Here is a 57,310-nt window from a genome sequence, read left to right as displayed (position 1 = left end):
GATGGTCGGTACGGCCCGGTAATCGAGATCAGAAATCAGGCAGAGGAAATAGACTTCCCAGCGCTGCAGAACCTTTTTCGGATGCTGAAATTCGTACCAGAGTACCGCCTGACTGGCCGCTTCGAAGAGGCGCCGCTTGCGTTCCCCCAAGGTTAACGCGGAATGGATGCAGGGGAGCAATCCCAATTCCGCCAGACGGAAGACCGCCGGCAGGGGGTTGGCTTCCTTGAAGATGATGGTGAGTTCATTGAAGAGCCGGGCGCCGCTGACCCGGGACATGAAGCCCATCTGGATGGCGCTTTTGAGCAGGCTCTCGGTGTGGGCGCCGAGATGGAAGCCGAGGCGCTGTTCGAAGCGGATAGCGCGAAAGACGCGGGTCGGATCCTCGACGAAGCTGAGGTTGTGCAGAACGCGCAGGACCTTCTCCCGTAGATCCCGCTGACCGCCGAAAAAATCGAGCAGTTCTCCGTGCCGCTTGCCGTTCAAGGCGATGGCCAGGGTATTGATGGTGAAGTCCCGGCGATAGAGATCGAGCTTGATCGAGGAATGTTCCACCGTCGGCAGGGCGCCCGGTTCGAGATAATATTCCATGCGCGCCGAAGCGATATCGATCTTGCCGCCGTCGGGAAAAATCAGGATGGCGGTGCCGAACTTGTGATGGCTGCGCACCCGGCAGGGGTGACGGCGGGCAAACTCTTCGGCGAAAGCGATGCCATTCCCTTCTACCACCAGATCGACATCGAGGTTTTCCTGCCGCAGCAGCAGATCACGGACAAAACCACCGACGGCATAGACCGGCATATCGAGGGCTTCGCCGACCGCGCCGCAATCCTTGAGAATTTGTTGCAGTTCGGGTGAAAGCAGCTCGCGAAACAGGCGCTCGACCTGACGCGCCTTGAGCCCGCCACGGTGGGTCGCCGGCTCGGCCTCCTGCTGCACCAGCGGCGCCGAACGGACGCCGGAGACAAGATGGCGCAAGAGATCGGTGCGAGTGATGGCGCCGATCATGCGTCCCTCCTCCAGCACCGGGACGAAGCGCTGGTTCTCGCCGACGATCAGCTCCTTGAGATGCTCCACCGGGGTGTCGGGGGTGACAGTACGGAACTCGCCGGTCATGTATTCCCGTACCGAAACCTCGGCCAGATGGTGATGGGCGGCCTTTTCCGCGACCTGGCGGGTGATGATGCCGACCACCGCGCCGTCGTCGGCGACCACCGGCAGGGCGCTGAAGCCGTAACGGGTGAGAATGCGTCGCACCTCGCCGATGTCGGCACTGGAGGGAATCGACTTGACCGGGGCGGACATGAGATGGCGGGCCTGCCAGCGGGGATTGACGTGGCGCTTGAGCACCGTCGGCAGCCGCTCCAGCAGCTGGATCAGGGTCAGGTCGCGCACCGTCGCTGAGGCAGCGAAGGCATGGCCACCGCCGCCGAACTCGGCGAGAACCGCCCCCATGGGGACTTCCGGCAGACGCGAACGGCCGACGACGAAAATCCGCTCCTCCATGCGCACGGCGACGATCAGGGCGGCGAGATTCTCCATATCCCTGAGTTTGTGGGCGAGAACGGCCAGATCACCCACATAACGGTCGACGGAGGCATGGGCCAGGGTCACGTCGATGCCGCTGATATTGAGCACGGTGCTGGTGTTGATCAGTTCGTTGAGCAGGGAAACTTGTTCGGTGGTGAGATCCTGCTGGAGAAAGTCGGCGACCAGGTTGAGATTGGCGCCGTGTTCCCGCAGATAGGCGGCGGCCTGAAAATCGCGCACGGTCGTGGAGGCGAAGAGGAGGCTGCCGGTGTCCTCGTAGAGGCCGAGCATCATCAGCGTCGCCTCTTCCGGCGTCGGCACGATGCCCCGTTCCATGAAAAGATGGGTCAGCACCGTGACCGTGGCGCCGACCGGCTCCACATGCTCCAGGGCGCCGCGCAGATCCCCCTCCCCGAGAGGATGATGATCATAGATGTGCAGCTCGACCCCGGGCCGTCGGGCGACGGTGGCGAAGGGTCCGATGCGCTCGGCCTGGCGCACGTCGACCAGGATCAGGCGAGTGACAGCGTCGAGATCGATATCGCGGATACGTTTGAAACTGTGGGCGTAAAAGGCGCTTTTCAGGAAGAAATCCCGCAGACTGCGTTCCTGGGCGCCGGCAAAGACCATCTCCGCCTCGGGATAGAGGCGCTTGGCCGCGACCATGGCGCCCAGGCAGTCGAAATCGGAATTGATGTGGGTGGTGATAACGTCCATAAGACCTGTGGGGGGGGAAATGAAAGGGGCGGGGATTTTCCCCGCCCCTTTCACCTACAGTTGCAGGGAGCCGATCAGTTCGCCGATGTCGCCGATCCCCTCCTCGATGCAGAACTGCTCGATCCCTTCGATGATACTGAGCATGGCCGCGGGATCGACGAAGTTGGCGGTGCCGACCTGCACGGCGCTCGCGCCAACGATGAGAAATTCCAGGGCATCGGCGGGACGGACGATACCACCGACGCCGATGACGGGAATTTTCACCGCCTGCACCACCTGATGAACCATGCGCACGGCGATGGGGCGGATGGCCGGGCCGGAAAGGCCGCCGGTCTTGTTGGCCAGACGCGCCTTGCGGGTCTTGATGTCGACGGCCATGCCGGTGATGGTGTTGATACAGCAGAGAGCGTCGGCCCCCGCCTCTTCCACCGCCCGGGCGATGACCGTGATGTCGGTGACGTTCGGCGTGAGTTTGACGATCAGCGGCTTTTTCGACCGGGAGCGCACCAGGCTCACCACTTCGGCGGCGGCCTTCGGGTCGGTGCCGAAGACGATCCCCCCCTGCTTGACGTTGGGGCAGGAGATGTTCAGTTCCAGCCCCGCCACTTCCGGCAGATCGGCGAGCCGGGCCGCGACCTCGCCGTACTCATCGAGGGTATTGCCGAAGAAGTTGACGATGACCGGGGTATTGACCTCGCGCAGAAAGGGCAGCTTGAACTTGATGAAGTCGTCGATCCCGACATTCTGCAGGCCGATGGCATTGAGCATGCCGCTGATCGTCTCGGCGATGCGCGGCGTGGGATTGCCGGCCTTGGGACGCAAGGACAGGCCCTTGGTGACGATCGCCCCGATCCGCTCCAGATCGAGATAGGGGGCGTACTCCTCGCCGTAGCCGAAGGTGCCGGAAGCCGGCATGACCGGGTTTTTCAGGTGGATGCCGGCAATGTTCACGGCCAGGCTCGGCCGCTTCACGGTGGTTTTATCGCTCATGGCAAGATCCGTCATGATTTGCACCCCTCGCAAGTCCCCTCTTCATCAGTCAATTTGCTCCAGTCCAGACGCTCGGCGCGAAAGACCGGCCCCTCCTTGCAGGTGCAGAGATATTGGGGGTTTTGTTCGCTGTGCCCCGCCCCCTTGACCACGCAGCCAAGACAGGCGCCAACGCCGCAGGCCATGAGGGCCTCCAGGGAGACCTGCAGGGGAACGTTCTCGGCGGCGCAAAGGCGCTGTACCGCTTCGAGCATCGGCATGGGGCCGCAGGCAAAGACCTCGGCTTGGGGATATTTTTGTAGCTTGCGCTCGAGCACCCTGGTCACGAAGCCCTCCTCCCCGAGACTGCCGTCCTCGGTGGCGATGTGGGTATTGACGCCGAGGCGCTCGAATTCGGTCACCATGATGATATCGTCGCGACGCTTGCCGCCGATGAGCAACCGCACCCGGCTGCTCTTGACCAGTTCCTGGGCGAGCATGTACAGCGGCACCAGGCCGATGCCGCCGCCGACCAGGATCTTGTCGTTACCGGCGGCGCCGAGGTCGAAGCCCCGGCCGAGGGGACCGAGCACCTCGACCCGATCGCCTTCGTGCAGGCCACTCATGATGGTGGTGCCGCGACCGACGACTTTATAGAGGATTTCCAGATATTCCTTGGGCGGCTGCCCTTCGCAATCGGCGGGGAGAAAGCCGGTACGGAAGATGCCGAAGGGGCGCCGCAGCAAGGGAGGAAGGGACGTCTGCACCCGGAACATGATGAACTGCCCCGGCTTGCCGACCTTGCCGAAGCCCGGGGCGAGAATCCGCATCCGGTAGTAGCCGGAGGAAATCTCCTGATTGGACAGGACGATGGTTTTGAAATTTTTCATGCGCTAATGCATCTCTCCTTGAAAAAAACTCCGAACGATCCGGGGCATGGGCAAAGGCTTCAACCCTCCCCGTCCTTGATCTCCAATTCCATCAACACCGCATCTTCACCGTCGGGATAATAGCCTTGGCGCCGCCCCATTTCACTGAAACCAAAGGTGCGATAAAGGGCGATCGCCGCGACATTGCCCGCGCGAACCTCGAGAAAAACCCGTTCCAGACCGCTTTGCCGACATTCGTCGATCATGCTTTTCAGCAGTTCAAGGGCCAGTCCCCGGCGACGAAAGGCCGGGCGGGTAGCGATATTGTGAATGTGCAGTTCGCCGACAAGATACCAGGCACAGAGATAGGCGGCCAACTCTCCGTCACAGATCAGCAAGCGCAGGCGGGCAACGGTATTGGCCAATTCCCGGCGGAAGATCTCCATCGACCAGGGGTGGCTGTGACATTCCGCCTCGGCCTGCAGGACCGCGTCGAGATCCTTTTCTTCCATGGGGCGGATGCTATACTTCATCGACTTCCCTCCCCTTCCCCGGCTCTGTTCTGTCCACGCAAACAGCTTTATATCATAAGCCGACGAGCTTTTGACTGTAAACAATTATTCTTCCCGCCAAGCCCTGCCTTCGGGACTTTGCGATTGACAAAGTTACGCGGAATGTTTTAAAAAATAGCCACTTTTTACCGATGAGGAGCACACGCATTGAGCACGCAGAAGAGTTCGACCTACAAGGACGCCGGGGTAGATATCGATGCCGGCAACCGTTTTGTACAGATGATCAAACCCCTGGTCAAGGCAACCACCCGGCCGGAGGTTCTGACCGACATCGGCGGCTTTGGCGGACTTTTTTCGCTGAACGCCGACAAATATAAAAAGCCGACCCTGGTCGCCTCCACCGACGGTGTCGGCACCAAGCTCAAACTCGCCTTCATGACCGACAAGCACGACACGGTCGGGATCGACCTGGTCGCCATGTGCGTCAACGACATCATCGTTCAGGGGGCCGAACCCCTCTTCTTTCTCGACTATCTGGCCACGGGAAAACTCTCGCCGGAAAAAGCGACGGAGATCGTCAAGGGCATTTCCGAAGGCTGTGTCCAGGCGGGCTGCGCTCTGATCGGCGGGGAGACTGCCGAAATGCCCGGCATGTACGGCGCCGGCGAATATGATCTGGCCGGGTTCACCGTCGGCGTAGTCGACAATGACCGCATTATCGACGGTTCGACCATCACCGTCGGCGACAAGGTCATCGGCATCGCCTCCACCGGACTCCATTCCAACGGCTTCTCCCTGGCGCGTAAGGTCTTCTTCGAGCGCATGGGCCTGACCGTCGACAGCCTGCTCCCCGAACTGAAGCAGCCCCTGGGGTTGGAACTGCTCACCCCGACCCGCATCTACGTCAAAACCATCCTCAACCTGCTGCGCGATTTCCAGATCAAGGGAATGGCCCACATCACCGGCGGTGGTCTCACCGAAAACCTCCCCCGGGTCCTGCCCCGCCAGTGCCAGGCGGTCATCGAAAAAGCGAGCTGGCCGAAACCGGTGATCTTCGAACTGTTGCGCCAAGGGGGCGAGATCGAGGAAGGGGAAATGTACCGTACCTTCAACTACGGCATCGGCATGGCCCTGGTCGTTCCCGCCAAGGAGGCCGATGACGTCATGGTGCGTCTCTCCGGCCTCAAGGAGCAGGCTTTCCTCATCGGCGAAATCGCTAAGTGCGGCGCCGAGGACGAAGGCGTAGCCCTGATCTGACCTTTTCCCAAGGATTTTCCGTGAGCAAAAAACTGCGTATCGGCGCTCTCGCCTCCGGTGGGGGAACCAATCTCCAGGCAATTATCGACCACTGCCGGGACGGCAAACTCGACGCCGAAATCGTCCTGGTCATCAGCAACAACCCTGACGCCGGTGCCCTGGAACGAGCCAGCCGGGCCGGTATCGCCGTTCGCTGCATCGATCATCGCCAGTTCGCCGGCCGCGAGGCCTTCGATGCCGCGCTGGTTCAGGCCCTGCGGGAAGCCGAAGTCGATCTCGTGATCCTGGCGGGCTTCATGCGCATCATTACCCCGGTCTTCGTCGATGCTTTCCCCCACCGCATCATGAATATCCATCCCGCCCTGCTCCCGGCTTTCCCCGGCCTGCATGTCCAACGCAAGGCCCTGGAATACGGTGTCCGTTTCGCCGGTTGCACGGTTCATTTCGTCGATACCGGCACCGACACCGGCCCGATCATCATCCAGGCGGTGGTGCCGGTGCATGACGACGACAGCGAAGAGACCCTTTCGGCGCGTATTCTCGAACAGGAACACCAGATCTACCCCCGCGCCATCCAGCTCTTCGCCGAAGGGCGTCTGCGCGTGGAAGGCCGCCGCGTTCTGGTCGATCGCTCGGCGCCCCCCACCGGTAGCCTGATCAATCCGTGAGCGGCCCGACAGGCCTTCCCCAACCGTCCCAGGAAGAACCCCTCATTTCGCCGGATAAGCAACCCCCGCTGCGTCCGGTTCTGGTCAGCGCCTGTCTGCTCGGCCTCGCCACCCGCTATGACGGCCACAGCAAGACCAACGCCCAGGTGCTTGATTATCTCCACAGCCGCAACCTGCTGCCGATTCCGGTCTGTCCCGAGCAGTTGGGCGGACTTGCCACCCCCCGTCCCCCGGCCCGATTTCATGCGGGGGACGGCGAAGGACTGTGGCTGGAACAAGGGGAACTGGTCAATCAGGAGGGGGAATCGATGAACGCGGCTTTCATGCGCGGCGCCGAGGAGACCCTGCGCATCGCCCGACTGACTGGCTGTCGCACGGCGATCCTCAAAGAACGCAGCCCTTCCTGCAGCGTCCATCGGATTCATCGCCGAGAGGGCCTGACCGCCGGCTCCGGCGTCGCTGCCGCCTTGCTGCGCCAGGCCGGGCTGACCCTGATCAGCGACGAAGACTTGTAACGCCCGGCCCGTTTAAAAACCTCAGGAATCCTCGTGCCTCAGCATCATTACGACATTATCCTGCTCGGCGAAAGCCTTGCTTCCCGTATCGTCGGGGTGCTGCTGGCCAAGGCCGGACAACGGGTGCTCACCTTCCAGAGCAAACATCCCGCCGATTCCGGCTGGCTCTTCGCCAGCTGCCATCTCGACCGCCTCCTCGATCAGCTCGGACACCGTCAGCCCCTGGGAAAAGCGCCGCGCCTGCAGATCCTCGGCGACCGAGCGCGGGTGGAACTGCATGGCCGTTACAGTCTGGAGGAGGAACTCCGCCGCGAAATCCCCGAGGACGCGGATCTTTTACTTCAGCTCTTCCAACGACTTAAGGCACTGGGCGAACGGCTCGATGCCCAACTGCTGGAGCAAGTCGGCGCGCCCCTCGGTAGCCTGACGGACCGACTCTGGTACCGGGCGGGGCACTGGCTTCTGGGATCGACCCAGCGCAGCCTGGGCACACCCCTCTCCAATTTTTTCGAGCCCTTCGCCGAGGCATCCCGCGCCTGGCTGAATATTCTTTTTTCCGGATTGGCCCTGGCTCCCGTCGAGGAGTTGACCCTGGCCGAAGGCGCCCTGCTCTGGCATGGTCTCTCCCAGCCCCAGGCCCCCGAAGAGGGTCTGCTCGACGACCTTCTCTCTCGGCGATATCTCCAATTTCACGGTCTTTACGAACCCTTAACGAAGATCGCGGCCCTGGGCGACGGGCATCGTCTGCAACTCCACGACGGCCGCGAGTGCTCCGCGGACACCCTGATCATCGGCCAAAGCGAGGCGCTCCTCATGGAAATCACCGCTGCCCTTCCCCCGTTCCAGCATCCGCGCCCCCGGGGTCGCTGGGACAGCGGTGCGTTGCGCCCCGCCCCTTCCAGGGTTTTGGCGCCACGCATCATTCATGGCGAAAATCCCTGTTTGCGTAGTAGCCTTCATGCCCACGATGGAGGAATGCATTGCTACAGCGAATCACCGGCAGAGACCGCCCAGGAGGCCGTCATGGGTCATCTGCAAGACCTCTTCCCCTTTTCATCCCTCGCTCCCAAACGCCTAAACACAGTTGATGATAGCGGGGGAAACAGTCTGCGCCGAAGCTTCGCCGCGTTTCCCGGTACGCTGCAGAACCCCTGGTTGAGTCGGAGCCTTGCTCTTTGTCAGGGGGCCTGCATTCTTCCACGAATGGGGAGTATCGGCGAAATCCTGACCGGATTTGCCGTCGCCGGACGACTCTCCCGGCGCAAAAGAAAAAAATAATCCGCAGGCACTTAGGGAAAAAATGTTTGCAATACCTTGGTTTCCGTGGTAATTACTCACGTTCCAAAATTCCAGGAGGATAATGAAGATGGCGAGAATCTGTGAAATCTGTGGGAAGAAACCGTCGACTGGCAACAATGTCAGCCATGCTCATAACAAAACCCGTAAGGTCTGGTACCCCAACCTGCAGAAGGTTAAGGCCTTGCATCAGGGGACGGTCCGCTCCATCAAGGTCTGCACCCGCTGTATTCGCTCGGGCGCGGTGGTCAAAGCTCTCTAAAAAAAAGGGAACCCCGGCGGGTTCCCTTTTTAGTTTCTTCGTGCCGGACGGGCCTTGATTGAGGCTTGTCCGGTATTTTTTCAGTTATTCTCCGCTATAAGCCACCCACTCTATTTCGATCGCCGCCCCTTTCGGCAAGGCCGCGACCTGGACCGTGGAGCGCGCCGGATAGATGCCGGAAAACCGCGCCCCATAGATTTCATTGACCAAGGCGAAATCCTTGAGGTCGGTGAGAAAGATGGTGGTCTTCAACACCTGGGCGAAATTCAGCCCCGCTGCCGCCAAAGCCCCTTCCATATTGGTCAGTACCTGCTGGGCCTGGGCTTCAATCCCCCCGGCAACCATCTCGCCGGTCGCCGGGTCGAGAGGAATCTGCCCGGAAAAAAAGACGTACTCCCCCGCCCGCACTCCCTGTGAATAGGGACCGATGGCCGCCGGAGCCGCCGTAGTCGATATCTTTTCGATGCTCATGTTCGCTGCCTCCCCTGTTGACGGAAAAGTTGCTGCGCCTGTCAGTGACGCATCCGCTCCACTTTAAAGACCCCCTTGATCCTGAGAATCGCCTGCGTCACCCGATTGAGGTGATCGAGATCCTGCACGTCGATCTCGAAGATATTGACCCCTTGGCCATCGGGGGTGGAGTGAACATTGGCGCTGGTGATGTTGGCCTCACTGTTGGTGATCGCCCCGGTGATGCCGGTGAGCATCCCCTTCTGGTTGACGCAGTGAACCCGAATGCGTACCGGGCGGGTCGCTTTTTTCTTGAGATCCCACTCGATCTCAACCCGCCGCTCGGGATCGAGCTCCTGAACGTGGGGACAATCGAGGGCATGGACGGTGACGCCGCGCCCGCGCGTGATGAAACCGATCACCGGATCCCCCGGCAGCGGGCTGCAGCATTTGGCGAAACGCACCAGAATATCCTCGACGCCGTCGATGCGAATGGCGCTGGAGGCCTTTTTCGGGGAGCGGTCGCCGCTCTTTTCCGGCTTGGGACGTTCAGCCCGCAGTTTTTCCTGGGGGACGACACGACTGATGACCTGCCCGATGGGAACCTTGCCATAACCGACGGAAGCGATGAGATCGTCCACCTGCCGAAAACCGAGCTCCTCGGCGGCATGGAGCAGATCGTCGGAGGCCAGCATGCGTTTGAAACTGGTGTCGTACTTGCGCAGCTCTTTTTCCAGCAAGCTGCGGCCCATCTCGACGCTCTTTTCGCGCAATTCCTGCTGAACCCAGCTGCGGATCTTGTTGCGCGCCTTGGAGGTGCGCACAAAAGCGAGCCAGTCCTTGCTCGGCGTCTGCGTCGGCGAGGTCATGACCTCGACCCTGTCGCCGTTTTTTAGAGTCGTCTTCAGGGGAACGAGCTTGCCGTTGACCTTGGCCCCGACACAGCGGCTGCCGACATCGGTATGGATGCTGTAGGCGAAATCGATGGGGGTCGAGCCCTTGGGTAATTCTTTGACGTCGCCGTTGGGGGTGAAGACGTAGACCTCCTCGGGGAAGAGATCGATCTTGACCGAATCCATGAACTCCCGGGAATCTTTGACTTCCTGCTGCCATTCGAGCAGCTGGCGCAGCCAGCGGAAGCGGTTGTCGTCGCGGTTGGCCAGAGCCCCGGCGCGACCCTCCTTATATTTCCAGTGGGCGGCGATCCCCTCCTCGGCGATCTGGTGCATCTCCTCGGTACGAATTTGCACTTCCATGCGGTCGCCATGGGGGCCAATCACGGTGGTATGCAAGGACTGGTACATATTCGCCTTGGGCATGGCGATGTAGTCCTTGAAACGTCCGGGAATCGGCTTCCATACCGAATGGATGATGCCGAGCACGGCGTAGCACTCGCGGATATTGTCGACGATCACCCGAAAGGCGATGAGATCGTAGATCTGATCGAGATCCCCCCCCTGCCGCACCAGCTTCTTGTGGATGGAATAGAGGTGTTTGGCCCGGCCCGAGACACTCCCTTGAATCCCTTGTTCGACAAGTTTTTCCCGGATCAGCCCCTGTACTTCCTCGATATAGCCCTCCCGCGCCTTCTCCTTTTCACTCACCTGACCGCGCAGATTGGCGTAGGCCTCGGGCTCAAGGAAGGAGAAAGAGAGATCTTCCAGTTCCCCTTTGAGCCAGCTGATACCGAGACGATTGGCGAGGGGGGCGTAGATGTCGAGGGTTTCCTGAGCGATTTTCTGCCGGCGTTCCTCGGGCTGAAAGCCGAGGGTGCGCATATTGTGCAGGCGGTCGGCAAGCTTGATGAGGATGACGCGGATATCCCGGGCCATGGCCAGCAGCATCTTGCGAAAGCTCTCGGCCTGACGCTCTTCCCGGGTGCGGAAGGTCATCTTGCTGAGCTTGGTGACACCGTCGGCGAGGTCAGCCACTTCGTCGCCGAAAATGCCCCGCAGCTCGTCATTGGTGGTGAGGGTGTCCTCAAGGGTGTCGTGCAACAGGCCGGTGACGATGGTCGGCACATCCATCTTGAGTTGGGCGAGGATGTAGGCCACCTCCATCGGGTGGGTCAGGTAGGGCTCTCCGGAAAGGCGGGTCTGTCCCTGATGCACCTTGGCGCTGTAGACGTAAGCCTTGCGCACCGCGTCGAGGTCGGCACCGGGGTTGTAGGCTTGAATTTTATCGAGGATATCGTCCAGTCGAATCATAACAAGGGAATCGGCATGTGGCCCGGGCGGGACGGAGGCCGGTGGAAAGGGGATCGAGCTGGATCGGGAACGCGAGAGGCGAAAGCGGCCTCCCGCGTCGAAAAGGAGAAATTACGGTTTCTTGCGGGATGGAATTTCAAATTCGACCTTGCCGGCGGCGACTTCCCGCAGCGCCAGAACGATCTTTTTGTTGTTCGCTTTGTTCTCGATCAGGGGTTGCCCACCCTTGTACAGCTGTTTAGCGCGCTTGGCGGCGACCATTGCCAGCAGAAAGCGATTGGGAATCTGGCGCAGGCAATCTTCTACGGTAATACGGGCCATTATCGATACTCCTTAAGGAATTGGTTTAGGTCTCACAGCGATTCCGCCAAGCCGAATTCGACCGGCAGGGTGGGAAGAACCCGCGCCGAACGACAGTTCTCGGCGAGGATGATCGCCCTGAATTCATCCCGGGCGCGGGAAAAGTCATCGTTGACAACCAGAAAATCGTACCAGGCCGCTTGCAGGATCTCCCCGCGGGCGTTCTCGATGCGCCGGGCGATGATTTCGGCGCTGTCGGTCCCGCGGCCTTCGAGGCGGCGACGCAACTCGTCGATGCTGGGCGGAAGGATAAAGATGAAGACCCCGTGGCGATAGTTCTGCTTGATCTGCGCTGCCCCCTGGCAATCGATTTCGAGAAGCAGATCATAACCGCCGGATCGGGCTTCTTCAAGGGTGGCGATAGCCGTGCCGTAGCCGTTGCCGTGGACTTCAGCCCATTCGGCAAAGCGCCCGGCGGCCGCCATGCGATCAAAGGCGTCCCGGGCGACAAAATGATAATCCCGACCCTCGACTTCACCTGCCCGTGGCGGGCGCGTCGTGTAGGAAACAGAATGCCGCAAGCGCGGGAAGAAGTCAACGATCTCCTTGCATAACGAGGTCTTGCCCGCCCCCGAAGGGGCCGATACGACAAAAAGATTGCCCACTGACCCCGACGCGTTCCCCCTGGCTTTTTCCGCCACCCTTGCCCCCCTCTATTCGATGTTCTGAACCTGCTCGCGAATTTTCTCCAGTTCGGCCTTCATCGCCACGACCTTCCGAGTCAACTCGGCATCGTTCGATTTAGAGCCCATGGTGTTGACTTCGCGGTTCAGTTCCTGCACCAGAAAATCCATCTGTCGCCCTACCGCCTCATCCTGACTGAAGAGGGCGCGAAACTGCACCAGGTGACTCTTGAACCGGGTCAGTTCTTCGCTGATATCGCAGCGGTCGGCGTAAATCGCCAATTCCTGGCCGAGACGTTGCGGATCGAGGTCGAGATCGTTTTTGAGTTTGGCCAGGCGCGCTTCCAGTTTGGTCAGCCATTCCCCGGGAACCTGGGGGGCACGGGCCTCGACCTCGGCCAGCATCTCTTCCAGCAGACGCAAGCGCTCGGCCATATCCACCAGGGTCGCTTCCCCCTCGGCGCGACGCATTTTCACCACCGCGTCAAGCGCCGTACCGAGAGCTCGCTCCAGACACTGGCGCAAGGCGGTTTCATCCAGATCCCCCTCACGCAGAGTGACGACATCCTTCTGGGAGGCGAGTAAGGCCAGGGAGAGTTCGCCGCCGAGCCCGAAAGTCTCGCGCATTTCCTCGAAAACCTTGACGTAGGCCGCCGCCAGCGGGCGATTCAGAGCCGGCGCGAGGCCCCGTTCGGAAACCGCTTCCTGGCTGATGAAGAGATCGATCTTGCCGCGCTTGAGAACTTCGCCGACGCGCTTTTTGATATCGTTTTCGAAAGCAAAGAGAAAACGCGGACTCTTGACCGTCACATCGCCGTAGCGATGATTCACCGTCTTGATTTCCACGGTCAGACAGAGGCCGTCCACCTCCGCCTGTCCCTTGCCGTAACCGGTCATACTTGCAATCATAAGACTCCGCTTTCTGGTAAGATTCGGCCGCTACCTGAGGATGGACAAAAGACTTTTCATCCCTGCCTTCCGTCGCGGCGTGCCATAGTACACATCCACCACCGGAAATTCAACGACCTTGCATGCGATATCTACCCCCGGTTGCCGAAAAGACTTGCCCACAAAGGCCAGGTTGGCGACAATGAAAAACATTGACCCCAACCAAAACCATATTATCCCGCAAGGAGTCCCTATGCTCGACCGCAACATCCCTTATGAAAGCAGTCCGGCGATCGTCGCCGTCAACGGGTTCTTCCCCCGCGTCTACGGCTGGATGACCGCCGGCCTGGTTCTGACCGCCCTCGCCTCGGCCCTGACCCTGTCGTCGCCGACCCTCCTCCAGGCGATCTTCGGCAACAAAATGCTCTTTTTCGGGCTGATGATCGCTGAACTGGCCCTGGTCATCGCCCTGTCGGCGGCCATCAACCGCATCGGCGCCTCGACCGCAACCTTGATGTTCCTGCTCTATTCGGCGCTGAACGGCGTCACCTTCGCCGCGATTTTCGTCGTTTATACGCAAAGCTCCATCGCCAGCACCTTTCTCATCACCGCCGGCACCTTCGCCGCCATGAGCCTCTACGGGGTGGCCACCAAGCGCGATCTCACCGGACTTGGCAGCTTCATGTTCATGGGTCTGGTCGGCATCATCATCGCCTCGCTGGTCAACATCTTCATGCAGAGCGCGATGATCACCTGGGTGGTGAGCTATGTTGGCGTGCTCGTCTTCGTCGGCCTCACCGCTTACGACACCCAAAAACTGAAGAGGATTGGCCAGCAGGGCTTCGCCGATGGCACCTCGATGCAAAAAGCCGTCATCCTCGGCGCGTTGACCCTGTATCTCGACTTTATCAACCTGTTCCTCATGCTGTTGCGCGTATTGGGAGACCGGCGTTAGCAAATCAGCGCTTTTCTTTCCATCGCTGGTTCCCCTCAGCTCGAACCCTAACCGCCTTTTCCGCTACGGACGAGGCGGTTTTGCTTTTCCCCCATAGGGTTTTATGTTACAAAACGGAGCCGGCGCCCGGCCCGCGCCCACTTCCGATGGCGGAGTCGAGGGTCCGAACCATTTATTCTGGATATTTATTGATGAGATATTCCCGCGTTTATATCGAATCGGTCGGCTACGAACTGGCGCCGATCGTCGTCACCTCAACGGAGCTGGAAACCCGGCTCAAGCCCATGTACGCCGCTCTGCATATCGCGCCGGGACAACTGGAAGCGCTGACCGGCATCCGCGAGCGCCGCTGGTGGAAACCAGGGGCTCGCATCTCCCAGGGGGCCATCGCCGCCGCGAAAAAAGCCCTGCAGGGGCGGGATATTTCGCCGCAGGATATCGGTGCCCTGGTCTACGCCGGTGTTTGCCGTGAGCATTTCGAGCCGGCCACCGCCTGTCAGGTCGCCGCCGCCCTCGGCATCCAGGGAAACACCGCCGTCTACGACCTCTCCAACGCCTGTCTCGGGGTGCTCAACGGGGTGCTCGACATCGCCAACCGCATCGAGCTCGGGCAGATTCGCGCCGGGTTGGTGGTCGCTTGCGAAAGCTCCCGGGAAATCAATGAAATCATGATCAAGCGGATGCTGGACAAGCCCTCCATGCAGCTCTTTACCACCTCGCTGGCGACCCTCACCGGCGGCTCCGGGGCGGTGGCGGTGCTCTTGACCGACGGTTCCTTCACGTCCTCGCGGCGGCCGCGCCTGCTTGGCGGCGTGAATATCGCCGAACCCCAGCATCATGAATTGTGCCGCTGGGGGCTCTCCACTGAATCACCGGAAAATCACGTCCCCTATATGAATACCGACGCCGTGGCGGTCATGAAGTACGGCGTAGAGTTGGGGAAAAAAACCTGGGCGGCCTTCATGGCCGAACTGGAACTGAGCACCGAGCGCATCGACAAGGTCATCTGCCATCAGGTCGGCGAAGCCCATCAGAAACTGATCCTGCAAACCCTGGGGGTCTCCCCCGAGAAGGATTTCACCACCTTCGAGTTTCTCGGCAACATGGGCACCGTCTCCCTGCCAGTCACGGCGGCCATCGCCAAGGAGCGTGATTTCCTCATCCCCGGCGACATCGTCGGCTTTTTAGGTATCGGCAGCGGTCTCAACTGTCTGATGCTGGGGATTCAATGGTGATGCAGGCCTACTATCCCTTTAAAAGTCACTTCTTCGATCTCGACGGTCTCAAATACCACTACCTCGACGAGGGCAAGGGCGACCCGGTCGTCATGCTGCACGGCAACCCGAGCTGGTCCTTCTACTATCGGGAGTTGGTGCGGGAACTGCGCGACGGCTACCGCACCATCGTCCCCGACCACATCGGCTGCGGCCTGTCGGACAAGCCGGCCGATTCCTACTATTCCTTCACCCTCAAGCAGCGGGTGGACGATCTCGAACGGCTCCTCGACCACCTCGGCATTCACGAGCGCATCACCTTGGTGCTGCACGACTGGGGGGGGATGATCGGCATGGCCTACGCCTCCCGCCATCCCGAACGCATCGCCCGGCTGGTGATTCTCAATACCGCCGCCTTTCACCTGCCGAAAGGGAAGAAATTCCCCTTGGCGCTAAAAATCTGCCGGGATACCCAGTTCGGCGCCTTTCTCGTGCAGACCTTCAACGCCTTCGCCCGGGCCGCCGCCCGGGTCGGCTGCAAGCGCAAACCGATGAACGCCGAGCTGCGTCGCGCCTATTGCAGCCCCTACGACAACTGGCACAACCGCCTGGCAACCCTGCGCTTCGTCCAGGATATCCCCCTTACGCCCGGCGACCCCAGCTACGCTCTGGTCAGCGAAGTCGATGCCGGCCTGCACCGCTTCGCCGATTTACCGACGGCGATCTTCTGGGGGGAGAAGGATTTCGTCTTCGATCGGGTCTTCCGCGACGAATGGACGCGGCGCTTCCCCAAGGCCGAGCTCCATTCCTACCCCGACGTCGGCCATTATGTACTGGAAGATGCCGGCGAGGAGATCATCCCACTGATTCGCCGGTTTCTTACGAATCACCCCTTACCGACCGTTCCCAAATGGAAACAAAAACAACGCTGACCAACATTGCCGCCTATCTGCCGGAGATGGCCCGTCGCCACCCCTTGGCTCCGGCGGTTTACTTTCCCCAAGGCAAGGACCGGCGCGCCCGGGTCGCCTATACCCACTACACCTTCGCTCAACTCGACCGCGAGAGCAACCGTATCGCCTGCGGTCTGGAAGCCGTCGGTATCCGTCGGGGGACGCGAACGGTGCTGATGGTGCCGCCGAGCCTCGACTTCTTCGCCCTGACCTTCGCCCTCTTCAAGGTCGGCGCGGTGCCGGTGCTGGTCGATCCCGGCATGGGGGTAAAAAATCTCAAAGCCTGTCTCGCCGAGGCCGAACCGGAAGCCTTCATCGGCATCGCCAAAGCCCACGTCGCCCGACAACTTTTCGGCTGGAGCAAGGAGAGCTTACGGATTCTGCTCACCGTCGGCCGCCGCCTCGGCTGGGGAGGAAAATCCCTGGCCGATTTTGACGCCTATCCGACCGATTACGCCATGGCTGCCACCGCCCCCGAGGAAACGGCCGCCATCCTCTTCACCAGCGGCAGCACCGGCGTTCCCAAGGGAGCGATTTACAGCCACGGCAATTTTCTCGCCCAGGTCGAGATGCTGCGCAGCCTTTACGGTATCGAACCGGGTGAAATCGACCTGCCCACCTTCCCCCTTTTCGCCCTTTTTGCTCCCGCCCTGGGGATGACTTCGGTGATCCCCGACATGGATTTTACCCGCCCCGGCTCCGTCGATCCCCGCAAGATCGTCGCCGCCATCGAGAGTTTCGGCGTCACCGGCATGTTCGGCTCGCCCGCGCTCATCAACCGCGTCGGCCGTTACGGCCAGGCCCAGGGTACCCGCCTGCCGAGCCTGCGCCGGGTGATTTCTGCCGGTGCCCCGGTGCCGGCGCAGGTGCTGGAACGCTTCGCGGGCATGCTCGACGATACCGCCCGCATTCATACCCCCTACGGCGCCACCGAAGCCCTGCCGGTCTGTTCCATCGACCACCGGGAAATTCTCGACCGGACCCGGGCGCTCACCGACCAGGGGCGCGGCGTCTGCGTCGGCCGACCGGTTCCGGGGATCGCGGTGGAAGTCATCGCCATCGACGACGGCCCCATCGCCGGCTGGGACGAGTCCCTCAAAGTCGCAGACGGCGTCATTGGCGAAATCGTCGTCAAGGGGCCACAGGTCACCACCGCTTACGTCAACCGCCCCGAATCGACGGATCTGGCCAAGATCGCCGATCCGGAGGGCGGTTTCTATCACCGCATGGGCGATCTCGGCTATCGCGATGCAGAGGGACGCCTCTGGTTCTGCGGCCGCAAAGCGCACCGGGTGGTCACCCAGGATGCGACCCTCTTTACCATCCCCTGCGAGGCGATCTTCAACACCCATCCCCAGGTCTTCCGCTCGGCGCTGGTCGGCATCGGCGAACAGGGGCAGCAACGGCCGGTGATCTGTATCGAGTTGGAAAAGGGCGTGACGAAGAGCGAACACCCGCGCCTGCGCCGGGAGCTGCTGGAACTTGGCGCCCGTCACGAGCTCACCGCCGGCATTCGCGATTTGCTCTTTCATCCCGCTTTCCCGGTCGACATTCGCCATAACGCCAAGATTTTCCGGGAAAAACTAGCGGTCTGGGCGCAGGAGCAACGAAAATGAAAGCGCTCGTCACCGGTGGCGGTGGTTTTCTCGGCCTGGCCATCGTTCGCCTGCTCCGGCAACGGGGGGACGAGGTGCGCTCCCTGGCCCGTAACCTCTACCCTGAACTGGATGCCCTCGGCGTCGAACAGCTGCGAGGGGATCTGGCCGATGCCAGGACGGTAGCGGAGGCGGCGGCGGGCTGCGATCTGGTCTTTCATGTCGCCGCCAAAGCCGGGGTCTGGGGGGATTATCAGGATTATCATCAGGCCAACGTCGTCGGCACCGTCAACGTCATCGCCGCCTGCCGTGCTCACGGCATCGACCGGCTGGTTTACACCAGCTCGCCGAGCGTCGTCTTCGACGGCAAGGACATGGAGGGGGTCGACGAGTCCGTCCCCTATCCCGCCCACTTCGAAGCCCACTATCCCCGGACCAAGGCCGAAGCCGAGAAGCTGGTGCTCGCCGCCAACGGCCCGAATCTGGCGACGACGGCGCTGCGCCCCCATCTCATCTGGGGCCCCGGCGACAACCATCTGGTGCCGCGCATCCTCGATCGGGGACGGCGGGGACGGCTGCGGCGCATCGGCAAGCGCCCCTGCCTGGTCGATACCCTCTACATCGACAACGCTGCAACGGCCCACCTTCAGGCCGCCGATGCCCTGGCCGTCGGCTCAATCGTGGCGGGCAAGGCCTATTTTCTCGCCCAGGGGGAGCCGAAGCCGGTCTGGGAGGTGGTCGACCGCATCCTCGCCGCCGGCGGCCTCCCCCCGGTGACCCGCGTCATATCTCCGCAACTCGCCTATGCCGCCGGCTGGCTGCTGGAAAAGACCTACACCCTGCTGCGCCTCTCCGGCGAGCCGCCCATGACCCGCTTCGTCGCCCGGGAACTTTCCACCGCCCACTGGTTCGACCTGTGCACCGCCCACCGCGATTTCGGCTATCAACCCCGGATCAACTTCGACGAAGGGATGGAACGTCTGGCGGCCTGGCTCAAGGAGAAACCCCGCTGATCCCCCCGGTGAATTGGCGGACCCCTCCCGCCAGACCGCGCCTGGACGATGGCGAACTGCACCTCTGGCGCTTCCGCCTCGACCTGCCCCTGGAGGCGATCAGCGACCTGCGCCCCCTCCTTTCTCCCGATGAATCGGCCCGCGCCGAACGCTTGCGCATCCCCTCGAAAAAACTCGACTTCATCGCCGCTCGCGGACGCCTGCGGCAAATTCTCGCCCGTTATCTCGACACATCCCCCGCCGCCCTGCGCTTCGCATACGGTCCCGCCGGAAAACCGGCCATCGCTTTTCCCGAGTCCCCCCTTGCCTTCAACCTCGCCCATGCCGGTTGCTGGGGCCTGTTGGGGATCTGCGCCCGAGGCGGGATCGGTGTCGACGTGGAATGGCTGAAACGCCCCGTCGATATCGGTCAAATCGCCGGATGGGCGTTCGGGGAAGATATCAGGGCGGAACTCGACGCCTTGCCCGCGGAAATAAAAACGCGCCGGTTTTTTCATCTCTGGACGACGAGGGAAGCACGTCTGAAAGCTTTGGGAACGGGTTTCACTGAACCCGAAAATGCGGAAAACTTCGAACTGGCGACGGGGAACTTTCTCCTTGAAGACGATTATCCCGGAGCCTGGGCGACTCCCTCCCCCCCCTCGCAGATTTCATACTGGCACAATCCCTCGACGGATTCGGAATAGATCCTGCATTAATTACCGATATGGTCATTTATTGAAAGGGGCGGATTCTCGCCCCTTCCGTTCACACTAACCATCCATCGGTAATGAAAGGAGAATTTCGAGATGGCTTTTTTCAAGTGGGAGGACCGCTTCAGCGTCGGCATCCGTGAAATTGACACCCAGCACCAGAAGCTGGTGGCGATGCTCAACGAGCTTTATGACGCCATGCAGGCCGGCAAGGGCAACGACGCTCTTGGCAAGATCCTGGACGAGATGATCAAATATACCGCCGGCCATTTCGCCACCGAGGAGCGGTACATGAAAACCTACAACTATCCCGAGTTGGCGGCACACAAACAGGAGCACGACAGTCTCACCAAGCAGGTGCTCGATCTACAGCGGCAGTTCAAGAGCGGTCAAGCCTCCATGTCGGTCAAGGTCGGCAACTTCCTGAAGAGCTGGTTGATCAACCATATTTCCGGCACGGATATGAAATACTCCCCCTTCCTGCGCGCCCAGGGGATGAAATAAAGAGGGATATCGTTCATCATCGACCCAGCCCGAAAGCGGGGGGATCGTCAGCTGACGGTCCCTCCGCTTTTTTCATTCTCCATAAAAATTATTTGACAGATTCTTTCTTCGGGACTATTTTGACTGAGTAGTCAGTCAGGAGAATCCCATGCCCTCATGCAAATCCGAAGACAAACGCTGCGCTCTGCTCCAAGCCGCCCTCCGGCTCTTCGCCGCCCAGGGCTTCGACGGCACCGCCACGGCCCAGATCGCCAAGCAGGCCGGTGTCGCCAGTGGCACCCTCTTTTTTCACTTCAAAAGCAAGGAGGAGTTGATTCATGAACTTTTCCGGGAAGTGCGCGGCAAAATCGAAGAGGAACTGCGGGAAGCCGACGGCGCCTCCGTTTCCCTACGCGAGCGCCTGCTGCGCTCCCTGGAAAAACTTCTCCTTTTCCTGCTGAACAATCCCCATGAATTCAAATTCATCGAGCAATACTATTTCTCCCCCTTCAGCGAGCGGGAAGTGTTACGCATCGAAGAACACAATATCATTCATCACCTGCTCATCCAGGCCCGTGACCAGCAAATTGTCAAGGATGCCCCCTTGTTGGTCCTGGAAACCCTCGTTTTCGGACCCATCACCGCCCTCGCCAAGGAGCACGCCAACCGGGGCGTGGATATCGACGAAGAAATTTGCCGGTTGACCATCCAAGCCTGTTGGGACGGGATCAAACGTTGAGTTGATTATCCGCACCTGCTTAACCAAGAGAAAAGGCCACCACATATGAAAGCAACAAACAAACGGGAAACTATTCTTCATGTCGCCAAGGAACTCATCGCCGTCAACGGCTTCCACGGCACGACCATGGCCATGATCGCCGACAAGGCCGGTATCGCCACGGGAACGATCTACCGCTACTTCACCGGCAAGGACGAGCTGATCAACGAACTGCACCGGGAACTGAATGACCGGTTGTTGCGCTCCCTGATGCAGGATTATCCCCTGGGGGAGCCGATGCATGAGCGCTTTCTCTATATCGGCCGCTACTTTGTCCATTACTGCCTGGCCGCCCCCTTCGATTTCAGTTTTTTGGAACAGTTTCACAATTCCCCCTACGGGGTCGCCTATCGCCGGGAACTGGTCTCGAACGAAAAGACGCGGGGTCCAATCGACGAACTGCTCGACGAGGCCGCCCGGGAGGGGATCATCAAAACACTCCCCCGCACAGTCCTGACCGCACTGATCTTCGGTCCGCTGATTGGTGTTATTCGCGACCATATCCTTGGCTTCAACCGCCTAGACGAAGAGACCATCTCGCGTACCGCCGAAGCCTGCTGGGACGCTATTCGCATTTGAACAGTGTCGGAAAAGAGAGTAGTCTTTTTCGGCTCTGATTTTGAACCCACATCATTTCCACCTTACCGGACCGTCACCGGCAAGCAGCCTTCTACAAGGACCACACCATGAAAATCCATGACAAATCCCGATTGTTGATCGCCGGGCTCTGTGCCCTGTTGTTACTTCTGAGTGGTTGTAAGAAAGAGACGGCTGCGCCGGCCGCACCGCTCCAGGCACCTCCGCCGGAAGTGGGAATCATGGTGGTGCAGCCCCAGGCCGTGCGCCTGACCAGCGAGCTGCCGGGGCGCACCTCGCCCCGCCTGATCGCCGAGGTGCGGCCGCAGGTCGGTGGCATCATCCAGAAGCGGCTCTTCACCGAAGGAACCGACGTCAAGGCCGGGCAAGTTCTCTATCAAATCGATCCTGCGCTTTATCGTGCCGAGGTCGCCCGCGCCGAAGCCGCCCTGACCCGCGACATGGCCAACGTCACCTCCATCCGCCAGCGCTTCGAGCGCTATCGCGAACTGGTCAAGATCAACGCCGTCAGCCAACAGGATTACGACGACACCAGCGCCGCCCTGCGCCAGGCCGAGGCCGAGATCGAAGTGGCCAAGGCGGCGTTGCAGACGGCGCGTATCAATCTTGACTACACCACGGTCAAAGCGCCAATTTCCGGGCGTATCGGCCGTTCCTCCGTGACCGACGGCGCCCTCGTCACGGCCGAACAACCCCAGCCCCTGGCCGTCATCCAGCAGCTCGACACCATCTACGTCGATGTCGTCCAGACCACCTCCGAACTGCTCAGTCTTAAGCGCAACATCGACAGCGGCCTGCTGCGCGGGGGGGACCGGGCCAAGGTCGACCTGCTGCTCGAAGACGGCACCGCCTACCCCTCGGCCGGGGAACTGAAATTCTCGGAAGTCACCGTCGACCAGAGCACCGGCTCGGTCACCTTGCGGGCGATCTTCCCCAATCCCGACCATATGCTCCTTCCCGGCATGTTTGTGCGCGCCATCGTCACCGAGGGGGTCAACGACCAAGCGATCCTGGTGCCGCAACGGGGGGTGAACCGCAACCCCGCCGGGGACGCCACGGTTATGACCGTCAATGGCGAAGAAAAGGTCGAGCCGCGCGTCATCCAGGTCGTCCGCACGGTGGACGAACAATGGCTGGTATCCGGCGGCCTGCAGGAGGGTGACCGCGTCATCCTTGAAGGCCTCCAGAAAGCCCGGCCGGGGACGCCGGTAAAAACCTATATTTTCGGGAAACCCGCCGAGGAAACGCCGCCAGCACCCACCGCCGAGGCAAAGGAATAATCCCCCCCTGCCCTATTTTTAGCAAAGATGGAGCGCGGCGGCCTTAGCTTTTAGTTTCAATATTTTCAAGGAGTTTTCCCCATGTCCCGGTTTTTCATAAACAGACCGATCTTCGCCTGGGTTCTCGCCATCATGGTCATGCTGGCGGGCCTGCTGGCGCTCAAAACCCTGCCGGTCTCCCAGTATCCCCCCATCGCGCCGCCGCAGATCAGCATCAACGCCATGTATCCCGGAGCATCCGCCCAGACCGTACAGGATACGGTCACCCAGGTGATCGAGCAGAAACTCAACGGCATCGACAACCTGATCTACATGTCCTCGACTAGCGACTCAGCCGGCGCCGTTGCGATCAACCTGACCTTCAAGGCCGGCACCGACCCGAACATCGCCCAGGTGCAGGTGCAGAACAAACTCCAGCTTGCAACTCCCCTTTTGCCCCAGGTCGTGCAGAAACAGGGGATTCAGGTGGTCAAGTCGACCAAGAACTTCCTGGTCATCGTCGGCCTGATCTCCGAAGACGGTTCCATGAACCGTTACCAGCTGACCGACTACATGGTGGCCAACGTCCAGGATCTCATCAGCCGGACGGAAGGGGTCGGCGAGGTCATGGTCTTCGGCTCCCAGAACGCCATGCGCATCTGGATCGATCCGACCAAGCTGAACAACTACCGCATGACCACGAACGATGTGATCGCCGCCCTGGAATCCCAGAACGCCCAGGTTTCCGCCGGACAGTTCGGCGGCATGCCGGCGCTCCCCGGCCAGCAGCTCAACGCCACCATCACCGCCCGCACCCTGCTGCAAACCCCCGATGATTTCAACAACATCATCCTGCGCACCAACCCCGACGGCTCGGCCGTGCGGCTCAAGGATGTGGGCGAAGCCCGGATCGGAACCGAGAATTACGACATCGCCGCCCGCTACAAAGGATTGCCCATGGGCGGCATGGCCATTCGCCTGGCCGCCGGCGCCAACGCCCTCGATACCGTCGAGGGGGTTAAAAGCAAGATGGAAGAGCTTTCCCGCTACTTCCCGGCGGGGATGGAGGTCGTTTATCCCTACGACACCACCCCTTATGTCGAAGTCTCCATCAAGGAAGTGGTGCGGACCCTGATCGAGGCGGTCTTTCTCGTCTTTGTCATCATGTTCCTCTTTTTGCAGAACATCCGCGCGACCCTGATTCCCACCATCGCCGTCCCCGTCGTTCTGCTCGGGACCATGGGCGTCCTTTCGGCCGCCGGCTTTTCCATCAACACCCTGACCATGTTCGCCCTGGTCATCGTCATCGGCCTGCTGGTCGACGACGCCATCGTCGTCGTCGAAAACGTCGAACGGATCATGTCCGATGAGGGGCTTTCCCCCCATGACGCCACCGTCAAATCGATGGGGCAGATCACCGGCGCCCTGGTCGGCATCGCCACGGTCCTTTCCGCTGTCTTTTTGCCCATGGCCTTTTTCGGCGGCTCGACCGGGGTCATCTACCGACAGTTCTCCATCACCATCATCTCGGCGATGATCCTCTCGGTCATGGTCGCGTTGATCCTGACCCCGGCCCTCTGCTCCACATTGCTCAAACCGGTACCGAAAGGACACGAAGCCCATGAAAGCGGCTGGTTCAGCGGCTTCTTCCGCTTCTTCAATAAGGCCTTCAACTTCGGCCGGGGGAAATATGAAAGAATCGTCGGCCGCTCCTTCGGCAAGCCGCTCCGCTACCTGGTCGTCTACGGCGCCATCGTCGCGGTCATGGCCTACTTTTTTGTCCGTCTGCCCACCGCCTTCCTCCCCGACGAGGACCAGGGCTTCATCATCTGCCAGATCCAGCTCCCCGCTGGTGCGGCGCAGAGCCGCACCATCGACGTTATCGAGCAGATCGAAAAACATTTTCTCGAAAATGAGACCGAGACGGTCGAGGCGCTGGTGACCGTAGCCGGCTTCAGCTTCGCCGGGGGCGGGCAAAACATGGGTCTGGCTTTCATCAAGCTCAAGGACTGGGATCTGCGTCAAACCCCCGAGCTGCGGGCTCCAGCTATCGCCGGCCGGGCGATGCAGGCCTTTTCCCAAATCCGCGACGGTCTCGCCTTCGCCTTCTCGCCACCGGCGGTGGTAGAGCTGGGGCAGGCCAACGGCTTCGACTTCATGCTCCAGGACCGCGGCGGCCTCGGCCATGCCCAGCTGATGGAAGCCCGCAACCAGTTGCTCGGCATGGCCATGCAGAACCCCAAGCTGACCGCCGTGCGTCCCAACGGCCAGGACGATTCCCCCCAGTTCAAACTCGATATCGACGATGTCCGCGCCGGCTCCCTCGGTGTTTCCTTCGCGGACATCAACAGCGTGCTGGGGACCGCCTGGGGGAGTGCCTACATTAACGACTTCATCGAAAACGGTCGGGTCAAGAAGGTCTACGTGCAGGCCGCCCCCGAATTCCGCATGCTGCCGGAAGACATCAACCGTTGGTATATCATGAACAACAAACGGGAGATGGTCCCTTTCTCGGCCTTCTCCACCGCCCACTGGGAATACGGTTCCCCGCGGCTGGAACGCTACAACGGCATTCCCGCCATGGAGATCATGGGCCAGGCGGCGCCTGGGGTGAGTACCGGCGAAGCGATGGACGAAATGGAGAAGATGGCCGCGCAGCTTCCGCCCGGCATCGGTTTTGAATGGACCGGCCTTTCCTACGAAGAAAAACTGGCCGGAGCCCAGGCCCCGGCTCTCTACGCCATCTCCCTGTTGGTCGTTTTTCTCGCTGTGGCGGCCCTCTACGAGAGCTGGACCATTCCTTTCGTCAACCTGCTCATGCTCCCCCTGGGCCTGGTCGGCGCGGTCACAGCGGTCACCCTGCGCGGTCTGCCCAACGACGTCTATCTGCAGATCGGCCTTTTGACCACCATCGGCCTTTCCACCAAGAACGCCATTCTGATCATCCAGTTCATCAAGGAACTGATGCATCAGGGGCACGATCTGGTGGAGGCCACTCTGATGGCGGTGAAGATCCGGCTGCGGCCGGTCATCATGACCTCGCTCGCCTTCTTCTTCGGCACGCTTCCCCTGGCCCTGACCAAAGGGGCCGGTTCGGCGGCGCAGAACGCCATCGGCACCGCCGTCACCGGCGGGCTCCTGTCGGCGACCTTTATCGACCTGCTCTTTATCCCCTTCTTCTTCGTCCTGATTTCACGGATCTTCGGACGCCAAAAGAAGACGGCGGTCGCCACCCAACCTCTGGAGGTGCATTGATATGACGCGCGCTACCACCAACCTTATCCTGATTATGGGAGTCTTCATCCTGACGGCGGGCTGCGCCAGCATGGCCCCCGACTATAAACAACCGGAACTCCCCGTGGCTGAAGCCTGGCCGCAAGGGGAAGCCTATAGCGAGGCCACGGACGGCCCAACGGCGGCGGAACTGCCCTGGCGGGAATTTTTCCGCGACGAGCGCCTGCAACAACTCATCGAACTGGCGCTGGAAAACAACCGCGACCTGCGCGTCGCCGCCCTCAATATCGAGCGGGCCCGCGCCCAGTATCGCATCCAGCGGAGCGATCTCTTCCCCGACATCGGCGCCGGCGGTAGCTTCAACCGCCAGCGGCAGCCGGATATCACCGGCTTCGGACGGGTCATGCATTTCGAGCAGTACGGGGTCAACCTGGGGCTGGCTTCCTGGGAGCTCGACTTCTTCGGCCGCATCCGTTCCCTCAAGGAACAGGCGCTGGAGTCCTACTTCGCCACCGAGGAAGCCCGCCGCGCCGCCCGCATCGCCCTGGTCGGCGACGTCGCCAACGCTTATCTGAATCTGGCCGCCGATCGCGAACGCCAGGCCCTGGCCCGGGAAACCCTGGCCAGCCACCAATCGACCTATGATCTGACTCAACGCCGCTTCGAACTGGGCGTCGCCAGCGCCCTGGAAGTGCGCCAGGCGCAGACCAGCGTAGAAGGGACAAAGGTCGATATTTCACGTTTCACCTCGCTGATCGCCGAGGATGAAAACGCCCTGCGCCTGCTCATCGGCGGCGAGCTTCCGGAGACGCTGCTGCCGGCGGCCCCGCTCAAGACGGCCACAGCCTTAAGCCCCCTTTCCGCCGGTATGCCTTCGGAGGTAATGTTGCAGCGCCCGGACATTCTTGCCGTCGAACATCGCCTGAAAGGGGCCAACGCCAATATCGGCGCCGCCCGCGCCGCCTTCTATCCGCGCATCTCGTTGACCACCAACGGCGGCTTCGCCAGCACCGAACTGTCCGATCTCTTTACCAGCGATGCCCGCGCCTGGGCTTTCAGCCCGCGCATCGACATCCCGATTTTCACCGCCGGTCGCCTCCAGGCCCAGCTGGAAACGGCCGAGATCGACCGGGACATCCTCATCAACCAATACGAAGGCGCCATCCAGACGGCCTTCCGCGAAGTCGCCGACACCCTCGCCCGCCGGGGAACGATCGACGAACAGCTCCAGGCCCAGAGGGCGCTGGTCGAAGCGACCAGCGAAACCTATCGCCTTTCGGAAACCCGCTTCGATAAGGGGATCGACAGCTTCCTCCAGGTTCTCGACGCCCAACGGGCCCTCTACGGCGCCCAGCAGAACCTGATCAACATTGAACTGGCCGACCTCGCCAGCCAGGTCAACCTCTACAAGGTGCTCGGCGGCGGATCGAAGTAGGCCCCTTAGGCAAAAGGTCTTTCCCATGATTCCTGCAAAAAAATGGCTGCTCGGCAACGGCTTTCTGCTGATTCTGGTCGCAGTCGCGGCGGGCGCGGTATGGAAATACAATCAAAAGGATGAACCGGTCGGCCTTGTCAGCGGCAACGGCCGCATCGAGGCGGTGGAGATCGATATCGCCACCAAACTTCCCGGACGGATCGGGGATGTGCTGGTGCGCGAAGGGGATTTCGTCACCGCCGGCCAGGTGCTGGCGGTGATGGACACCGAGGCGCTTTCCGCGCAATTGCGCCAGGCCGAGGCCCAGTTGCGGCAAACCCACAGTTCCGTGGCCACGGCCCAAAGCCAACTGGCCCAGCGTCACAGTGAAAAAGCGGCGGCCCTCGCCTATGTCAAGCAACGTCAGGCCGATCTCGACAACGCCCGCAACCACGCCCGGCGCTCGGCGGCACTGGTCGCCGAAGGCGCCATCTCCCGGCAAACGGCTCAGGACGACGCGAGCCGGGTGCTCAGCGCCGAAGCCGCCCTCGCTTCGGCCCGCGCCCAGGTTTCCGCCGCCGAAGCCGCCATCGCCACGGCCGAAGCCCAGGTCATCGGCGCCCAATCGACCATCGAAGCGGCCCAGGCGACGATCGAACGCATTCAGGCGGATCTCGACGACAGCACCCTCAAGTCTCCCCGTGACGGGCGCGTTCAGTACCGTATCGCCCACCCCGGCGAGGTCCTCGGTGCCGGCGGTCGGGTTCTCAGCCTGGTCGATCTGAGCGATGTCTACATGACCTTCTTTCTCCCCACCGCCGCCGCCGGACGCATTGCCCTGGGGAGCGAGGTCCGGCTGGTTCTCGACGCCGCCCCCCAGCATGTGATTCCCGCCCAGATCTCCTTTATTTCCGATGTCGCCCAGTTCACCCCGAAAACAGTGGAAACGGCCAGCGAGCGGGAGAAACTCATGTTCCGGGTGCGCGCCCAGCTTCCCGTCGAACTGTTGAAAAAATACATCACCCAGGTCAAGACCGGCCTGCCGGGGATGGCTTATGTGCTCATTGACCCGCAAGCGCAGTGGCCGGAAAATCTGCGGGTGACCGTGTCGCCATGACCTCCCCGGCGCCCTCCGGCGAGATCAGCAAGACGCCTCCGGTCGCACAACTGCGCGATGTTTCCCTGCGCTACAAAAAGACCCAGGCCTTGGATTCCATTTCCCTCGACCTGCCGAGCGGCGGCATGGTCGGCTTTATCGGCCCGGACGGCGTCGGCAAATCGAGTCTTTTCTCCCTGATCGCCGGGGCCCGCGCCATCCAGACCGGCAGCATCGATGTACTCGGCGGCGACATGGCCGACCGCCACCACCGCCGTCAGGTCTGTCCCCGAGTCGCCTACATGCCCCAGGGCCTCGGCAAGAATCTCTATCCCACCCTCTCAGTCTACGAAAATGCCGAGTTTTTCGGTCGGCTCTTCGGCCAGGACCGCCAGGAGCGGCAGGATCGCATTGACGATCTGCTCGCCGCCACCGGCCTCTCCCCTTTCGCCGGGCGCCCCGCCGGCAAACTCTCCGGCGGCATGAAACAGAAACTCGGTCTCTGCTGCGCCCTGATCCACGATCCCGATCTGCTCATTCTCGACGAGCCGACCACCGGCGTCGACCCCCTCTCCCGTCGTCAATTCTGGGAACTGATCGAACGCATCCGCCACAATCGCCCGGGAATGAGCGTCCTGGTCGCCACCGCCTACATGGAGGAAGCGGCCCGCTTCGACTGGCTGGTCGCCATGAACGGCGGGCGTGTCCTCGCTACCGGCACCCCGGCCGAACTCCTCGAGCGTACCGGCGGCGAGAGCCTCGAAGAAGCCTTTATCGCCCTTCTTCCCGAGGCCCAGCGGGAGAGCTACGAGCCGATCGTCATCCCCCCCCGAAATACCGACGAGGACGGCCAGACAGCGATCGAGGCGCAGGGATTGACCATGCGGTTCGGCGACTTTACCGCCGTCGATCATGTCGATTTTCGCATTTTGCGCGGGGAAATCTTCGGTTTTCTCGGTTCGAACGGTTGCGGCAAGACGACCACCATGAAGATCCTCACCGGACTTCTCCCCGCCACCGAAGGAGAAGCCCGGCTCTTCGGCCACAAGGTGAACGCTCACGATATCGAAACCCGGCGCCGGGTCGGTTACATGACCCAGGGATTTTCTCTTTACAGCGAGCTGACGGTACGCCAGAACCTGGTGCTGCACGCCCGGCTCTTTCGCATGCCCGAAGAAAAAATCCCGGAGCGGGTGGAGGAGATGGCAGAACGTTTCGGCCTGATCGGGATCATGGAGAGTCTCCCCGATGCGCTCCCCTTGGGCCAGCGGCAACGCCTTTCCCTGGCGGTGGCGATGATTCACGCCCCGGAAATGCTCATTCTCGATGAACCGACCTCGGGGGTCGACCCGGTGGCGCGGGACGGCTTCTGGCGAATCATGATCGATCTGGCGCGGCGGGAGAAGGTCACCATTTTCATCTCCACCCACTTCATGAATGAAGCGCTGCGCTGCGATCGGATCTCCCTGATGCATGCCGGCAAGGTGCTGGTCAGCGACGCGCCGCGAGCGTTGATGGAAAAACGTGGCGCGGCGACCTTGGAGGAAGCCTTCATCAGCTATCTGGAAGAGGCCTCCGCCGGCCCGGAAAGCGCCGCCTCACCACCGCCCGAAAAGGCTCTACCGACGCCGCCCGCGCCGTCACGAGAGAGACAGCATCATCCCGCCGGCTTCTTCAGCCTCCGCCGTCTGCTCAGTTACACCCGCCGCGAATCCCTGGAGCTGCGCCGCGACCCGATCCGCCTCACCCTGGCCCTGCTCGGCACCCTGATCCTCATGTTCGTCATCGGCTACGGCGTCAACATGGATGTGGAGGATCTGACCTTTGCCGTCCTCGATCGCGATCAATCCGCCCTGAGCCGTGATTATGCCTTGAATCTTTCCGGTTCCCGCTATTTCATCGAACATGCGCCGATCCGTGATTATGCCGACATGGACCGACGGATGCGGGCCGGCGAAATCAGTCTGGCCATCGAAATCCCCCCGGGCTTCGGCCGCGATCTGCGGCGGGGGAGCGCGGTCGCCATCGGCGCCTGGATCGACGGAGCGATGCCGCAAAGGGCCGAAACGGTGCGCGGATACGCGCAGGGCATGCACGCCCATTGGCTGGCGTCTGTCAGCCGTCAGGCCCGAGGCGAAGCCTCTACGTCCGGTACGGTCAACATTGAGACCCGCTTTCGCTACAACCCGGACGTCAAGAGCTTGCCCTCCATGGTCCCGGCGGTGATTCCCCTTTTGCTGATGATGATTCCGGCCATGCTTACCGCCCTTTCCGTGGTGCGGGAAAAAGAGCTCGGTTCCATCGTCAACCTCTACGTCACTCCCGTTACCCGTCTGGAGTTTCTGCTCGGCAAGCAGATCCCCTATCTGGCCCTGGCGATGCTCAACTTCCTGCTGCTGACGGCTTTGGCCGTCTTCGTCTTCAAGGTACCGATCACCGGCAGTTTCACCGCTTTGAGTACCGGTGCTCTGTTGTATGTCTGCGCCGCCACCACCCTGGGGATGGTGATTTCGACCTTCATGCGCAGCCAGATTGCCGCCATATTCGGCACGGCGATTCTCACCATTTTGCCGGCGGTGCAGTTTTCCGGCATGCTCGATCCGGTTTCCTCCCTGGAGGGGGCCGGGGCTGTGATCGGAAAGATCTATCCGACCACCCATTTTCTCACCATCGCCCGAGGAACCTTCTCGAAAGCCCTCGGTTTCGCCGATCTGCAGGCGTCCTTCATCCCCCTGCTCTTGGCCGTCCCTATCCTCATCGGACTGGGTGCCGTCCTGCTCAAGAAACAGGAGCGTTGATCATGGGCCTCGCCAACATCCGCCATCTCGGCGTCAAGGAACTGCGCGGGCTGCTGCGTGACCCGATGATGCTCTTTCTCATCGTCTACGCCTTCACCTTTGCCGTCTACTCCGGCGCCACGGCCATGCCCGAAACCCTGCACAAGGCGCCGATCGCCATCGTCGACGAAGACCATTCACCCCTTTCCCGGCGCATCGCCGATGCCTTTTATCCCCCGCGCTTCCTTCCGCCGATTCTTATCGACCAAACGCGGATGGATGCGCGGATGGATGCCGGCCTCGACACCTTCGCCCTCAACATTCCTCCCAATTTCCAGCGTGATCTCCTTTCCGGGCGCGCCGCCACGGTGCAACTCAACGTCGACGCCACACGCATGAGCCAGGCCTTTACCGGCAATGGCTACATCCAGTTCATCATCAACGATGAAGTGAACGCTTTTCTGCGCGGCTACCAGGCCTCGACCCTTCCCCCCGTCGAACTGGCCCTGCGCGCCCGCTTCAACCCCGAGCTGAACAAAACCTGGTTCGGCGCGGTGATGAAGGTCATCGACAACGTCACCATGCTCTCCATCATCCTCACCGGCGCCGCGCTGCTGCGGGAGCGGGAACACGGTACCGTCGAACATCTGCTGGTGATGCCGGTCACCCCTTTTGAAATCATGGCCGCCAAGATCTGGTCCATGGCCCTGGTCGTTCTGCTCGCCACCGCCGCCTCGTTGATTCTGGTCGTGGAAGGACTGTTGCAGGTTCCCATCGAGGGTTCGATTCTGCTTTTTCTCCTCGGCACCGGGCTGCATCTTTTCGCCACCACCTCCCTCGGCATTTTTCTCGGCACCCTCGCCCGCTCTATGCCCCAGTTCGGGCTGCTGATGATGCTCTTTCTGCTCCCCTTGCAGATTCTCTCCGGCGGCACCACCCCCCGCGAGAGCATGCCCGACTTCATCCAGTACCTGATGATGAGCGCACCCAACACCCATTTCGTCATGCTCGCCCAGGCGATCCTCTACCGGGGCGCCGGTCTGTCCGTCGTCTGGCCGCAATTCGTGGCCCTGGCGCTGATCGGCACCGTCCTGTTTTTCCTCTCTTTGGCCCGCTTCCGCAAAACTCTCGGGACAATGGCTTGAAAACGGTGAGTGTTGGGCTTTACTTGTTAATGAACTGAGCGGCTATCGACCGCATTAAAAGGAGAAAACGGATGAAGGTTATCGGCATCAACGGCAGTCCGCGGAAGCAATGGAACACCGCCAGCCTCGTGGCGAAGGCCCTGGAAGGAGCGGCAGCGCAAGGGGCGAGCACGGAACTCTTTCATCTTTACGATCTCAACTTCAAGGGGTGTATAAGCTGCTTCGCCTGTAAAACGCGGGGCGGCAAGAGCTACGGCAAATGCGTCCTCAATGACGACCTGGCGCCCATACTGGAAAAAATCGCTTCCGCCGACGCCCTCGTCATCGGTTCGCCGATCTACTTCGGCACGGTCACCGGCGAGACGCGCAGTTTTATCGAACGCCTGCTCTTTCCCTATCTCACCTATACGGTCCCCTACGGCACCCTCTTCCCGAAAAAAATCAAGACTGGTCTCATCTACACCATGAATGTCCCGGAAAAAGTGAGCAAGGAATACGGCTACGAACAGATCTTCAATACCAGTGAGCGCTATATGCAGATGCTCCTTGGCTCCGCCGAGACGCTGTGCGCTTTCGACACCTGCCAGGTGGACGATTATTCGAAATATGTGATCGAAAGCTTCGATCCCGACCACAAAGCCCGGCGCCGGGCAGAGGTCTTGCCGCTGGAGTGCGACCGGGCCTTCGCGCTGGGACAGCGCCTGGTTGCGGGCGACGGGGCATGATCTTCATGACGGACAAAATTCCACGACGAACAGGGGTTTTGTCCGTTGTCGCATCTGATAGACTAATCAGGCCTCCACGCGGATTTGATACAGAAGGAAACCCGTGACGATCTCCGAGACCATCGATAATCCTCCAGACCTTATCCGTCTCACGGACGACACTCTCCATCTGCGCCTGGCCGGCGACTGGCTGGCGGGGAGTCTTCCCCTCACCCTTCGCGAAGTGGAGGACGCGTTGTCCGGAAAGACTCCGGGTAGCATCCGCTTCGAAACGAAGGATCTGCAAACCTGGGACAGCGGCCTGCTCACCTTTCTCATCGCCCTGAAAAAGCTCTGCGATGCCCGGGAGATCGCCTTCGACGACGGGAATCTTCCCGACGGCGCCCGGCGCCTGCTGGCGTTGGCTTCAGCCGTTCCTGAGCAGCAGGCCGGTAAAGGCTCGTCGCGAGCGCCCTTGCTTGAACGGGTGGCCGACCGGGCGCTTGCCGCCTGGAAGTCCGTCGTCGACATGCTCGATTTTCTCGGCGAAGTCACTCTCGCCTGCGGTCGCCTGCTCACTGGGCGGGCGCGCTTCCGCCGTTCCGATCTCTGGGCGATCATGCGCGAATGCGGCGCCGACGCCCTGCCCATCGTCTCCCTCATCAGCGCTCTGGTGGGGCTGATCTTCGCCTTCGTCGGGGCGGTGCAGCTCTCCATGTTCGGCGCCGAAATCTATGTCGCCAGTCTGGTCGCCATCGCCGTTGTCCGGGTCATGGGAGCGATCATGACCGGCATCATCATGGCCGGCCGAACCGGCGCCGCCTTTGCCGCCCGCATCGGCACCATGCAGGTCAACGAAGAGATCGACGCCCTCGCCACCCTCGGCATCTCACCTATCGATTTCCTCGTTCTGCCCCGCATTATCGCCCTGGTGGTGATGATGCCGCTGCTCTGCCTCTATGCCGACCTGATGGGGATTCTCGGGGGGCTGGCCGTCGGCGTCTTCATGCTCGATCTGAATTTGGGGGAATATCTGGAAATGACCAAGCTGGCGGTGGGGCTCAAGGATTTCTGGATCGGCCTCTTTCACAGTGCCGTCTTCGGCGTGCTGGTCGCCCTCTCCGGCTGCCTGCGCGGCCTGCAATGCGGACGCAGCGCCTCGGCCGTGGGGGATGCGGCGACCTCGGCGGTCGTCACCGGTATCGTCAACATCATCGTGGCGACGGCGGTCATTACCGTCATCTGCAATATTTTGGGGATCTGAGCCATGGCGACGACGGAAGCGGCCATCGAAGTGCGGGATCTGACCATGGCCTACGGCAGCCGGGTCATTCAGCGGGAACTCACCTTCAACATCAACCGGGGGGATATCTTCATCATCATGGGCGGCAGCGGTTGCGGCAAGAGTACCCTGCTGCGCCACCTCATCGGCCTGCAACCCCCGGCGAAAGGGAGTATTCATTTCGGCGAAACGGACTTCTGGAATCTGCCTCCCGACGATCGCCAGCGCTTCATGCGCCGTTTCGGGGTGCTCTACCAGAGCGGCGCCCTCTGGAGTTCTATGACCCTGGCAGAAAATATCGCCCTGCCGCTGGAGGAATATACGGACTTATCGAAGGCTGAGATCGCCGACCTGGTCGACCTCAAGCTCGCCCTGGTCGGCCTCGCCGGCTTTCGCGATTACTATCCGAGTGAAATCAGCGGCGGCATGAAAAAACGCGCCGGACTCGCCCGCGCCATGGCCCTCGACCCCGACATCCTCTTCTTCGACGAACCCTCGGCCGGTCTCGACCCGATCAGTTCACAACTGCTCGATGATCTCATTCTCGAACTGCGGGACAGCCTCGGCGCCACGGTGGTGGTCGTCACCCACGAACTGGCGAGCATCTTCGCTATCGGCAACAACTGCGTCTTTCTCGACGCCGGAACCAAAACCATGATCGCCAGCGGCGACCCGAAAAAGCTGCGGGACGAATCGGAAGACCCTCTGGTGCGACGTTTTCTCACCCGGGGCAAAGAAGAGGTAAAGTGATGCGGTTCCATTCGTCACCGCATCCTACGCAAATGGATAAATCCGGTAGGATGTCGGTGAGCGCAGCGAACCGCATCACCCTCCCCGGGCATCCGCTTTAGTTTTGATGAAAGGAGTTTTGTCCCCATGAGCGCAAAAGCCGGCAAAGCCGTCATCGGGGCCTTTGTTCTCGGCGCCCTCGCCCTGGCGGTGGCCGGGGTGGTCCTCTTCGGATCGGGGAAGTTCTTCACCCCGCAGAAAAAATACGTCATGTATTTCGACGGCTCGGTCAAAGGACTGTCGGTCGGCGCACCGGTCGTCTTTCGCGGAGTCAAAGTCGGTTCCGTTGTCGATATCGTCCTGCAGGGGGATATGGATGCGATGACCTTCCGCGTGCCGGTCATTGTCGAAGTCGACCTGAGTCGCTTTCAGATCACCAATGGCGAACCGGATTCGGCCGATTACCATCAGGCCTTGATCAACCGAGGGCTGCGCGCCCAGTTGCAGACCCAGAGCCTGGTCACCGGACAGCTCATGGTCTATTTCGACTTTTACCCCGAGCGACCGGTGCGGTTGCTGCCTGATGATACGGGCTACGCCCAGGTCCCGACCATTCCTTCCACCACCGACGAACTCGCCCAGAAGCTTGAAGAATTGCCCCTCAAGCAGCTCGTGGAACGGGCCAACGATATGGTCGGCGGTCTGGAACGGCTGGTGAATTCCGCCGATATCCAGGACGCCCCACGCCAACTCAATCTGACCATCGCCGAGGCGCGAAATCTGCTGCGGAACATCAGCCGCGAAGTGGAACTCGTTTCCGCCGATGCCCGGGGGACCATCGCGGCGGCGACCGCCACCATCCGCCACGCCGACCGGGTGCTGGAATTTAAGGAGGGGGCGCCGGCGGAATTGGTGGAAAGCCTCAACCTGACCCTGGAGGAGGTACGCGGTTCGCTGGACAAGTTCGACGAAACCCTCGATGCCGTGGCAAATACCGCTTCGGACGAGCGTTCCATCTATCAGCTGCGCACCGCGCTCAAGGATCTGGGGGAAGCCTCCCGGGCATTCGGCTCTCTGGCCGAGTATCTCGACCGGCACCCCGAAGCCCTGCTGCGTGGGAAACCCCATCTGGAGGAAAAATGACCTCGAAACGCTCGCTGCTTGCGCCCCTTATCATCCTGCTGCTCGCCCTGCAACTGAGTGCTTGCGGCAAGACCCCCTCGGCGCGCATCTACGCCCTGGCCGCCCTCGCCGAAACCGGCCTGCAAACGTCCGAACGCTCGCCCCAGGAACCGCGCCGGATCGTCGCCGTCGGCCCCATCGCCCTGCCCAAATATCTCGACCATTCCGCCATCACCACCCGTGAAGGCTCGACCCTTCTCAAGCGTTCGGAACTCGACCGCTGGGGGGGCTCCCTGGAGGATGAAACAAGCCGGGTGCTGGTTGAGAATCTGGAGCGACTCCTCCCCGACGACCGTTTCCTGGTGCTGCCCTGGCTGGAATCGGGGAAAAGCGATTACCGGGCTCAGCTGAACATCACTCGCTTCGATGGCCCAACGGCCGGCCCGGTCGAACTCAAAGCCGCCTGGCTGCTCTTCGGAGAGAGCGACAAAGTTTCCATCGCCAGCGGCACGGAAACGATCGCCGAACCCCTTCAGGGCGATGGATACGGGGCAACGACCGAAGCCATGAGTCGGGCTCTTGCCGATCTGAGTCGGCGGATCGCTCGGGAAATCCAGGCCGTGTCACTCCCCTGACGGCGAGCTTCAGCCGCAATCCGGAACAGATGAAACATGCCTCCATCGCGCAAAGCTCTTTACCTGGCCCTACCACTCTTTTTTCTGCTGCTGGCCCTCTTTGCTTTCGGTACGGATTCGTCGCATGAACGCATGTTGCGCTTGCTTCAGATTGTCAAACAGGGGTTGAATGCTTTTGAATTCTCGCCGGCCCCTTAAGGAAAGGAACACCATATGGAGCAACGGGTGCTCATGGTCGACGCCGCCACCGGCTTCTACAAAACGAAACGCTACGGCTTCGACCGCTATTTCGGGCCGGTGGATCTCGGCATCCATCTCACCGAGGAATACCGCAGCCTCAACTTCGGCGTCGGCGTCTTCGCCGGGTCGATCTTCCCCGGTTCAAACCGGCTGGTGGTCACCGGCTTTTCCCCCTGCTGGCAGGGCTACTACATCAGCTCCATGGGGGGCGCCGGACTGGTCTTCGACAACCTCGGCGTCAACATGCTCAGTCTGGTCGGCAAGGCGCCGGTTCCCTCGGTGCTCTACCTGAATCGCAGCCACGGCGAGGAGATCGAGGTCGAGGTCGTTCCCATCGACGCGGAAGGGGTCTGGCGATCGGGCAGGCTCGGTGTCTACGCCCTGACCGATGAAGTCTATCGCCGCTTCGGCGACCGCTACGAAAAAGATCCGCGCATTCTCGCCACCGGCCCCGCCGCCTTGCGCACCGATTTCGGCGGCATCATGTCGGTCCCCATCAGCAAGGGGAAGATCAGCCATGTCGACACCTGGGCCGGACGGGGCGGCCTGGGCAGCGCCCTGGCGGGGGAACACGGCATCGTCGCCGTCATCTACGGTGGCACGGTCGTCACCGAGGACTTCCGCGATCACAAGGTCGCCGACGAGTGGTTCAAAAACAAATACGATCAGCGCCTGATGCAGAAGGATCTGGAAGTTACCACCAAGTACCGCTACGACGAAAAGCTCAAAACCGGCGGCACCTTCGGCGTCAACTACGCGACGATGGGCGGAAAAATCCTGGCCTTCAACTACCGCACCATCGACTGGAGCGAGGAGCAGCGCGTCGAGCTGCACCAGAAATTCATCGTCGACCACTACCTCAAGCAGTTCAACGACGAGACGATCGCGAACAAACAGCAGGCCACCTGCGGCGAGCCCTGCCCGGCGGTCTGCAAGAAGCTCAACGGCATCTACAAGAAGGATTACGAGCCCTACCAAACCCTCGGCCCGTTGTGCGGGATTTTCGACCAGCGCGCCGCCGAAAAGCTCAACCGCCACGGCGACGCCATGGGCTTCGACGCCATCTCCCTGGGCGGAGTGCTGGCCTGGCTCATGGATCTGCTGGACACAAAGACCCTGGCTCCGGAAGAACTCGGCGTCAGCCGTCTTCCCCGCTGGCAGATGGCAGGCTTCGATCCGGTGGTCGATTCGGCGCACAACGCCGAACTCGCCCTGGAGCTGATTGACGCTATCCTCGAAAAACGGGGCATTCTCGATTTCGGCGAAGGGGTGCGCAAGTGGAGCCGCATCCACTCCCGCGCCAAAGGGACGGCGCTGCACGATCGTCTGGTTTACATCGCCTTCAGCCGCCGGGGCTGGATGGTCCCCAACCAGTACTGGGTAGCCGGCGCCCTCGCCCCAATGGCGATCATGGGCAAGTACTACATGATCTACAGCCACGACTTCATCCCCCCCCGCACCCTCGGGCGCATGTGTGCGGCGCGGCTGAAGCAGGAACTGATCCTCGACAACCTCGGCATCTGCCGCTTTCACCGGGGCTGGGCGGAAGAGCTTCTGCCCGATGTCATGGGCACCCTCTACGGCGCCCGGGAACCGTTCCTGCGCGCTATCGAGGTCCTCGCCAGCCGCCTGCACAGCAACAACAGCCCGATTTTCTGGGAGTCGGCGCGTGACATCGACTATCTGCACAGCTTTTTGAAGCGGAAAAAAGAGGTCGACGGGGAAGAACATCCGGAGCTGGCGAGTTGGCTGGAGCGCTTCGAAAAAGACAGCATGGAGGCGGCCCGGGATTTCTGGTACGACACCCTCAAGGGGATCGACGAAAGCCTGCGGGAATTTTTCTGACGGCCGCGAAAAGTTGGGATGGAACCAGAGGATCTTCAATTTAACGTGCCGGATTTGCGAATTTTTATTTCAATGAGACGATTTTTCACTCCAACCCTGCTGCTCCTTTTCCTGCTCGTTGCCGGCTGCGCCACGCCCGTCGGCGTGCGGACGCTCGATTCCCGCGAAGCGGACCGGAAGCTGGCCGCCAACGTCCTGACCGGCGAACAGCTCAGTTCGCCGACGATCCACATCATCAACCGGCTCGGGCTCGCGAACACCTTCGCTGACGACCGGGCGACGGCGATCGCCTCCTTGCACGACAAGCTGCTGGAAAACGGCGTGTTGAAACAGGATCTGCTCTTCGCCCTGACGGAAACCTCCTTTCTGCAGGCGGTGGAAAGCGAAAATCCGGCCTATTATCTGGCCGCGGCCCTCTATGCCTACGCCTTCCTCTTTCACGGTGAAGCCCCCCAGGCGAAAAACGCCATGAGCGCCTTCGAACCCCGGCTGCGCACCGCCGTGGATCTCTACAACCGCAGCATCGCCAAAGGCTTCACCAGCCAGGAGAACCCGTCCCAGGTGAGGCTCGCCGGGGGAACCTATCCCCTCCCTTTCGGCCATTTGCAGGTCGATTTCGACTCCAGGCATCTCCAGTGGGGCAACTTCCGCTTTGTCGAACTGGTGCAGGCGGCGGAAATCGATGTACGGGGATTGCGTAACAAATACCGCTGGCCCGGCATCGGCGCCCCGCTGGTCGCTTCGACCAGATACACCAAGGGAATCGATGCTCCCGGGTTCGCCTACGTCATTTCCGGGATGAAGGTTCCGCTGACGGCTTTTCTGCGCTTCACTGACCTGGAAACGGGCCTGAGAGCCGGCACCCTGCATTCCGCGCTGGAGATCTATACCACCGACAAGGCGACCTCTGTCAGGGTGGAAGACCGGGAAATCCCCGTCGAATACGAATTGAGTTCGGCCCTGGCCTCGACCCTGGAAGGCTCGCAGATGTACAAGCTGGAGATTCCCGGGCTGTTGCGGGGGGATATCAATCCGCTGAAAAAAGTCCCCCGCTTCAGAAACGGCGTCTTTCTCACCAGCCCCTACAAGCCGGGGCAGATTCCCCTGGTGCTGGTGCACGGCACCGCGTCAAGCCCCGCCCGCTGGGCGGAACTGATCAACGAAGTGAATAATGACCGGGAGCTGTGGGGCCGGTACCAAATTTGGTTATTCCTTTACGACACCGGCAATCCCGTCCTTTACTCGGCGGGAATCCTGGCCGAAGGCTTGAAAAGTGTCGTTGAAGAGCTCGACCCCGAAGGGAAAGATCCGGCGTTGCGCGAGATGGTGATCGTCGGCCACAGCCAGGGGGGGCTGCTGACCCGAATGATGGCCACGGAGAGCGGCACCGCCTTCTGGGACAACGCCTTCTCCGAATCCTTCGAGACCCTGGCCGAGTCCCCGAAAGTCAAGGAACTGCTCCAGCAAAGCGTGGTCTATTCCCCCCTCCTCTTTGTCAAACGCCTCGTCTTCATCGCCACCCCGCATGGGGGAAGCTATGTCGCGGGAGGCTGGATCGGGCGACTGGCGACGAAGCTGATCCACTTGCCACCGCGGGTGGTGGAATTCGGCAAGGACATTGCCATGCTTCCCACCACCAAGGGGGCGGCGCTCTTCGCCTTGCGCGACATCCCCCGCAGCACCGACGATATGGACCCGAAAAGCGAATTTGTCCGCACCCTGACCACCCTGCCGATGGCAACCGACGTCCCCTTCCACTCGATCATTGCCGTGAAAAATCCGGAAGATCCCCGTGAAAAGTGGCATGATGGCGTCGTCGCCTACGGCAGCGCCCATCTCGAAGAAGCGGAATCGGAACTGATCATCCCTTCCGGCCACTCGGTTCAATCTGAACCGGCCGCCATCGAGGAAATCCGCCGCATCCTCGTCGAGCACCTGCGTGCGACCACTTCCACGCAATGGGCGGTGGAACGCTCCCCGGAAAGGGCCGCGCGATGAAATGGATCGTCAAAACCCTGCTTGTCCTTCTGGTCATCGGGACGGCTGGCTGGAGCGGTCTTGCCCTCTACCATCTGCCCCTGGGCAACGCAGTCACCCGGCTTATTCTCACCGCTCTCTTTGCCGGCGCGAGCCTTTCGACTTTGCTCATCCCGCGAAAGAAAAGGCACGCCCTGGCCCTCTATTTCGCCTTCTTCGCATTGGTTCTGGCCTTCTGGTTCGAGCTCGCCCCTTCCAACGATCGGGACTGGCAAGCGGATGTCGCCGTCTTGCCCTTCGCGGAAGTACAAGGCGAGCAGGTGATGATCCGCAATATCCGTGATTTCGACTATCGCAGCGAGAGCGATTTTGATATCCGCTATTACGATCGGGAATTCCGACTGTCCGAGCTGACCTCGGTCGATTTTTTCAGCGTTTACTGGATGGGTGAAGCCATCGCCCATGTCATGGTCAGTTTCGGCTTCAACGACCGAGACTATGTGACCTTTTCCATCGAAACCCGCAAAGAACAGGGGGAAACATATTCGTCCCTCAAGGGTTTTTTCAGGAACTACGAGCTGATCTACGTGGTCGGGGACGAACGCGACCTGATTCGCCTGCGCACGAACTACCGCAGCCCCGCCGAGGATGTCTATCTTTTTCGCAGCCGCATCCGGCCTGAACACGCCCGTCTGCTTTTCATAGATTACGTCAAGAAAATCAACGAGCTGAAAGACCGCCCCGAGTGGTACAATACCCTCACCGACAACTGTACCTCCAACATCGCCGGCCACATCGATGCCTTTCAGGATGATCTGCGCTACAGCTGGAAGATTCTTTTGAGCGGCTATGCCGCCGAGTATGCCTACGAGTTGGGCGCCTTCGATTCATCCCGTCCCTTCTCCGAGATCAAGCGCCTTGGCTATATCAATCCCACCGCACGCGCACTCAGTGACGCCGGGGGTTTTTCCCGGAGAATCCGGGAAAATGTCCCCAGGCCATAGGGAACGATTGCGAAACCGGTTCAGGATATTTATTCCCTCTCCTCCCGTCAGGAGCCCCCTTTCCCCAAAAACCTCTTCGCCGTAAAATGTCGGTTGCGGCTTCTTGATAAGAGTGATACAGATCACGTGCGGAGGCACGCCATGTTATCTTTCATTCAATCCATGTTCAGCAGCCATTCCGGCACGGAAAAAGATCCGATCGCCGCGGCCATCGAGCAGGCCGTAGAAGGTACCGATCCCTGGATCCGCGGCGTATCGGGCTACAAAAAGAAGCTGCGACCGGCAGCGGAACGGGCCCTAGCCTATCTGGATGAACAGGTGGACGGCATGGCCCCATCCCTCTCCCTGGAGCCTTCCGGCTATAGCGCCGATCCCCGGCTGCGCGCTTTCTTCATTTCTGCCGGTGCGCTACGCAAGGTTCTCGACAGCGACCCCTGTCTTGCGGATTACCAGCAAAAGCAGGGGAAAACACCCGCCTACGCCCTGCTCTCCATGATCAAACAGGAAAAGACCGTATTCGGGGCCGCAATGACCGGGGATGTCATTCTCCACGACGTGGCCCAGATCACGGTGAGCTTCGAAAACCATCATTTTTTCGCCCCGTCCGAATCCGACCAGGCAACCCGGGAAAAAATCAAGGATCTCGCCTTTGAACGACTCTTGCATCTGGCTCTGAAACGCATCTCCATTCTCAAGACGGAATGCGCCGGCAAGGAGCGGAGAAACGCCCTGCTTCAGGCCAATGTAGGCCTGCAGCAGCATCTGCGCCGGGGCATGGACGATTCCCCCCACATCGCCGTTCCCGTGCAGGATATGGCCCAGGCGCAGCTCTGCCGCAGCCTGCCGGAAAATGCCCGGGAAGACCGGATTCTCGATGCCTATCTCGAAATCCTGCGCGACGTGTTGATCCGTCCCGAAGACCATCTCTGGATCAGTCGGGAATCGATCATCGTCGACCGTATGGGCATCAAACGTCGCGAAGTTCAAGGAGACGCCTCCGAAGTCCCCCTCAATATGCTGAGCAACAGCGAAGGCCGCAGCCACGCCGTCTCCCTGGTCACCCTGCCACGCTGACCCTCCTCCTCAACCACCGCTATCGACGTTCCTCGCGATCGTCTTTACACTTGATCATTCCCCTTAAAAATCGCTAAACTTCATTCCGGCTTTTTTGCGATCTTCCATTCACCAGGAGGTAAAGATGTCCGACCCCAATCAACCCGAAAAAAATACTGAAAAAAAGACCTATGAAAATGTCATTCCCCCATTCCAGTCGGAGAAGGTCATTGCCGACCTGCGTGACATTTTCACCAACGCGACCCTGAAAGGGAAGGAGCAGATTGGTCCCTTGGCGGTCGTCACCCTCGTTCTCTTGCTGGTCTGCTGGATCCCCTTCGCAAATATCGCCTTTCTCGCCGGATACATGCGGGCGTTGCTCAAGACCTTGCGCGGCGAGAAGCCCCTGGTCGGCGATCTCTTTTCGGCCTGGGACTGCTTCGCCCAGCTGCTGGTCTACGTCGTCATTGTCCTGGTGGCCGTGCTGGTCCTCGGCTATCTGCCAATCATCGGCGCCATCGCCGGCATCATCATTTCCATCGTCGTCGCTCCCGGCCTCTACGCCGTGGTCGACAAAAAGATGGGGGCGATCGACGCCTTCAAGTGGAGCCTCGAAACGGTCAAACGGGACATGTTCACCTGGGCGCTGGTCGTCGTGTTGGGTGGAATCCTCTCCAGTATCGGCGCCGCCATCTTCGGCATCGGCCTCATCCTGACCATTCCCTGGGGCAATCTGGCCATCGCCCTGCTCTACGATCGCAACAAGAACTTTTTCCTGGCGGAACGGGTTTGAGGTAAGCTTCCCGTTGACGACCCGTCCCTCTCCGTAAAAGACAAAGCCCCGGCGGAGCAGCTCCGTCGGGGCTTTTTTGCTCACAAGCGTCCAGGCGCTTTCCCCCTTTTCCATTTCCTTCAATCTTTGCTATGGTTTAGGCAGGCGTGACGGAAGTGGTATCCGGAGTCGCCGCGCCATCCATCCCCAAAAAGACGAGAGGGAGATCGCATGGGACATTTCGTCACGCCGGTCGCCGCCTGGTGCGCGGAAATCATCGAAATTCTGGGTGTCGGACTGATCACCTTCATGGCCCTACACGCCCTTGTGCATGCGGCCCTTCGCCTGCGTCGCAACGAGGAGAAGGGAATCATTTTTCAAGAACTCAGGCAAGCCCTTGGGCAAGGCATTCTGCTCGGGCTGGAACTGCTCATCGCCGCCGACATCATCTACACCGTAGCCGTCGATCTGACCTTCGAATCGATCGGCGTCCTCGCCCTCGTCGTCCTCATCCGCACCTTCCTGAGCTTCACCCTGGAGGTGGAACTCACCGGCCGCTGGCCCTGGCAGGGGAATGGCGACTGAGAATACGTCATCTTCCCCTCCCTGCCAACATTGGATATCCCTATGCAATCACAACATATCCACCGACGCCTGACCTTCGTACTGCAGGCGATTCTCGTGATGGAGTTTGTCGGCGCCCTGTGGGAACAGCAATGGCTCACGGCAGTCGTCACCATTGGCATCATCGCGGTGACCCTGGCGCCCCTCTTGCTCGGCAGACTGTTACGTGTTTTTATCCCCCCCGAATTCGTCCTGCTCGCCATCGCCTTCATCTTCGCCTCCCTCTTTCTCGGCGAGGTCCATGACTATTACGCCCGTTTCTGGTGGTGGGACATCGCCCTGCACTCCACCTCCGGGATCCTATTGGGGATCGTCGGTTTTCTGCTGGTTCATGTACTGAACGAAACCGAAAATATCGGCGTGCACATGAAACCGGGCTTTGTCGCTTTTTTCGCCTTTTTATTCGCAGTGGGGATGGGGGCGCTGTGGGAGATTTTCGAATTTTCCATGGACAGCTTTTTCGGCATGAACATGCAAAAACCGATGCTCGGTGATCCTTCCGGACTGACCGATACCATGTGGGATCTGATCGTCGACACCCTGGGTGCGCTGATCATTTCCGTCCTGGGCTACAGTTTCATCAAAACGGCCGGGAACAATTCGTTTCTCGAACGCTGGATTAACGCCTTTATCGAAAACAATCCCCGGCTGTTCAAATCCAACCGCTGACGGAATCGATTGATTTCAGTAATCGACCCATTCCGGGAACACTTTCATGGAGTCGACGATGAAAAATCCCCTCGCCAAATTTTTGCCGGCGCTCGGCTTGCCGCTGCTCACTTTTCTGGTCGGCGGCGCGTGGATGATGAAGGTAACCGGGCGGGAGAACTTTCCCAAGAGCGACACCCCGGATTGCTATCCCCTGCATTTTCGTTTTGGCGGTTACGACGCCGCCGACGTTCGCGCCTATTGGGATTGCCTGGGAGCCGACGGGCAGCTGGCCGAATTGCGTTTTCTGAATCTGGATCTGCTCTTTCCCCTGTTCTACGGCGGGACGCTCCTGCTCGGGCTCTTCCTGCTCTGGAACGGCCTGGGGCGCCCCTTCCCCCGTTTCTGGCTGACGGTGCCGGTGTTGGTAAACCTGGTGGTGGACTGGACGGAAAATCTGACCTTGCGGCGACAACTGCACCGCTTTCTGGGGAATGAGTCGATTCAGGAAGGGTGGATCTCCCTGGCCGGGGTGGCCACGACCGTGAAGATCCTCTGTTTTGCTTTCGCCTGGCTGTTGCTGCTGGGGCTGGGCCTGCGCTGGATGCGACGGCGAAGGGACGGGTAATCAAGGAAGCACGGGAAAGTTCGCGCCCTACCCGTCATTCTCTTCCGCGTCATCCTCCTCGGGAGCGGGAACGACACCGACGGCGATGGGCCGATATTCAACCTTGAGAATTTCCAGCTCACGCTCCCCCTTGGGCGCCACGAAGGTCACCACATCCCCCTCGCGCTTGCCGAGCAGCGCCTTGCCGAGGGGGGAGACCCAGCTGATCACCCCCCGCCCCGGCGCCGTTTCGTCGACGCCGACAATGCTGTAGACCTTCTCCTCGCCTTCCTCGTCCACCGTCACCGTCGCGCCGAAGAGGACTTTCACCCCGGCAACTTTCCCCTGCGCCACCGGGTCGATAATCTGCGCCCCCTCCAGGCGTTTGGAGAGAAAGCGGATGCGTGAATCGAACCGGCGCAAGGCGCGCTTGGCGTAGTGGTAGTCGGCATTTTCGCTACGGTCGCCGTTGCTTGCAGCCCACTCGGCGGTGCGGGCCATCTCCGGCCGCTTGGTATAAAGCAGATCGCGCAGTTCCTCGCGCATCGCCTCGGCACAGGCGGGGGTCATGTAAATGGGCATCAAAAGGATTCTCCCATCAGGCCGGATTTCGGAACTTTCCAACGACATTCCGAATCGGAACAACCGCCGCCAGGACCAGCGCCCCGGCAATCACCCCGGAGAGGGCGTTCAATACCGTGGGGGTGAGTGCCGCCAGCAGGCCGCCGAGAACCGGCAGGCCGTGAACCGCTTCTGCCGCGCCGTGTAAAACATGATGGGAACCGGGCAGGCCGTGGACGAGAATGCCGCCGCCGACCATGAACATCGCCGCGGTGCCGACCACCGACAGGGTTTTCATCAGCTTGGGCGCCAGCAGGAGCAATCCCCGACCACAGGCGCGACGCAGACTCCCCCAGCCATTGGCCGCTTTAGACTTGAGGAGATGCAATCCGGCATCGTCGAGTTTGACGATACCGCCGACCAGGGCGTAGACGCCGACCGTCATAATCAAAGCGATGCCGGCCACCACCGCGACCTGGGTACCCAAGGCCGTACCCTGTACCGTGCCCAGCGCGATAACGATGATTTCCGCCGAGAGGATGAAATCGGTACGGATCGCCCCTTTGATTTTTTCCTTCTCGTAGGCCACCAGATCGATCTCGGGATTACTCAGGACTTCAAGCTTTTCCTCATGTCCCCCCTCTTCCTCGGCGCGACTGTGCAAAAATTTGTGCGCCAGCTTTTCGAAGCCCTCGTAACACAAAAAAGCCCCACCGACCATCAGCAGTGGCGTGATCGCCCAAGGCGCCAGGGCGCTGATGATCAGCGCCGTCGGCACCAGAATCAGCTTGTTCTTGAAGGATCCCTTGGCCACCGCCCAGACCACCGGCAGTTCCCGGTCGGCGCTGATGCCGGAAACCTGTTCGGCGTTCAGGGCCAGATCGTCCCCCAGCACGCCGGCGGTCTTTTTCGCAGCGACCTTGGTCATGGTCGCGACGTCGTCGAGCAGACTGGCGATATCATCAATCAAGGCCAACAGACTCGTTCCGGCCACAATGCAACTCCTTATGAATAAACAGTTAATAGACCAGCCCTGCGATCTGCAGAATCACTCGTCGAAGACCGCGCCCTTTTCCGCCGACTCCGCCAATCCTTCGACGACCCAGCCCAGATCGTAGGATTGGCCGCACTCGGGACAGATCAGGCCGATGCGCTGCCCTTTTTCATGCTCGCGAAAGTAGACGTGAAAACCCTTGGCGTAGCCGCAAACGCGGCAGACTCTGAATTCAGACATGGTCTCCTCCCGAATCCGATGGTGGTGGTTTGAGGCTGTAACAGGCAAGCGCTTCGTTCACGACCCGGTGAACGTCCGCCAGGCATCAGCGCCCGTCCGGGTGCGTTTCCGCGCAGCGACAGGTACCTTGACGTTTTTCGGCAAGAATGCGCTCGAGAATCAGTGAGCGACCGCCGTTGGCACAGACATCCGCGCGGATATCATCCTCGTCGTAGCCGTAACAATAACAGATAGGAACCGACATGGTTTCTTCTTTCAATGCTGACAACGGGGGCAGAAAAAACTGGAGCGTCCGCCGATGCGCTCCTGCCGGATCTTCCCTCCGCACTGCGGGCAGGCCTCCCCTTCCCGCCCATAGACCCGCAGGCTGAGAGCAAAGTAGCCCGGTTTGCCGTCGCTGTCGCTGAAATCACGGATCGTCGTGCCGCCGGCGGCGATCGCCTCGCCGAGAACGGAGCGGATCACGTCAACGAGTCGGCGGTAGCGTTCCAGGGAAATCCGCCCCGCCGCCCGCGCGGGATGAATACCGGCGAGAAAGAGGGCCTCGCTGGCGTAAATGTTGCCGACGCCGACGACAATGCGCTGATCCATGATCAAGGTTTTGATCGACGCGGTGCGCCCACGGGCGCGTTCAAGCAGATAGTCACCGGTGAAGGCCTCGTCGAAGGGTTCGGGGCCGAGCCCGGACAGCAGCGGATGGTGTTGCGGATCGTCGGTCGTCCAGAGCAGCAGGCCGAAGCGTCGGGCGTCGTTGAAACGCAGGGCCTGACCGTCGCTGAAAAGCAGATCGAGATGATCGTGCTTACCGGGAGGCAGCTCCCGATCGACGACCCGCAGATAGCCGCTCATGCCGAGATGGAGGATGAGGGTGCCGTTGTCGCAGCGTAGCAGCAGATATTTGGCGCGGCGCTCGACGGCATGCAACCGTTGCCCGGCAAGGAGGTCATTCAAACCGGCGGGCAACGGCTGGCGCAGCCCCGCGACCCGGCAGAGGGCGCCGCTCAGGGTGTGCCCTTCAAGTCGGGGAACCAAACCCCGGCGGATCGTTTCAACTTCGGGCAATTCAGGCATGATCGCCTCTTCCATGAACCTGCAGAGTGAGGAATTCCAGATATTCCGATGCCTCAGCGCTCCCCTCGGCGGGTGCCCAGGGGGCGAAATCCTTGTCGGAAAGAGGGAGATAAGGGCCGGGCTTGGTTTCGAAAAGGACCGTATTCGGCTCCAAAGAAACGAGGGAATGCCAGGCACCGGGCGGAATATCGACCCCCCAACAGGGACCGTTCGCCGCCAGGGGGATAATCTCATCGATGCCGCCAGCCTCGGTGAACAAAAGAACGGCCATGGTTCCGCGCAGCAGTACGAAACATTCGGGACGGGGCGGATCGAGATGGCGGTGGGGACGGACGTAGGTTCCCGGCTCCACGGCGTTGAGCAGCCGCTGGCAGGGATCAAGGTAATCCTCGTGCAGATTGTGATTGAGCCTGAGTCGGGGCCGTTGCCGCGCGGCGAGGGAGAGTTCGTCGAGCAGGCGAGCGTCGATCCGTTGCAAAACCGGCTTCATCAGAAAAAAACCTTGTCCTTCACCCGCTCGAAATCGTTCCAGCCGATTTCCTCCACCGCTCCGGCGAATTCCTCGCGCCCCAGCTTCTGGCTCGAATGGTAGCGCCAGCCGCCTTCGGTCAGAAGAAAACGCGACAGCTCGAAGGTCTCTTCCGCCTGCCCACGAAAGCGGGTGGCGAGATAGAAGAGCACCCGCGCCTCGTCCGCGCCGACCTCTTCCTTCAGCACCCGGCAGTCGTCAATGGAAAAATCCCGCCCGAGGGAATCCTGGCCCAGGGCGATATAGGCCTTGCGGCTGGGGAACTGGGCGCGGAAGTTGGAATCGGGATGATAGGTATCGTAGATGAAGGCAAAATCCCCGGCGGAAAAGGCTTCCCCCCGGCGCCGCACCAGTTCGGACGGCGTGAGATCAAGGGGAATCTCAGCCGGCGCCGGTTCCCGGTCGAGACAGCATTTTTTGTACTTCAGTCCGCTGCCGCAGGGGCAGGGATCGTTGCGGCCGACGCGGCTCATGGCGTCACTCCCGAATGCGCGGATCGAGGGCGTCGCGAATCCCCTCGCCGAGGAGGTTGTAGCCAAGGACCGTGATCAGGATCGCCAAACCGGGAAAGGCCGAAAGCCACCAGGCGGTGCCGAGGGTCTGTTTGCCGGCGATGAGCATGTTCCCCCAGGAAGGCGTCGGCGGCTGCACGCCGATGCCGAGAAACGACAGGGCGCTTTCGGTGAGGATCGCCCCGGCGACGCCGAGGGTGGCGGAAACCAGCACCGGCGACAGGGCGTTGGGCAGGATATGGCGGAAGATCAGCCGCCCGTCGGAGGCGCCCAGCGCCCGGGCCGCCTGGACGAAATCGCGCTCGCGTAACGAAAGGAATTCGGCCCGCACCAGCCGCGCTACCCCCATCCAGCCGGTGAGGCCGATGATGATCATGATGTTCCAGATCGACGGTTCGAGAAAAGCGATGACCGCGAGAATCAGGAAGAAGGTCGGGAAACAGAGCATGATGTCGACAAAACGCATGAGCAGACCGTCGACCCAGCGTCCGTAATAGCCGGCCAGGGCGCCGAGAACGATGCCGATAAGGCTGGCGATGCCGACGGCGACAAACCCGACCAGAAGCGATATGCGCGCCCCGTAAAGAATGCGCGCGAGGACGTCGCGGCCGAGATCGTCCGTCCCCAGGGGGAATTGCCAGGAAGGCGACTGCAGCCGTCGGGAGATGTCGATGGCGCCGGGATCACCGGCCAGCAGCGGCGCCAGCACGGCGAGCAAAAACATGACGGCGACAATCGCCGCGCCGACCAGGGCCATGCGGTTGCCCCTCAGGCGGGAGATGAAATTTGAATGAAACAACATCGGCATGATTTTTATCCGGTATAAGCGGTTCTGAAATCTGGGCTCACGCCCGTTCGCTGCGCTCACTCAAGCCGCCAAGACGCAATAAGATCAAATCTATCCATTTCTTAATTTCCTGAGCATTTCTTTGCGTCTTTGCGTCTTTGCGTGAGAAAAAATTTTCTATTTCAGGTCCTTGAGATCGTTCTCGGACAGGAGCCCCTTCTGCACCAGCAGAGCAAGAAGCCGCTCGAAGCGCTCCTCCAGACTTTGGCCACCCCCCGGCTGGTTCCCCGGAAAGCGAAAAGGGTCGATATCGGGCAGCGGCGGCTTGGCCGGCGGATCGTCGGGCGACCTGATCCCCGCCGGGCGCTTCTGATAGCAGCGGCGGATCGCCGAACGGATCGCCTCTTCCGTCGCCAGGGCTGGACGCACCCGGCAGCCGGTGGCGAACTGCAGGGCGTCGATGACAATCAGATTAGTCGGGTTGGCCATGGCGACGAGCAGATAGACGCTGCCGTTAAACTCCTTGCGATCGACGGGAATGACGTTGTATTCCAGCGCCTTTTCCACCGGCAACAGGGCCAGCACCTCGGGCGCGACAGCCATGCGCGAAAGGTCGATACGGGTGAGATTGAGCTGCTCGGCAAGAAACTGCAGCAAATCCTCCTCGCCGATATAGCCGAGCTTGATCAGAGAGGTGCCGATCTGCCCGCCCCAGTGCCGCTGGTAGGAAAGGGCCGAGTTCAGTTGAAATTCGTCGATCTTCCCCGCCTTGACGAGCATGTCGCCGAGGCGCATGGTCTTTCGTGTCATGATCCGCCCCCTCGCCTTCTCAGACTCATCCCTGCTTGGCCGATTGCAGTTTCAACTCCCATTTCCAGGCGGTTTCGATGATGTATTCGAGATGATCGAAGCGCGGCGTCCAGCCGAGCCTGTGACGGATGCGCATGCTCTCGGCGGTCAACGCCGGGGGATCGCCCTCGCGCCGAGGGGCCATCTCGACGACGAAATCCCGCCCGGTCACCTTGCGCACCATTTGGACCACCTCGTTCACCGAAAAACCGTGCCCGTAACCACAGTTGAAAATCTCGCTCTCCCCCCCGTTCAGGAGATGCTCCAGCGCCACCAGATGGGCGGCGGCGAGATCGTCCACATGGATGTAGTCGCGGATGCAGGTGCCGTCCGGGGTCGGATAGTCGGTACCGAAGATCTGCAGCTTGTCGTACTGCCCCAGGGCGGTTTTGAGTGCTCGGGTGATGAGGTGGGTGGGGTTCTTGTAAGATTGGCCGATACGCCCTTCGGGATCAGCGCCGGCGACGTTGAAATAGCGCAGGGCCACATAGTTGAAGGCCGGATCGGCGGTGGCGAGATCGGCGAGAATGCGCTCGGTCATCATCTTCGAAGCGCCGTAGGGGTTGATCGGCGAAAGCAGCGCCGTCTCATCCACAGGAATGCATTCGGGAATACCGTAGACCGCCGCCGTCGAGGAGAAAATCAGACGGCCGACCCCGGCATCGCGCAGCACCTGCAACAGGCCGAGGGCGTTGACGGTGTTGTTTTCATAATACTTCAAAGGGTTTGTCACACTCTCGGCGACTTCGATGCCGGCGGCGAAATGCATGACCGCATCCGGGGCAAAATCCCGCACCGTCGCCGCCAGTTTGTCATGGTCGGCGAGATCCCCCTCGACCAGTTCGCCGTGCAGCACCGCCCAGCGATTGCCGGTAGAGAGGTTGTCGTAGGTCAGCACCCGATAGCCCGCCTCGCCCAGGGCTTTCACCACATGACTGCCAATATAGCCGGCGCCGCCGGTTACCAGAATGTTGGGCATAAAATTCCTTCCGTGAAAACAAACATCAGCCGCGGCCGATGCCGTGGTAAACAAAGCCTTGCGTCCGGAGATAGCTGGGGTCGTACTGGTTGCGGCCGTCGAAAATCACCGCCTGCTTCATCCGCTCTTTCATCTCGGAAAAATCAGGATGGCGGAAGGGTTTCCATTCGGTGACCAGAGCCAGGGCGTCGGCCCCCTCCAGAGCCGCGTACTGGTTTTCGGCCAACTTCAGCCGCCCCGTTGCGAACCAGGCAGCAGGCAGTTCCCGTCGGGCAATCGCCATCGCTTCGGGATCGTAAGCCCTAACCTTGGCCCCGGCCGCGAGGAGCTGTTCCAGCAGCACCAGGGACGGCGCCTCGCGCATGTCGTCGGTTCCGGGCTTGAAGGCCAGGCCCCAGACGCCGATGGTCAAGCCGGAGAGATCGGCGCCGAAGTGGTCGCTAATCTTCTCGAAAAGCACCTCTTTCTGCGCCTCGTTGCGACGATGGACCGATTGCAGGATGAGCGGCTCGATCCCCTCCCCCGCTGCCATGTGGATCAGGGCTTTGACATCCTTGGGAAAACAGGAGCCACCGTAACCGCAGCCGGGATAAATGAAGGAATAGCCGATGCGGCTGTCCGAGCCGATGCCCCGGCGCACCTTCTCCACGTCGACGCCGAGCCGGTCGCAGAGTCGGGCGATTTCGTTCATGAACGAGATTTTCGTAGCGAGCATGGCGTTGGCCGTGTACTTGGTCATCTCGGCGTCGCGCACCCCCATTTCGAGAATGCGGTCGTGGTTGCGGCTGAAATCGGCGTAGAGCACGCGCATGAGCTCCAGGGCACGGGGGCTGTCGCTGCCGATGATGATCCGGTCCGGACGCATGAAGTCGTTGACCGCCGCCCCTTCCTTGAGAAACTCGGGATTGCTCACCACATCGAAGGGAATCTCGACACCGCGCCGGGTCAGTTCCTCGGCGACGGCCTGGCGCACCCGGTCCGCCGTCCCCACTGGCACCGTCGATTTGTCGACGATGACCGCGTAGTCGCGCAGATGGCGGCCAATCTCCCGAGCCACCGCCAGCACATACTGAAGGTCGGCCGAGCCGTCCTCGCCGGGCGGGGTGCCGACGGCGATGAAATAGACGGAAGAATCGGTCATGGCCTCGGGGAGCGAGGTCGTAAAATGCAAACGGCCTTCTTTGACGTTGGAGAGGACCAGGCTTTCGAGCCCCGGCTCGAAAATGGGGATCTCCCCCGCGCGGAGACGGGCGATCTTGGCTTCGTCGACATCGACACAGGTCACCCGATGCCCCATTTCGGCGAAACAGGTGCCGGTAACCAGCCCGACGTAGCCGGTGCCGATAACGGTCAGATTCATAAAATCATACTCCTTGGTCAGGCTCGAAAAAGCCGACGGTCATACCTGATAGTAGTTCCGGTACCAGGTAACAAAGCGCCCGACCCCGACTTCGATGGGGGTGGCCGGTTTGAAGCCGACGTCGGCGGTGAGGGCCTCGACATCGGCGTAAGTCGCGGGCACATCCCCGGGCTGGATCGGCAGCAGGTTCTTCTCGGCCTTTTTGCCCAAAGCCTTTTCCAGGGTTCCGATGAGATCCATCAATTCCACCGGATTGTTGTTGCCGATATTGTAGAGACGGTAAGGAGCAGCGCTGGTCCCGGGATCAGGTTGGTCGCCGTTCCAGTTGGGATTGGCCGGAGCGATACGGTCGGTGACCCGGATCACCCCTTCGACGATGTCGTCGACAAAGGTGAAATCCCGGCGCATCTTGCCGTAATTGTAGACGTCGATGGGCCGCCCTTCGAGAATCGCCTTGGTGAAAAGGAAGAGGGCCATGTCGGGCCGACCCCAGGGGCCGTAGACGGTGAAGAAACGCAAGCCGGTACAGGGCAACCCGTAGAGATGGGCATAGGTGTGGGCCATCAGCTCGTTGGCCTTCTTGGTCGCCGCGTAGAGGGAGAGGGGATGGTCGACGTTATGATGGACGGAAAAGGGCATGCGCGTATTGGCGCCGTAGACCGAGGAAGACGAGGCGTAGACCAGATGCTTGACGGCATGATGGCGGCAGCCTTCGAGAATGTTGATGAAGCCGACGAGATTGCTGTCGACGTAGGCATGGGGGTTCTCCAGGGAATAACGCACTCCGGCCTGAGCGGCTAGGTTGACGACCTTGTCGAAACCTTCGGCGGCAAAGAGCGCTGCGATACCGGCGCGGTCGGCGAGATCGAGTCGAACGAAGCGGAAACCGGCTTGCCCTTCAAGCTGCTTGAGGCGCGCCTGCTTGAGGGAAATGTCGTAATAGTCGTTGAGATTGTCCAGGCCAACCACCTGGTCGCCCCGGGCGAGCAGTCGTTGACAGAGATGGAAACCGATAAAACCGGCGGCACCGGTGACCAGAATTTTCGCCGGTTGCGGCGTGTTGGGAGAATGCATGGGACCCATCCTTCGAATTGAATGAAAAACGAAAAAAACAGGAAATCAACACCACAGAGCCTCAGAAGTCACAGAGACAACAATTCCTTGCCTTCACTCTGTGTCCTCGGTGTTCTCTCTGGTGATTCCTTTTTAGAATCTGCATGTTAAGACAATAAACGCGAGGCAGAAAGAAGTTCTTCGGCCCGATCCGAGCGCTCATGGAGCCGACGGAGACCCGTATCGATCATTTCCTCCAGCCCGGGCCGGGGGTGGGAATCGCTGCCGAGACAGCTGTAAAGCCCGGCGCGCAAAAAAGCCCAGGCCCGCTTCTCCACGATCTTGCCATAGCGGCCGGCGAAACTTCCCAGGTTGCCCTGGAAAAGACAGCCCAGGCGTTGCAGTTCGCCCAAAAGTTCCAGGGATGGGGAGCCCTTGCCCCCCCGCAGCAGCCTGGCCATCAGGGAGCCCGCCCCTCTGCCCTGCCCCGGCGCCGCCAGCAGACTCCAGCGCTCGGGATGGGCCAGCAACGGAACATACCCCCACGCCACCACGTTTCGTAGATTTTCCAGCACCATCCCGGCCTCGGCCCAGGTCGGCGCCTCGACCAGCAGCAGGCGACTATCGCCCAGCGTCTGGGGATTCTCAAGGCTGGCGGGGAAATGGCTGTCGAGATAATATTCCATCCCCGGCTTGAGGCGCAGGCGGAGGCCTTCTTGCATCAGAAACCCTTGCAGTTCCGCGAGCCGCGCGCCGACGATGGCCGGGCTGTTTTCATAGAGGCCGTGGATGCAATGGGGGGTGCAGTGCACCTCAGCGAACCCAACCCCCTCAAGGATCCGAGCCATGGACAGGGCTTCCTCCAGGGTTTGCGGTCCGTCGTCGATCCCGGGGAGCAGATGGCAGTGACAGTCGATCAAGACAATCCTCGCTGCGGGGAAAACCCCCATCAGGCCTTGCGGATACGGGGGTCGGCCAGGGCGTAGCCAAGATCGGCGAGCAGATTGCCGATCAGAGTCAGCACCGCGCCGATGACCAGAATCCCCATGATCAGGGGATAGTCGCGCATCATCACCCCATCGTAAAAAAGCTTACCCATGCCGGGAATGGCAAAAATCGTCTCAAAAATAACGCTGCCGCCGATCAGCCCGGGAACGGAGAGGCCGAGGATGGTGATTACCGGCAACAGGGCGTTGCGCAGGGCGTGGCGGTAAATCACCGCCCGCTCCGACAGCCCCTTGGCCCGGGCGGTGAGAATGTAGTCCTGGCGGATCACTTCAAGCATGTTCGAGCGCATGTAGCGGGAAAATCCGGCCAGGCCGCCGAAGGCCGAAACCAGCACGGGCAGCACCAGATGATGGGCCATGTCGAGCAGCTTGCCCCCCCAGCTCAGATAATCGTAACCGAGGGATTTAAGGCCGACGACGGGAAAGAGCCCAAGACGCACCCCGAGCTGGTCCATGAGCAGCAACGCCAGCCAGAAGGAGGGCGTAGCGAAGCCGATGAAGACAAAGATAGTCGTCGCCCGATCGAAGAAGGAGTTGCGCCGGGTCGCGGAAAGGATCCCGATGGGAATCGCCGTCGCCAGAATCGCGGTGATGGAGAGGACGTTGATGAAAATGGTGATAGGCAACCGTTCGAGGATTTTCCCCAGCACTGGGCGGTTATCCTGAGCGAAGGATTCGCCGAAATCGAGGCGAACCAAGCGCGACAGCCAGCGACCGTACTGGACGGGCAAAGGCTGGTCGAGTCCGTACTGGGCGCGCAGACGTTCCTGCAGTTCGGCGCTCGCCTGGGGGTTCATCTGAGTCTGCAGATCGGTCGGCTCCCCCGGCGCCAGATGGATGACGACAAAGGAGATCAGGGTGATGCCGATGAGCAAAGGAATCATCAGCAGCAGTCGGCGCAAGAGATAACGGATCATGCCGAAACGCCCTCCCCAACAGCGAGAGTGACGGAAATAGTCGAATCAAATTGGAAGTTTAGCATATTTCCCTCAAGTCACTTCTCATTTCAGGTATTTCTGTTCCGCCTCCGGTACATACCATTCGATGAAGTTGTGGCGGATGCCGGCGGGAGACGGCTCCACCCCGCGGAAACGGCGCGCCACCACCGGCAGGGCGTCGGAAACATAGAGGAAAGTGTAAGGCTGTTCCTCGGCGAGCACTGCCTGAAAGCGGTCGTAAATGACTTTACGCTCGGCTTGGTCGAAGGTCCGCCGACCGCGCTCCAGCAGGTCATCCACCACGGCGTTGTTGAAGCCGATAAAGTTGAGCTCTCGCGGGCCGGTCTTGCTCGAATGCCAGATATTGTACTGGTCCGGCTCCGGCCCTCCGGTCCAACCGAGGATGGTGACGTCGAAATTACCGGGGTTGATGAATTCTTTGAGGAAAGAAGCCCATTCGATGACCCGGATCTTGACCTCGATACCGATCTCCTGCAGACGGCGCTGAATGATTTCGGCACTCTTCACCCGCAGATCGTTCCCCTGGTTGGTGACAATGGTGAAAGAAAACTTCCGTCCTTCCCGATCGAGCACCCCGTCGCCGTCGCTGTCGCGCCAACCGACCTCGGCCAGCAGCTCCCGCGCCCGGGCGGGGTCGTGGGGGTAGCGCTTCACATCGGGGTTGTAGACCCAGGTATCCGGCTTGTACGGTCCGGTCGCCGCCTGCCCCAGCCCGAGCAGCACCCCGTCGATGAGTTCCTGCTTGTCGATGGCGTGGGCGATGGCCTGACGCACCCGCTTATCCTGAAAGAGCGGGCGCTTGAGATTGTAGCCGAGATAGCTGTAGCCGAAAGCGAGAT

Annotated in this window: 57 protein-coding genes (2 of these 57 running past the window's edge); 33 read left to right on the top strand and 24 right to left on the bottom strand. The window is 60.9% G+C overall.

The features are described from left to right. The 4 genes in view from BQ4888_RS01055 to rimI are tightly spaced (at most 59 nt apart) and all read right to left on the bottom strand, a layout consistent with a single transcriptional unit that may run on beyond the window. Positions 1–2,247 carry the 5' portion of a CBS domain-containing protein gene (locus BQ4888_RS01055; RefSeq protein WP_092052537.1) on the bottom strand. The gene continues 414 nt to the left of window position 1, outside the view, so the window shows 2,247 of its 2,661 coding nt (coding positions 1–2,247); its start codon is at positions 2,245–2,247; its stop codon lies off the left edge, out of view. Between the two features lie 54 nt (positions 2,248–2,301). Then, the gene (locus tag BQ4888_RS01050; protein ID WP_092053429.1) at positions 2,302–3,219 is read right to left on the bottom strand and encodes a dihydroorotate dehydrogenase; all 918 of its coding nucleotides are present in this window, start codon (positions 3,217–3,219) and stop codon (positions 2,302–2,304) included. A 29-nt stretch (positions 3,220–3,248) separates the two neighbouring features. Further along, on the bottom strand, positions 3,249–4,106 hold the full coding sequence (locus tag BQ4888_RS01045) for a dihydroorotate dehydrogenase electron transfer subunit (RefSeq protein ID WP_092052535.1): 858 nt from the start codon (positions 4,104–4,106) through the stop codon (positions 3,249–3,251). A gap of 59 nt (positions 4,107–4,165) precedes the next feature. Then, positions 4,166–4,618, bottom strand: a complete 453-nt coding sequence (rimI, locus tag BQ4888_RS01040) for a ribosomal protein S18-alanine N-acetyltransferase (RefSeq protein WP_092052532.1) — start codon at positions 4,616–4,618, stop codon at positions 4,166–4,168. A 186-nt stretch (positions 4,619–4,804) separates the two neighbouring features. On the opposite strand from rimI, the gene purM reads away from it, so the two are divergent. The 5 genes from purM (at position 4,805) to rpmB (ending at position 8,595) form a co-directional block, all read left to right on the top strand. Further along, complete coding sequence (gene purM / locus BQ4888_RS01035; protein WP_092052529.1) at positions 4,805–5,854, top strand: phosphoribosylformylglycinamidine cyclo-ligase; 1,050 nt, start codon at positions 4,805–4,807, stop codon at positions 5,852–5,854. A 20-nt stretch (positions 5,855–5,874) separates the two neighbouring features. After that, complete coding sequence (gene purN, locus BQ4888_RS01030; RefSeq protein ID WP_092052527.1) at positions 5,875–6,522, top strand: phosphoribosylglycinamide formyltransferase; 648 nt, start codon at positions 5,875–5,877, stop codon at positions 6,520–6,522. Beyond that, complete coding sequence (locus BQ4888_RS01025) at positions 6,519–7,037, top strand: 2-thiouracil desulfurase family protein (RefSeq protein WP_205747974.1); 519 nt, start codon at positions 6,519–6,521, stop codon at positions 7,035–7,037. The genes purN and BQ4888_RS01025 overlap by 4 nt, the downstream gene beginning before the upstream one ends. A gap of 33 nt (positions 7,038–7,070) precedes the next feature. Then, a complete protein-coding gene (locus BQ4888_RS01020) occupies positions 7,071–8,315 on the top strand; it encodes a hypothetical protein (protein WP_092052524.1) in 1,245 nt (414 codons plus the stop codon). 88 nt (positions 8,316–8,403) lie between these two features. Further along, positions 8,404–8,595, top strand: coding sequence for a 50S ribosomal protein L28 (gene rpmB / locus BQ4888_RS01015; RefSeq protein ID WP_092053424.1), 192 nt, complete (start codon positions 8,404–8,406; stop codon positions 8,593–8,595). Positions 8,596–8,679: 84 nt separating this feature from the next. On the opposite strand, the gene BQ4888_RS01010 is transcribed toward rpmB, so the two are convergent. From BQ4888_RS01010 to BQ4888_RS00990, 5 genes are all read right to left on the bottom strand, one after another. Further along, positions 8,680–9,066 (bottom strand): RidA family protein, encoded by a 387-nt coding sequence (locus BQ4888_RS01010; RefSeq protein WP_092052522.1) that lies wholly within the window; start codon positions 9,064–9,066, stop codon positions 8,680–8,682. A 41-nt stretch (positions 9,067–9,107) separates the two neighbouring features. Beyond that, positions 9,108–11,252: a RelA/SpoT family protein gene (locus BQ4888_RS01005; RefSeq protein WP_092052519.1), complete on the bottom strand. Its 2,145-nt coding sequence runs from the start codon at positions 11,250–11,252 to the stop codon at positions 9,108–9,110. Between the two features lie 111 nt (positions 11,253–11,363). Continuing rightward, positions 11,364–11,573: a DNA-directed RNA polymerase subunit omega gene (rpoZ, locus tag BQ4888_RS01000; RefSeq protein ID WP_092052516.1), complete on the bottom strand. Its 210-nt coding sequence runs from the start codon at positions 11,571–11,573 to the stop codon at positions 11,364–11,366. 32 nt (positions 11,574–11,605) lie between these two features. Continuing rightward, positions 11,606–12,217, bottom strand: coding sequence for a guanylate kinase (gene gmk / locus BQ4888_RS00995; protein ID WP_092052514.1), 612 nt, complete (start codon positions 12,215–12,217; stop codon positions 11,606–11,608). A gap of 48 nt (positions 12,218–12,265) precedes the next feature. Further along, the gene (locus BQ4888_RS00990) at positions 12,266–13,144 is read right to left on the bottom strand and encodes a YicC/YloC family endoribonuclease (protein ID WP_092052511.1); all 879 of its coding nucleotides are present in this window, start codon (positions 13,142–13,144) and stop codon (positions 12,266–12,268) included. A gap of 232 nt (positions 13,145–13,376) precedes the next feature. Here BQ4888_RS00990 and BQ4888_RS00985 point away from each other — a divergent pair, with 232 nt between their 5' ends. The 28 genes from BQ4888_RS00985 (at position 13,377) to BQ4888_RS00850 (ending at position 45,591) form a co-directional block, all read left to right on the top strand. After that, the gene (locus BQ4888_RS00985; protein ID WP_092052508.1) at positions 13,377–14,078 is read left to right on the top strand and encodes a Bax inhibitor-1/YccA family protein; all 702 of its coding nucleotides are present in this window, start codon (positions 13,377–13,379) and stop codon (positions 14,076–14,078) included. Positions 14,079–14,269: 191 nt separating this feature from the next. After that, the gene (locus BQ4888_RS00980; RefSeq protein WP_092052506.1) at positions 14,270–15,313 is read left to right on the top strand and encodes a 3-oxoacyl-ACP synthase III; all 1,044 of its coding nucleotides are present in this window, start codon (positions 14,270–14,272) and stop codon (positions 15,311–15,313) included. Then, entirely contained in the window at positions 15,307–16,224 is a 918-nt protein-coding gene (locus BQ4888_RS00975; RefSeq protein WP_092052503.1) for an alpha/beta fold hydrolase, read from the top strand. The genes BQ4888_RS00980 and BQ4888_RS00975 overlap by 7 nt, the downstream gene beginning before the upstream one ends. Then, positions 16,203–17,861: a fatty acid CoA ligase family protein gene (locus tag BQ4888_RS00970; protein WP_092052501.1), complete on the top strand. Its 1,659-nt coding sequence runs from the start codon at positions 16,203–16,205 to the stop codon at positions 17,859–17,861. Before BQ4888_RS00975 ends, BQ4888_RS00970 begins: the two co-directional genes overlap by 22 nt. Further along, complete coding sequence (locus tag BQ4888_RS00965) at positions 17,858–18,853, top strand: NAD-dependent epimerase/dehydratase family protein (RefSeq protein ID WP_092052498.1); 996 nt, start codon at positions 17,858–17,860, stop codon at positions 18,851–18,853. The genes BQ4888_RS00970 and BQ4888_RS00965 overlap by 4 nt, the downstream gene beginning before the upstream one ends. Before the next feature lie 8 nt (positions 18,854–18,861). Beyond that, on the top strand, positions 18,862–19,539 hold the full coding sequence (locus BQ4888_RS00960) for a 4'-phosphopantetheinyl transferase family protein (protein ID WP_170232758.1): 678 nt from the start codon (positions 18,862–18,864) through the stop codon (positions 19,537–19,539). Positions 19,540–19,641: 102 nt separating this feature from the next. After that, positions 19,642–20,049, top strand: coding sequence for a bacteriohemerythrin (locus BQ4888_RS00955; protein WP_092052493.1), 408 nt, complete (start codon positions 19,642–19,644; stop codon positions 20,047–20,049). A gap of 148 nt (positions 20,050–20,197) precedes the next feature. Then, the gene (locus BQ4888_RS00950; RefSeq protein ID WP_092052491.1) at positions 20,198–20,767 is read left to right on the top strand and encodes a TetR/AcrR family transcriptional regulator; all 570 of its coding nucleotides are present in this window, start codon (positions 20,198–20,200) and stop codon (positions 20,765–20,767) included. A gap of 45 nt (positions 20,768–20,812) precedes the next feature. Then, positions 20,813–21,385: a TetR/AcrR family transcriptional regulator gene (locus BQ4888_RS00945; RefSeq protein WP_092052488.1), complete on the top strand. Its 573-nt coding sequence runs from the start codon at positions 20,813–20,815 to the stop codon at positions 21,383–21,385. A 107-nt stretch (positions 21,386–21,492) separates the two neighbouring features. After that, on the top strand, positions 21,493–22,683 hold the full coding sequence (locus BQ4888_RS00940; protein ID WP_092052487.1) for an efflux RND transporter periplasmic adaptor subunit: 1,191 nt from the start codon (positions 21,493–21,495) through the stop codon (positions 22,681–22,683). Between the two features lie 81 nt (positions 22,684–22,764). Next, positions 22,765–25,917: an efflux RND transporter permease subunit gene (locus BQ4888_RS00935; protein WP_092052484.1), complete on the top strand. Its 3,153-nt coding sequence runs from the start codon at positions 22,765–22,767 to the stop codon at positions 25,915–25,917. 1 nt (position 25,918) lies between these two features. Then, positions 25,919–27,331 carry an AdeC/AdeK/OprM family multidrug efflux complex outer membrane factor gene (gene adeC, locus BQ4888_RS00930; RefSeq protein WP_092052482.1) on the top strand — a complete coding sequence of 471 codons (1,413 nt, stop codon included), beginning with the start codon at positions 25,919–25,921 and terminating at the stop codon, positions 27,329–27,331. 25 nt (positions 27,332–27,356) lie between these two features. After that, on the top strand, positions 27,357–28,427 hold the full coding sequence (locus tag BQ4888_RS00925; RefSeq protein ID WP_092052480.1) for an HlyD family secretion protein: 1,071 nt from the start codon (positions 27,357–27,359) through the stop codon (positions 28,425–28,427). Further along, complete coding sequence (rbbA, locus tag BQ4888_RS00920; RefSeq protein WP_092052478.1) at positions 28,424–31,204, top strand: ribosome-associated ATPase/putative transporter RbbA; 2,781 nt, start codon at positions 28,424–28,426, stop codon at positions 31,202–31,204. Before BQ4888_RS00925 ends, rbbA begins: the two co-directional genes overlap by 4 nt. A 2-nt stretch (positions 31,205–31,206) precedes the next feature. Further along, entirely contained in the window at positions 31,207–32,328 is a 1,122-nt protein-coding gene (locus tag BQ4888_RS00915; protein ID WP_092052475.1) for an ABC transporter permease, read from the top strand. Positions 32,329–32,399: 71 nt separating this feature from the next. After that, entirely contained in the window at positions 32,400–33,053 is a 654-nt protein-coding gene (locus BQ4888_RS00910) for a flavodoxin family protein (protein ID WP_092052473.1), read from the top strand. Positions 33,054–33,156: 103 nt separating this feature from the next. Beyond that, a complete protein-coding gene (locus tag BQ4888_RS00905; protein WP_092052471.1) occupies positions 33,157–34,296 on the top strand; it encodes an ABC transporter permease in 1,140 nt (379 codons plus the stop codon). Positions 34,297–34,299: 3 nt separating this feature from the next. Further along, positions 34,300–35,064, top strand: a complete 765-nt coding sequence (locus BQ4888_RS00900; RefSeq protein WP_092052469.1) for an ABC transporter ATP-binding protein — start codon at positions 34,300–34,302, stop codon at positions 35,062–35,064. Positions 35,065–35,190: 126 nt separating this feature from the next. Further along, positions 35,191–36,186: an MlaD family protein gene (locus BQ4888_RS00895; protein WP_092052467.1), complete on the top strand. Its 996-nt coding sequence runs from the start codon at positions 35,191–35,193 to the stop codon at positions 36,184–36,186. Continuing rightward, positions 36,183–36,800 carry a PqiC family protein gene (locus BQ4888_RS00890; protein ID WP_092052465.1) on the top strand — a complete coding sequence of 206 codons (618 nt, stop codon included), beginning with the start codon at positions 36,183–36,185 and terminating at the stop codon, positions 36,798–36,800. The genes BQ4888_RS00895 and BQ4888_RS00890 overlap by 4 nt, the downstream gene beginning before the upstream one ends. A 213-nt stretch (positions 36,801–37,013) precedes the next feature. Beyond that, complete coding sequence (locus BQ4888_RS00885) at positions 37,014–38,885, top strand: aldehyde ferredoxin oxidoreductase N-terminal domain-containing protein (RefSeq protein WP_092052463.1); 1,872 nt, start codon at positions 37,014–37,016, stop codon at positions 38,883–38,885. 72 nt (positions 38,886–38,957) lie between these two features. Then, a complete protein-coding gene (locus BQ4888_RS00880) occupies positions 38,958–40,883 on the top strand; it encodes an esterase/lipase family protein (RefSeq protein ID WP_170232757.1) in 1,926 nt (641 codons plus the stop codon). Beyond that, entirely contained in the window at positions 40,880–41,866 is a 987-nt protein-coding gene (locus tag BQ4888_RS00875; protein WP_092052459.1) for an Lnb N-terminal periplasmic domain-containing protein, read from the top strand. Before BQ4888_RS00880 ends, BQ4888_RS00875 begins: the two co-directional genes overlap by 4 nt. Positions 41,867–42,007: 141 nt before the next feature. Further along, positions 42,008–42,940 carry a hypothetical protein gene (locus tag BQ4888_RS00870; RefSeq protein ID WP_092052456.1) on the top strand — a complete coding sequence of 311 codons (933 nt, stop codon included), beginning with the start codon at positions 42,008–42,010 and terminating at the stop codon, positions 42,938–42,940. A gap of 124 nt (positions 42,941–43,064) precedes the next feature. Then, positions 43,065–43,712 (top strand): DUF2189 domain-containing protein, encoded by a 648-nt coding sequence (locus tag BQ4888_RS00865; protein WP_092052455.1) that lies wholly within the window; start codon positions 43,065–43,067, stop codon positions 43,710–43,712. 210 nt (positions 43,713–43,922) lie between these two features. Then, positions 43,923–44,276, top strand: coding sequence for a DUF1622 domain-containing protein (locus tag BQ4888_RS00860; protein ID WP_092052452.1), 354 nt, complete (start codon positions 43,923–43,925; stop codon positions 44,274–44,276). A gap of 42 nt (positions 44,277–44,318) precedes the next feature. Continuing rightward, complete coding sequence (locus BQ4888_RS00855; protein WP_092052449.1) at positions 44,319–44,984, top strand: DUF2238 domain-containing protein; 666 nt, start codon at positions 44,319–44,321, stop codon at positions 44,982–44,984. A gap of 58 nt (positions 44,985–45,042) precedes the next feature. Further along, complete coding sequence (locus BQ4888_RS00850) at positions 45,043–45,591, top strand: hypothetical protein (protein WP_092052448.1); 549 nt, start codon at positions 45,043–45,045, stop codon at positions 45,589–45,591. Between the two features lie 27 nt (positions 45,592–45,618). On the opposite strand, the gene BQ4888_RS00845 is transcribed toward BQ4888_RS00850, so the two are convergent. From BQ4888_RS00845 to BQ4888_RS00775, 15 genes are all read right to left on the bottom strand, one after another. Then, complete coding sequence (locus tag BQ4888_RS00845) at positions 45,619–46,152, bottom strand: GreA/GreB family elongation factor (RefSeq protein WP_205747973.1); 534 nt, start codon at positions 46,150–46,152, stop codon at positions 45,619–45,621. Between the two features lie 16 nt (positions 46,153–46,168). Then, a complete protein-coding gene (locus tag BQ4888_RS00840; RefSeq protein ID WP_092052445.1) occupies positions 46,169–47,125 on the bottom strand; it encodes a DUF808 domain-containing protein in 957 nt (318 codons plus the stop codon). A 54-nt stretch (positions 47,126–47,179) separates the two neighbouring features. Next, complete coding sequence (locus BQ4888_RS00835; protein ID WP_092052443.1) at positions 47,180–47,365, bottom strand: hypothetical protein; 186 nt, start codon at positions 47,363–47,365, stop codon at positions 47,180–47,182. 85 nt (positions 47,366–47,450) lie between these two features. Continuing rightward, a complete protein-coding gene (locus BQ4888_RS00830; RefSeq protein WP_092052440.1) occupies positions 47,451–47,609 on the bottom strand; it encodes a bacterioferritin-associated ferredoxin in 159 nt (52 codons plus the stop codon). 11 nt (positions 47,610–47,620) lie between these two features. Next, positions 47,621–48,436, bottom strand: coding sequence for a bifunctional DNA-formamidopyrimidine glycosylase/DNA-(apurinic or apyrimidinic site) lyase (gene mutM, locus BQ4888_RS00825; RefSeq protein WP_092052438.1), 816 nt, complete (start codon positions 48,434–48,436; stop codon positions 47,621–47,623). Next, entirely contained in the window at positions 48,429–48,926 is a 498-nt protein-coding gene (locus BQ4888_RS00820) for a WbuC family cupin fold metalloprotein (protein WP_092052436.1), read from the bottom strand. The genes mutM and BQ4888_RS00820 overlap by 8 nt, the downstream gene beginning before the upstream one ends. Then, positions 48,926–49,438 (bottom strand): YchJ family metal-binding protein, encoded by a 513-nt coding sequence (locus BQ4888_RS00815; RefSeq protein ID WP_092052433.1) that lies wholly within the window; start codon positions 49,436–49,438, stop codon positions 48,926–48,928. The genes BQ4888_RS00820 and BQ4888_RS00815 overlap by 1 nt, the downstream gene beginning before the upstream one ends. Positions 49,439–49,442: 4 nt before the next feature. Then, positions 49,443–50,285 carry an ABC transporter permease gene (locus BQ4888_RS00810; protein WP_092052432.1) on the bottom strand — a complete coding sequence of 281 codons (843 nt, stop codon included), beginning with the start codon at positions 50,283–50,285 and terminating at the stop codon, positions 49,443–49,445. A 156-nt stretch (positions 50,286–50,441) separates the two neighbouring features. Next, the gene (locus BQ4888_RS00805) at positions 50,442–51,074 is read right to left on the bottom strand and encodes a cyclic di-GMP-binding domain-containing protein, MshE-related (RefSeq protein WP_092052429.1); all 633 of its coding nucleotides are present in this window, start codon (positions 51,072–51,074) and stop codon (positions 50,442–50,444) included. A gap of 25 nt (positions 51,075–51,099) precedes the next feature. Next, positions 51,100–52,092, bottom strand: coding sequence for a UDP-glucose 4-epimerase GalE (galE, locus tag BQ4888_RS00800; RefSeq protein WP_092052427.1), 993 nt, complete (start codon positions 52,090–52,092; stop codon positions 51,100–51,102). A gap of 25 nt (positions 52,093–52,117) precedes the next feature. Beyond that, entirely contained in the window at positions 52,118–53,452 is a 1,335-nt protein-coding gene (locus BQ4888_RS00795; protein WP_092052425.1) for a UDP-glucose dehydrogenase family protein, read from the bottom strand. A gap of 39 nt (positions 53,453–53,491) precedes the next feature. Beyond that, positions 53,492–54,526 (bottom strand): NAD-dependent epimerase, encoded by a 1,035-nt coding sequence (locus tag BQ4888_RS00790; RefSeq protein ID WP_092052422.1) that lies wholly within the window; start codon positions 54,524–54,526, stop codon positions 53,492–53,494. A 146-nt stretch (positions 54,527–54,672) separates the two neighbouring features. Beyond that, on the bottom strand, positions 54,673–55,425 hold the full coding sequence (locus BQ4888_RS00785; RefSeq protein WP_092052420.1) for a tyrosine-protein phosphatase: 753 nt from the start codon (positions 55,423–55,425) through the stop codon (positions 54,673–54,675). A 29-nt stretch (positions 55,426–55,454) separates the two neighbouring features. Then, entirely contained in the window at positions 55,455–56,429 is a 975-nt protein-coding gene (locus BQ4888_RS00780; protein WP_092052418.1) for an ABC transporter permease, read from the bottom strand. A gap of 84 nt (positions 56,430–56,513) precedes the next feature. Next, a protein-coding gene (locus tag BQ4888_RS00775) for a peptide-binding protein (RefSeq protein WP_092052416.1) crosses the window boundary here: on the bottom strand, positions 56,514–57,310 show its final stretch. Its footprint extends 814 nt past the window's final position; the window shows 797 of its 1,611 coding nt (coding positions 815–1,611); the start codon falls outside the window, past its right edge — the gene reads right to left on this strand; it ends in the stop codon at positions 56,514–56,516.

This window comes from Desulfuromonas acetexigens (assembly GCF_900111775.1).
Classification (GTDB): Bacteria; Desulfobacterota; Desulfuromonadia; order Desulfuromonadales; family Trichloromonadaceae; genus Trichloromonas; species Trichloromonas acetexigens.
Note: the sequence above shows the minus strand (reverse complement) of the source record. Positions and strands in the feature narration are given on the sequence as shown.

Coding starts and splice junctions, on each gene's coding strand:
- BQ4888_RS01045 (WP_092052535.1), bottom strand. CDS start 4,106: ATGAAAAATTTCAAAACCATCGTCCTGTCCAATCAGGAGATTTCCTCC.
- rimI (WP_092052532.1), bottom strand. CDS start 4,618: ATGAAGTATAGCATCCGCCCCATGGAAGAAAAGGATCTCGACGCGGTC.
- rpmB (WP_092053424.1), top strand. CDS start 8,404: ATGGCGAGAATCTGTGAAATCTGTGGGAAGAAACCGTCGACTGGCAAC.
- BQ4888_RS01010 (WP_092052522.1), bottom strand. CDS start 9,066: ATGAGCATCGAAAAGATATCGACTACGGCGGCTCCGGCGGCCATCGGT.
- BQ4888_RS01005 (WP_092052519.1), bottom strand. CDS start 11,252: ATGATTCGACTGGACGATATCCTCGATAAAATTCAAGCCTACAACCCC.
- rpoZ (WP_092052516.1), bottom strand. CDS start 11,573: ATGGCCCGTATTACCGTAGAAGATTGCCTGCGCCAGATTCCCAATCGC.
- BQ4888_RS00990 (WP_092052511.1), bottom strand. CDS start 13,144: ATGATTGCAAGTATGACCGGTTACGGCAAGGGACAGGCGGAGGTGGAC.
- BQ4888_RS00985 (WP_092052508.1), top strand. CDS start 13,377: ATGCTCGACCGCAACATCCCTTATGAAAGCAGTCCGGCGATCGTCGCC.
- BQ4888_RS00980 (WP_092052506.1), top strand. CDS start 14,270: ATGAGATATTCCCGCGTTTATATCGAATCGGTCGGCTACGAACTGGCG.
- BQ4888_RS00975 (WP_092052503.1), top strand. CDS start 15,307: ATGGTGATGCAGGCCTACTATCCCTTTAAAAGTCACTTCTTCGATCTC.
- BQ4888_RS00970 (WP_092052501.1), top strand. CDS start 16,203: ATGGAAACAAAAACAACGCTGACCAACATTGCCGCCTATCTGCCGGAG.
- BQ4888_RS00965 (WP_092052498.1), top strand. CDS start 17,858: ATGAAAGCGCTCGTCACCGGTGGCGGTGGTTTTCTCGGCCTGGCCATC.
- BQ4888_RS00955 (WP_092052493.1), top strand. CDS start 19,642: ATGGCTTTTTTCAAGTGGGAGGACCGCTTCAGCGTCGGCATCCGTGAA.
- BQ4888_RS00950 (WP_092052491.1), top strand. CDS start 20,198: ATGCCCTCATGCAAATCCGAAGACAAACGCTGCGCTCTGCTCCAAGCC.
- BQ4888_RS00945 (WP_092052488.1), top strand. CDS start 20,813: ATGAAAGCAACAAACAAACGGGAAACTATTCTTCATGTCGCCAAGGAA.
- BQ4888_RS00940 (WP_092052487.1), top strand. CDS start 21,493: ATGAAAATCCATGACAAATCCCGATTGTTGATCGCCGGGCTCTGTGCC.
- BQ4888_RS00935 (WP_092052484.1), top strand. CDS start 22,765: ATGTCCCGGTTTTTCATAAACAGACCGATCTTCGCCTGGGTTCTCGCC.
- adeC (WP_092052482.1), top strand. CDS start 25,919: ATGACGCGCGCTACCACCAACCTTATCCTGATTATGGGAGTCTTCATC.
- BQ4888_RS00925 (WP_092052480.1), top strand. CDS start 27,357: ATGATTCCTGCAAAAAAATGGCTGCTCGGCAACGGCTTTCTGCTGATT.
- rbbA (WP_092052478.1), top strand. CDS start 28,424: ATGACCTCCCCGGCGCCCTCCGGCGAGATCAGCAAGACGCCTCCGGTC.
- BQ4888_RS00915 (WP_092052475.1), top strand. CDS start 31,207: ATGGGCCTCGCCAACATCCGCCATCTCGGCGTCAAGGAACTGCGCGGG.
- BQ4888_RS00910 (WP_092052473.1), top strand. CDS start 32,400: ATGAAGGTTATCGGCATCAACGGCAGTCCGCGGAAGCAATGGAACACC.
- BQ4888_RS00900 (WP_092052469.1), top strand. CDS start 34,300: ATGGCGACGACGGAAGCGGCCATCGAAGTGCGGGATCTGACCATGGCC.
- BQ4888_RS00895 (WP_092052467.1), top strand. CDS start 35,191: ATGAGCGCAAAAGCCGGCAAAGCCGTCATCGGGGCCTTTGTTCTCGGC.
- BQ4888_RS00890 (WP_092052465.1), top strand. CDS start 36,183: ATGACCTCGAAACGCTCGCTGCTTGCGCCCCTTATCATCCTGCTGCTC.
- BQ4888_RS00885 (WP_092052463.1), top strand. CDS start 37,014: ATGGAGCAACGGGTGCTCATGGTCGACGCCGCCACCGGCTTCTACAAA.
- BQ4888_RS00880 (WP_170232757.1), top strand. CDS start 38,958: ATGAGACGATTTTTCACTCCAACCCTGCTGCTCCTTTTCCTGCTCGTT.
- BQ4888_RS00875 (WP_092052459.1), top strand. CDS start 40,880: ATGAAATGGATCGTCAAAACCCTGCTTGTCCTTCTGGTCATCGGGACG.
- BQ4888_RS00870 (WP_092052456.1), top strand. CDS start 42,008: ATGTTATCTTTCATTCAATCCATGTTCAGCAGCCATTCCGGCACGGAA.
- BQ4888_RS00865 (WP_092052455.1), top strand. CDS start 43,065: ATGTCCGACCCCAATCAACCCGAAAAAAATACTGAAAAAAAGACCTAT.
- BQ4888_RS00860 (WP_092052452.1), top strand. CDS start 43,923: ATGGGACATTTCGTCACGCCGGTCGCCGCCTGGTGCGCGGAAATCATC.
- BQ4888_RS00855 (WP_092052449.1), top strand. CDS start 44,319: ATGCAATCACAACATATCCACCGACGCCTGACCTTCGTACTGCAGGCG.
- BQ4888_RS00850 (WP_092052448.1), top strand. CDS start 45,043: ATGAAAAATCCCCTCGCCAAATTTTTGCCGGCGCTCGGCTTGCCGCTG.
- BQ4888_RS00845 (WP_205747973.1), bottom strand. CDS start 46,152: ATGCCCATTTACATGACCCCCGCCTGTGCCGAGGCGATGCGCGAGGAA.
- BQ4888_RS00835 (WP_092052443.1), bottom strand. CDS start 47,365: ATGTCTGAATTCAGAGTCTGCCGCGTTTGCGGCTACGCCAAGGGTTTT.
- BQ4888_RS00830 (WP_092052440.1), bottom strand. CDS start 47,609: ATGTCGGTTCCTATCTGTTATTGTTACGGCTACGACGAGGATGATATC.
- mutM (WP_092052438.1), bottom strand. CDS start 48,436: ATGCCTGAATTGCCCGAAGTTGAAACGATCCGCCGGGGTTTGGTTCCC.
- BQ4888_RS00820 (WP_092052436.1), bottom strand. CDS start 48,926: ATGAAGCCGGTTTTGCAACGGATCGACGCTCGCCTGCTCGACGAACTC.
- BQ4888_RS00815 (WP_092052433.1), bottom strand. CDS start 49,438: ATGAGCCGCGTCGGCCGCAACGATCCCTGCCCCTGCGGCAGCGGACTG.
- BQ4888_RS00810 (WP_092052432.1), bottom strand. CDS start 50,285: ATGCCGATGTTGTTTCATTCAAATTTCATCTCCCGCCTGAGGGGCAAC.
- BQ4888_RS00805 (WP_092052429.1), bottom strand. CDS start 51,074: ATGACACGAAAGACCATGCGCCTCGGCGACATGCTCGTCAAGGCGGGG.
- galE (WP_092052427.1), bottom strand. CDS start 52,092: ATGCCCAACATTCTGGTAACCGGCGGCGCCGGCTATATTGGCAGTCAT.
- BQ4888_RS00795 (WP_092052425.1), bottom strand. CDS start 53,452: ATGAATCTGACCGTTATCGGCACCGGCTACGTCGGGCTGGTTACCGGC.
- BQ4888_RS00790 (WP_092052422.1), bottom strand. CDS start 54,526: ATGCATTCTCCCAACACGCCGCAACCGGCGAAAATTCTGGTCACCGGT.
- BQ4888_RS00780 (WP_092052418.1), bottom strand. CDS start 56,429: ATGATCCGTTATCTCTTGCGCCGACTGCTGCTGATGATTCCTTTGCTC.